This is a genomic window from Kitasatospora sp. NPDC058048 (assembly GCF_042885555.1).
Taxonomy (GTDB): Bacteria; Actinomycetota; Actinomycetes; order Streptomycetales; family Streptomycetaceae; genus Kitasatospora; species Kitasatospora lactacystinica.
Window position 1 is genome coordinate 1 of sequence record NZ_JBHVRT010000034.1, and the last position, 55372, is coordinate 55372.

52 protein-coding genes and 1 tRNA gene (1 of these 53 cut by a window edge) are annotated in these 55372 nt (G+C 73.0%); 23 read left to right on the plus strand and 30 right to left on the minus strand.

Annotated elements, in window-relative coordinates; all coding sequences use genetic code 11:
* Positions 1-139: 139 nt before the first annotated feature.
* The 11 genes from ACFVVA_RS29810 to ACFVVA_RS29860 all read right to left on the minus strand — a co-directional run bounded on the left by ACFVVA_RS29810 (position 140) and on the right by ACFVVA_RS29860 (position 12531).
* Positions 140-1381 (minus strand): CynX/NimT family MFS transporter, encoded by a 1242-nt coding sequence (locus ACFVVA_RS29810; protein ID WP_387693880.1) that lies wholly within the window; start codon positions 1379-1381, stop codon positions 140-142.
* Positions 1382-1444: 63 nt separating this feature from the next.
* Positions 1445-2167, minus strand: a complete 723-nt coding sequence (locus tag ACFVVA_RS29815; protein WP_387693881.1) for a FadR/GntR family transcriptional regulator — start codon at positions 2165-2167, stop codon at positions 1445-1447.
* Between the two features lie 171 nt (positions 2168-2338).
* On the minus strand, positions 2339-3184 hold the full coding sequence (locus tag ACFVVA_RS29820; RefSeq protein WP_387693882.1) for an HAD family hydrolase: 846 nt from the start codon (positions 3182-3184) through the stop codon (positions 2339-2341).
* Between the two features lie 52 nt (positions 3185-3236).
* The gene (gene serS / locus ACFVVA_RS29825; protein WP_387693883.1) at positions 3237-4511 is read right to left on the minus strand and encodes a serine--tRNA ligase; all 1275 of its coding nucleotides are present in this window, start codon (positions 4509-4511) and stop codon (positions 3237-3239) included.
* A gap of 560 nt (positions 4512-5071) precedes the next feature.
* Positions 5072-6007 (minus strand): prephenate dehydratase, encoded by a 936-nt coding sequence (pheA, locus tag ACFVVA_RS29830; RefSeq protein ID WP_387693885.1) that lies wholly within the window; start codon positions 6005-6007, stop codon positions 5072-5074.
* 135 nt (positions 6008-6142) lie between these two features.
* Complete coding sequence (gene efeB, locus ACFVVA_RS29835) at positions 6143-7459, minus strand: iron uptake transporter deferrochelatase/peroxidase subunit (RefSeq protein ID WP_387693886.1); 1317 nt, start codon at positions 7457-7459, stop codon at positions 6143-6145.
* A gap of 5 nt (positions 7460-7464) precedes the next feature.
* Positions 7465-9513: a FixH family protein gene (locus tag ACFVVA_RS29840; RefSeq protein ID WP_387693887.1), complete on the minus strand. Its 2049-nt coding sequence runs from the start codon at positions 9511-9513 to the stop codon at positions 7465-7467.
* A 13-nt stretch (positions 9514-9526) separates the two neighbouring features.
* On the minus strand, positions 9527-10042 hold the full coding sequence (locus tag ACFVVA_RS29845; RefSeq protein WP_387693888.1) for a copper chaperone PCu(A)C: 516 nt from the start codon (positions 10040-10042) through the stop codon (positions 9527-9529).
* Positions 10039-10707, minus strand: a complete 669-nt coding sequence (locus tag ACFVVA_RS29850) for an SCO family protein (protein WP_359898031.1) — start codon at positions 10705-10707, stop codon at positions 10039-10041. The genes ACFVVA_RS29845 and ACFVVA_RS29850 overlap by 4 nt, the downstream gene beginning before the upstream one ends.
* A gap of 77 nt (positions 10708-10784) precedes the next feature.
* A complete protein-coding gene (locus ACFVVA_RS29855; RefSeq protein WP_387693889.1) occupies positions 10785-11531 on the minus strand; it encodes a YcnI family protein in 747 nt (248 codons plus the stop codon).
* A gap of 184 nt (positions 11532-11715) precedes the next feature.
* Entirely contained in the window at positions 11716-12531 is an 816-nt protein-coding gene (locus ACFVVA_RS29860) for a hypothetical protein (protein ID WP_387693890.1), read from the minus strand.
* A 230-nt stretch (positions 12532-12761) separates the two neighbouring features.
* On the opposite strand from ACFVVA_RS29860, the gene ACFVVA_RS29865 reads away from it, so the two are divergent.
* Entirely contained in the window at positions 12762-13436 is a 675-nt protein-coding gene (locus ACFVVA_RS29865) for an ATP-binding protein (RefSeq protein WP_387693891.1), read from the plus strand.
* A 79-nt stretch (positions 13437-13515) separates the two neighbouring features.
* On the opposite strand, the gene ACFVVA_RS29870 is transcribed toward ACFVVA_RS29865, so the two are convergent.
* A complete protein-coding gene (locus ACFVVA_RS29870) occupies positions 13516-14454 on the minus strand; it encodes an LAETG motif-containing sortase-dependent surface protein (protein ID WP_387693892.1) in 939 nt (312 codons plus the stop codon).
* A gap of 183 nt (positions 14455-14637) precedes the next feature.
* On the opposite strand from ACFVVA_RS29870, the gene ACFVVA_RS29875 reads away from it, so the two are divergent.
* Both ACFVVA_RS29875 and ACFVVA_RS29880 read left to right on the plus strand, forming a co-directional pair.
* A complete protein-coding gene (locus ACFVVA_RS29875) occupies positions 14638-14868 on the plus strand; it encodes a hypothetical protein (protein WP_359898022.1) in 231 nt (76 codons plus the stop codon).
* Between the two features lie 20 nt (positions 14869-14888).
* Positions 14889-16199 carry an amidase gene (locus ACFVVA_RS29880; protein WP_387693893.1) on the plus strand — a complete coding sequence of 437 codons (1311 nt, stop codon included), beginning with the start codon at positions 14889-14891 and terminating at the stop codon, positions 16197-16199.
* Here the strand turns inward: ACFVVA_RS29880 and ACFVVA_RS29885 are convergent.
* Positions 16196-16837 carry a TetR/AcrR family transcriptional regulator gene (locus tag ACFVVA_RS29885; RefSeq protein WP_387693894.1) on the minus strand — a complete coding sequence of 214 codons (642 nt, stop codon included), beginning with the start codon at positions 16835-16837 and terminating at the stop codon, positions 16196-16198. The two genes, ACFVVA_RS29880 and ACFVVA_RS29885, sit on opposite strands and share 4 nt — an antisense overlap.
* 153 nt (positions 16838-16990) lie before the next feature.
* Between ACFVVA_RS29885 and ACFVVA_RS29890 the strand changes: the two genes are divergently transcribed.
* Together ACFVVA_RS29890 and ACFVVA_RS29895 are read left to right on the plus strand one after the other, a co-directional pair.
* On the plus strand, positions 16991-17857 hold the full coding sequence (locus ACFVVA_RS29890; protein WP_387693895.1) for an alpha/beta hydrolase: 867 nt from the start codon (positions 16991-16993) through the stop codon (positions 17855-17857).
* Positions 17854-18459, plus strand: coding sequence for a TIGR03086 family metal-binding protein (locus ACFVVA_RS29895; protein WP_387693896.1), 606 nt, complete (start codon positions 17854-17856; stop codon positions 18457-18459). Before ACFVVA_RS29890 ends, ACFVVA_RS29895 begins: the two co-directional genes overlap by 4 nt.
* 77 nt (positions 18460-18536) lie before the next feature.
* Here the strand turns inward: ACFVVA_RS29895 and ACFVVA_RS29900 are convergent, their stop codons facing one another.
* Positions 18537-18695 (minus strand): hypothetical protein, encoded by a 159-nt coding sequence (locus ACFVVA_RS29900; protein WP_387693897.1) that lies wholly within the window; start codon positions 18693-18695, stop codon positions 18537-18539.
* A 203-nt stretch (positions 18696-18898) separates the two neighbouring features.
* Between ACFVVA_RS29900 and ACFVVA_RS29905 the strand changes: the two genes are divergently transcribed.
* On the plus strand, positions 18899-19720 hold the full coding sequence (locus ACFVVA_RS29905) for an integrase (RefSeq protein WP_387693898.1): 822 nt from the start codon (positions 18899-18901) through the stop codon (positions 19718-19720).
* 104 nt (positions 19721-19824) lie between these two features.
* Here ACFVVA_RS29905 and ACFVVA_RS29910 read toward each other — a convergent pair whose 3' ends face one another.
* Positions 19825-20784 (minus strand): pirin family protein, encoded by a 960-nt coding sequence (locus ACFVVA_RS29910; protein ID WP_387693899.1) that lies wholly within the window; start codon positions 20782-20784, stop codon positions 19825-19827.
* Between the two features lie 121 nt (positions 20785-20905).
* The gene (locus tag ACFVVA_RS29915; protein WP_380635241.1) at positions 20906-21409 is read right to left on the minus strand and encodes an SseB family protein; all 504 of its coding nucleotides are present in this window, start codon (positions 21407-21409) and stop codon (positions 20906-20908) included.
* 213 nt (positions 21410-21622) lie between these two features.
* Here ACFVVA_RS29915 and ACFVVA_RS29920 point away from each other — a divergent pair, with 213 nt between their 5' ends.
* Together ACFVVA_RS29920 and ACFVVA_RS29925 are read left to right on the plus strand one after the other, a co-directional pair.
* Complete coding sequence (locus tag ACFVVA_RS29920; protein WP_387693900.1) at positions 21623-23452, plus strand: acyl-CoA dehydrogenase; 1830 nt, start codon at positions 21623-21625, stop codon at positions 23450-23452.
* A gap of 282 nt (positions 23453-23734) precedes the next feature.
* A complete protein-coding gene (locus tag ACFVVA_RS29925; protein ID WP_387693901.1) occupies positions 23735-25042 on the plus strand; it encodes a M18 family aminopeptidase in 1308 nt (435 codons plus the stop codon).
* A 115-nt stretch (positions 25043-25157) separates the two neighbouring features.
* Here the strand turns inward: ACFVVA_RS29925 and ACFVVA_RS29930 are convergent, their stop codons facing one another.
* Both ACFVVA_RS29930 and ACFVVA_RS29935 read right to left on the minus strand, forming a co-directional pair.
* The gene (locus ACFVVA_RS29930) at positions 25158-26993 is read right to left on the minus strand and encodes an NHL domain-containing thioredoxin family protein (RefSeq protein ID WP_387693902.1); all 1836 of its coding nucleotides are present in this window, start codon (positions 26991-26993) and stop codon (positions 25158-25160) included.
* Between the two features lie 7 nt (positions 26994-27000).
* Positions 27001-27585, minus strand: coding sequence for a GNAT family N-acetyltransferase (locus ACFVVA_RS29935; protein WP_387693903.1), 585 nt, complete (start codon positions 27583-27585; stop codon positions 27001-27003).
* Positions 27586-27713: 128 nt separating this feature from the next.
* Between ACFVVA_RS29935 and ACFVVA_RS29940 the strand changes: the two genes are divergently transcribed.
* A complete protein-coding gene (locus tag ACFVVA_RS29940) occupies positions 27714-28202 on the plus strand; it encodes an LURP-one-related/scramblase family protein (RefSeq protein ID WP_387693904.1) in 489 nt (162 codons plus the stop codon).
* A 140-nt stretch (positions 28203-28342) separates the two neighbouring features.
* Positions 28343-28765: a DUF350 domain-containing protein gene (locus tag ACFVVA_RS29945; RefSeq protein WP_387693905.1), complete on the plus strand. Its 423-nt coding sequence runs from the start codon at positions 28343-28345 to the stop codon at positions 28763-28765.
* Between the two features lie 11 nt (positions 28766-28776).
* On the opposite strand, the gene ACFVVA_RS29950 is transcribed toward ACFVVA_RS29945, so the two are convergent.
* Positions 28777-29124 carry a winged helix-turn-helix transcriptional regulator gene (locus tag ACFVVA_RS29950; protein WP_387693906.1) on the minus strand — a complete coding sequence of 116 codons (348 nt, stop codon included), beginning with the start codon at positions 29122-29124 and terminating at the stop codon, positions 28777-28779.
* Between the two features lie 106 nt (positions 29125-29230).
* On the opposite strand from ACFVVA_RS29950, the gene ACFVVA_RS29955 reads away from it, so the two are divergent.
* Together ACFVVA_RS29955 and ACFVVA_RS29960 are read left to right on the plus strand one after the other, a co-directional pair.
* Positions 29231-30121: an NAD(P)-dependent oxidoreductase gene (locus tag ACFVVA_RS29955; protein ID WP_387693907.1), complete on the plus strand. Its 891-nt coding sequence runs from the start codon at positions 29231-29233 to the stop codon at positions 30119-30121.
* A 23-nt stretch (positions 30122-30144) separates the two neighbouring features.
* Positions 30145-30714: a GNAT family N-acetyltransferase gene (locus ACFVVA_RS29960; RefSeq protein ID WP_380546247.1), complete on the plus strand. Its 570-nt coding sequence runs from the start codon at positions 30145-30147 to the stop codon at positions 30712-30714.
* An 81-nt stretch (positions 30715-30795) separates the two neighbouring features.
* On the opposite strand, the gene ACFVVA_RS29965 is transcribed toward ACFVVA_RS29960, so the two are convergent.
* Entirely contained in the window at positions 30796-31851 is a 1056-nt protein-coding gene (locus ACFVVA_RS29965) for an aldo/keto reductase (protein WP_387693908.1), read from the minus strand.
* Positions 31852-32005: 154 nt separating this feature from the next.
* On the opposite strand from ACFVVA_RS29965, the gene ACFVVA_RS29970 reads away from it, so the two are divergent.
* The 3 genes from ACFVVA_RS29970 to ACFVVA_RS29980 all read left to right on the plus strand — a co-directional run bounded on the left by ACFVVA_RS29970 (position 32006) and on the right by ACFVVA_RS29980 (position 35108).
* A complete protein-coding gene (locus ACFVVA_RS29970; RefSeq protein WP_387693909.1) occupies positions 32006-32968 on the plus strand; it encodes a hypothetical protein in 963 nt (320 codons plus the stop codon).
* Between the two features lie 82 nt (positions 32969-33050).
* Positions 33051-34145, plus strand: a complete 1095-nt coding sequence (locus tag ACFVVA_RS29975; protein WP_387693910.1) for an NAD(P)/FAD-dependent oxidoreductase — start codon at positions 33051-33053, stop codon at positions 34143-34145.
* 42 nt (positions 34146-34187) lie between these two features.
* Positions 34188-35108 (plus strand): class I SAM-dependent methyltransferase, encoded by a 921-nt coding sequence (locus ACFVVA_RS29980; RefSeq protein WP_387693911.1) that lies wholly within the window; start codon positions 34188-34190, stop codon positions 35106-35108.
* A gap of 84 nt (positions 35109-35192) precedes the next feature.
* Here ACFVVA_RS29980 and ACFVVA_RS29985 read toward each other — a convergent pair whose 3' ends face one another.
* The 4 genes from ACFVVA_RS29985 to ACFVVA_RS30000 form a co-directional block, all read right to left on the minus strand.
* Complete coding sequence (locus tag ACFVVA_RS29985) at positions 35193-36032, minus strand: alpha/beta fold hydrolase (protein ID WP_387693912.1); 840 nt, start codon at positions 36030-36032, stop codon at positions 35193-35195.
* Between the two features lie 70 nt (positions 36033-36102).
* Positions 36103-37836, minus strand: coding sequence for a methionine--tRNA ligase (gene metG / locus ACFVVA_RS29990; RefSeq protein ID WP_387693913.1), 1734 nt, complete (start codon positions 37834-37836; stop codon positions 36103-36105).
* A 195-nt stretch (positions 37837-38031) separates the two neighbouring features.
* Positions 38032-38232: a DUF397 domain-containing protein gene (locus tag ACFVVA_RS29995; RefSeq protein ID WP_359897985.1), complete on the minus strand. Its 201-nt coding sequence runs from the start codon at positions 38230-38232 to the stop codon at positions 38032-38034.
* Positions 38229-39077, minus strand: a complete 849-nt coding sequence (locus ACFVVA_RS30000; RefSeq protein ID WP_359897983.1) for a helix-turn-helix transcriptional regulator — start codon at positions 39075-39077, stop codon at positions 38229-38231. The genes ACFVVA_RS29995 and ACFVVA_RS30000 overlap by 4 nt, the downstream gene beginning before the upstream one ends.
* 369 nt (positions 39078-39446) lie before the next feature.
* Between ACFVVA_RS30000 and ACFVVA_RS30005 the strand changes: the two genes are divergently transcribed.
* Positions 39447-39578 carry a hypothetical protein gene (locus tag ACFVVA_RS30005; protein ID WP_387693914.1) on the plus strand — a complete coding sequence of 44 codons (132 nt, stop codon included), beginning with the start codon at positions 39447-39449 and terminating at the stop codon, positions 39576-39578.
* 25 nt (positions 39579-39603) lie between these two features.
* Here the strand turns inward: ACFVVA_RS30005 and ACFVVA_RS30010 are convergent, their stop codons facing one another.
* Positions 39604-40206, minus strand: a complete 603-nt coding sequence (locus ACFVVA_RS30010) for a GNAT family N-acetyltransferase (protein ID WP_387693915.1) — start codon at positions 40204-40206, stop codon at positions 39604-39606.
* A gap of 228 nt (positions 40207-40434) precedes the next feature.
* On the minus strand, positions 40435-41718 hold the full coding sequence (locus ACFVVA_RS30015; protein WP_359897977.1) for an adenylosuccinate synthase: 1284 nt from the start codon (positions 41716-41718) through the stop codon (positions 40435-40437).
* A gap of 126 nt (positions 41719-41844) precedes the next feature.
* On the opposite strand from ACFVVA_RS30015, the gene ACFVVA_RS30020 reads away from it, so the two are divergent.
* From ACFVVA_RS30020 to purM, 3 genes are all read left to right on the plus strand, one after another.
* Positions 41845-42690: a diacylglycerol kinase gene (locus tag ACFVVA_RS30020; protein WP_380546262.1), complete on the plus strand. Its 846-nt coding sequence runs from the start codon at positions 41845-41847 to the stop codon at positions 42688-42690.
* Between the two features lie 310 nt (positions 42691-43000).
* A complete protein-coding gene (purF, locus tag ACFVVA_RS30025) occupies positions 43001-44584 on the plus strand; it encodes an amidophosphoribosyltransferase (protein ID WP_387693916.1) in 1584 nt (527 codons plus the stop codon).
* 100 nt (positions 44585-44684) lie between these two features.
* Positions 44685-45770 (plus strand): phosphoribosylformylglycinamidine cyclo-ligase, encoded by a 1086-nt coding sequence (gene purM / locus ACFVVA_RS30030; protein ID WP_359897972.1) that lies wholly within the window; start codon positions 44685-44687, stop codon positions 45768-45770.
* A 201-nt stretch (positions 45771-45971) separates the two neighbouring features.
* Here purM and ACFVVA_RS30035 read toward each other — a convergent pair whose 3' ends face one another.
* Entirely contained in the window at positions 45972-46229 is a 258-nt protein-coding gene (locus tag ACFVVA_RS30035; RefSeq protein WP_359897971.1) for a DUF3073 domain-containing protein, read from the minus strand.
* A gap of 382 nt (positions 46230-46611) precedes the next feature.
* Positions 46612-47769, minus strand: coding sequence for a Glu/Leu/Phe/Val dehydrogenase dimerization domain-containing protein (locus ACFVVA_RS30040; protein ID WP_387693917.1), 1158 nt, complete (start codon positions 47767-47769; stop codon positions 46612-46614).
* Positions 47770-47967: 198 nt separating this feature from the next.
* Here ACFVVA_RS30040 and ACFVVA_RS30045 point away from each other — a divergent pair, with 198 nt between their 5' ends.
* Positions 47968-48909, plus strand: coding sequence for a hypothetical protein (locus ACFVVA_RS30045; protein ID WP_387693918.1), 942 nt, complete (start codon positions 47968-47970; stop codon positions 48907-48909).
* A gap of 487 nt (positions 48910-49396) precedes the next feature.
* The gene (gene bldC, locus ACFVVA_RS30050) at positions 49397-49603 is read left to right on the plus strand and encodes a developmental transcriptional regulator BldC (protein WP_014137253.1); all 207 of its coding nucleotides are present in this window, start codon (positions 49397-49399) and stop codon (positions 49601-49603) included.
* A 357-nt stretch (positions 49604-49960) separates the two neighbouring features.
* Here bldC and ACFVVA_RS30055 read toward each other — a convergent pair.
* Together ACFVVA_RS30055 and hrpA are read right to left on the minus strand one after the other, a co-directional pair.
* Positions 49961-50034, minus strand: a tRNA-Asp gene (locus ACFVVA_RS30055).
* Between the two features lie 124 nt (positions 50035-50158).
* Positions 50159-54139, minus strand: a complete 3981-nt coding sequence (gene hrpA, locus ACFVVA_RS30060) for an ATP-dependent RNA helicase HrpA (protein ID WP_387693919.1) — start codon at positions 54137-54139, stop codon at positions 50159-50161.
* A 141-nt stretch (positions 54140-54280) separates the two neighbouring features.
* Between hrpA and ACFVVA_RS30065 the strand changes: the two genes are divergently transcribed.
* Both ACFVVA_RS30065 and ACFVVA_RS30070 read left to right on the plus strand, forming a co-directional pair.
* Positions 54281-54799 (plus strand): SigE family RNA polymerase sigma factor, encoded by a 519-nt coding sequence (locus ACFVVA_RS30065; RefSeq protein WP_359897967.1) that lies wholly within the window; start codon positions 54281-54283, stop codon positions 54797-54799.
* A protein-coding gene (locus ACFVVA_RS30070) for a hypothetical protein (protein ID WP_387693920.1) crosses the window boundary here: on the plus strand, positions 54796-55372 show its 5' portion. The gene runs 302 nt beyond the window's last position; the window shows 577 of its 879 coding nt (coding positions 1-577); its start codon is at positions 54796-54798; its stop codon lies beyond the right edge, outside the window. The genes ACFVVA_RS30065 and ACFVVA_RS30070 overlap by 4 nt, the downstream gene beginning before the upstream one ends.

Consider the following 55372-nt stretch of genomic DNA (forward strand, 5'->3'; position numbering starts at 1 on the left):
GGGGGGGGGGGGGGCCCGGGGCGGGCCGGGGCGCGGTTCGGGCTGGGGCCCGGGTCGGCAGGGGGCCCGGGCCCGGCCGGGGCCCCGCCACACCTGAGGGTGTCCGGGGCCCACTGCCGCGTTCTCGCCGGCGAGCGGCTCAGAGGGTGCGGTTGCGGCCCGCGCCCCAGCCGGCCGCGCCGACCACCAGGACCAGCACCAGCATCAGCACCAGCGGGGTCTCCCAGCCGCCGGTCAGCTGGCGCAGCGCACCCGCGCCGACCGGGCCCGCCGCCGCGACCAGATAGCCGATCGCCTGCGACATCCCGCCCAGCTGGGCGGCACCGGCCGCGGTGCGGGTGCGCAGCACGATGAACGCCAGGCCCAGGCCCAGCGAACCGCCCTGGGCCACGCCCAGGATGGTCGCCGACACCCACGCGGCGGAGACCGGCGCGACCAGCAGCATCGCGATGCCCAGCCCGTTCAGGGCCACCATGGTCAGCGCCAGCCCGCGCTGGCTGGTCATCCGGCCGGCCATCAGCGGCACCAGGAAGGCGCCCGCCACCTGCACCAGGTTGGAGAAGGCGAAGACCAGACCGGCCTGGCCGCGGTCCATGCCGTGGTCGGCCAGGATGGTCGGCATCCAGGCGACCAGGGTGTACACCAGCAGCGACGAGATGCCCATGAAGAGGCTGATCTGCCAGGCCAGCGGGGACTTCCAGATGCCCTCGATCGGCTTGGCCGGCGCGGCGGCCGCGGCCACCGCCCCCTGCCGCTCCTGACGCGAGCGCAGCACCTGCGGCAGCCAGGCCACCGCCGCGATCAGCGCGAGCAGCGACCAGGCGCCCAGCGAGGCCCGCCAGCCGCCGCCCAGCGCGTGCTCCAGCGGGACGGAGGTGCCGGCCGCGAGGGTGGCGCCGACCAGCATGGTGGTCGAATAGACGCCGGTCATGGTGGCCGCGCGGTCCGGGAACTCGCGCTTCACCAGGCCCGGCATCGACACGTTCAGCACCGCGATGGCCACGCCGATCACCACGCAGCCCGCGTACAGGGCCGCCACCGAGGGCAGCACCCGCAGCAGCACGCCCGCGCCGAGCACCAGCACCGCGCCGAGCACCACCCGCTCGGCGCCGAAGCGGCGGGTCAGCCGCGGCGTGAGCGGGGCGCCGACGCCCTGGAAGAGCACCGGGACGGTGGTGATCAGCCCGCTCGCGGTGGCGGACAGGCCGAAGGTCCGCTGGATCTCGCCGACCATCGGGGAGACCGCCGCCAGGCAGGCGCGCATGTTCAGCGCGACCAGCAGGATGCCGGTCAGCAGCAGGAGCGGATGGGCCGCCCGGGCGCGGAGGGGGAGCGGGACGGACGTGGTGACAACCGGCTGCTGGGCACGGGTGACGGCCATGGATGTGCTGTTCTTTCGTGAAGGTGCGTGGATGCGGACGGCGGAAGGGAGGCTCGCGCCGTCCTACTTCCGCGCCGCGATGGCCGCGAGCAGCTGCTCGACGGCCGCAGTCGGGCCGGCGAGCAGCGCACGACACGCCGCCTCGGCCCGGTCCGGGTCACCGCTCTCGATCGCGTCGACCAGCGCCTCGTGGGTCGCGACGACCGCCTCGGGCATGTCGTGGTCGCCGAAGGCGGAGGTCATCGCCTCGCGTACGGAGGCGCCGAAGTAGCGGTACACCTCGGCCAGCGCGGGGTTGTGCGCGGCCTCGACGACGGCGGTGTGGAACTCCAGGTCGTGCTCGACGGTGGCCTCGCGGCTCGCCCGCTCGGGGTGCGCCGCGAACACCTCGGCCTCACGGGCCAGCGCGGCGCGCATCCGCCGGACGTCCTCGGGGGTGTGCCGCAGCGCGGCCAGCCGGGCGCCCTCGGTCTCCAGCGCCGCGCGGACCTCCAGGACGTCCCGGATGCCCGAGCGCTGGACGCCGCGCAGCACGGACGCCGGGTCGCTGGTGGAACGGACGAACGTCCCCTCGCCCTGCCGGGAGACCAGCATCCCGGCGTGCACCAGCACCCGGATGGCCTCCCGCACGGTGTTCCGGCCGACGGCCAGCTGTTCGGCCAGCTCGTGCTCGGTGGGAATCCGCGAGCCCACCGGCCACGCCCCACCCGCCAGCTGCGCCCGCAACTGCTCGATCGCGGTGTCCACCAGGGAGCGTCGCCCGGCCGCCTGCAAACCGCCGCTCATGCCGGACCTCCCTTTCCACCGCACACGTCATCACCGGTCGTCGGTCATCCTACAACCGCTTGCCCGGTCATCCTACAACCCACCCCTGACCAGCCCATGAACCCTGGATGTACCCCCGGATACGGTTCCCGCGCCCGTCGGCGGGGCGGCCGGGCCTCCCCGCCGGAGGCGTCAGCGCTGCGGGTAGAGGCGCTCCAGGACCGCGGCGACGCCGTCCTCGTCGTTGCTGGCGGTGACGGCGTCCGCGACGGCGAGGAGTTCCTCGTGGGCGTTGGCCATGGCGACGCCGTGGGCGGCCCAGCCGAACATCGGGACGTCGTTGGGCATGTCGCCGAAGGCGATGGTGTCGGCGGCGCGGACGCCCAGGCGGCGGGCGGCGACGGCCAGGCCGGTGGCCTTGGACAGGCCGAGCGGGAGCAGCTCGACGACGCCGGCGCCGGCCATCACCACGCCGACCAGGTCGCCGGCCGCGCGCCGGGCGGCGTCGGCGAGGGCGTCGTCGGTGAGGGCATGGTGCTGGATGTAGAGCTTGCTGAGCGGGGCGTCGAACAGCCCGCCGCGATCGACCCGGACGACCGGCAGGTCGGAGCCGATCAGCAGCTCGTAGCCGGGGCCGGCCAGCACCTGGCCGTCGAGGCCGTCCTGGTTGGCGGCGATGGCCAGCGGGCCGGTCTCGGTCTCGATCTTCTCGATCGCGAGCGCGGCGAGCCGCCGGTCCAGGGTGAGCGAGGTGAGCAGCTTGTGCGCGCCGGCGTCGTACACCTGGGCGCCCTGTCCGCAGACCGCTATCCCGGTGTAGCCGATCTCGTCGAAGACCGGGCGGGCCCAGACCGCCGAGCGCCCGGTGACGATGATGTGCAGCGCGCCCGCGCCGGTGGCCGCGGCCAGGGCGGCGCGGGTGCGCTCGGAGACGGTCTCCCCGCTGGTGAGCAGGGTCCCGTCGAGGTCGGTGGCGACCAGCCGGTAGGGCAGGCCGCCACCGCCGGGGGAGGCGAGGCTGGGGCTGATGGTGCTCATGGGCCTTACGTCTCCCGGGAGTTGCGGGTGGTGCTGGGTGGTGCTGGCCGGGCTACTTGACCGGTTCGAGGACGGTCCGCCCGCCGAGGTACGGCCGCAGCGCCTCGGGCAGGACGACCGAGCCGTCGGCCTGCTGGTGGTTCTCCAGGATCGCCACGATGGTGCGCGGGACGGCGACCAGGGTGCCGTTCAGGGTGGCGAGCGGGCGGGTCTTGCCCTCCTCGCGCATCCGGATCGCCAGCCGGCGGGCCTGGTACTCGGTGGTGTTGGAGGTCGAGGTGACCTCGCGGTACTTGCCCTGGGTGGGGATCCACGCCTCGATGTCGAACTTGCGCGCGGCCGAGGCGCCGAGGTCGCCGGAGGCGACGTCGATCACCCGGTACGGCAGCTCCAGCGCGTTGAGGAAGTCCTTCTCCCACTGGAGCAGGCGGCGGTGCTCGTTCTCCGCGTCCTCGGGGGTGGTGAAGACGAACATCTCCACCTTCTCGAACTGGTGGACGCGGATGATGCCGCGGGTGTCCTTGCCGTAGGTGCCGGCCTCGCGGCGGAAGCAGGACGAGTAGCCGGCGTAGCGCAGCGGCAGCTTGTCGGCGTCGAGGATCTCGTCCATGTGGTACGCGGCGAGCGGGACCTCGCTGGTGCCGACCAGGTACCGGTCGTCCTCGGCGAGGTGGTACACGTTCTCGGCGGCCTGGCCGAGGAAGCCGGTGCCGTCCATGGCGGCCGGGCGGACCAGGGCCGGGGTGATCATCGGGGTGAAGCCGGCCGCGGTGGCCTGGGCGATCGCCATGTTGACCAGGGCGAGCTCCAGCAGCGCGCCGGGGCCGGTCAGGTAGTAGGAGCGGGCACCGGCGACCTTGGCGCCGCGCTCGGTGTCGATCGCGCCGAGGATCTGGCCGAGCTCGACGTGGTCGCGGGGCTCGAAGCCCTCGGCGGCGAAGTCGCGCGGGGTGCCGATCTCCTCGAGGGTGACGAAGTCCTCCTCGCCGCCGACCGGGGCGGCCGGGTCGATGAGGTTCGCCAGCGAGCGGAGCAGGCGGTCGGCCTCCTCCTTGGCCGCGCCCTGTTCGGCGTCGGCGGCCTTGACCTCGGCGGCCAGGTCCTTGGTGCGCTGCAGCAGGGCGGTCTTCTCGTCGCCCTTGGCCTGGGCGACCTGCTTGCCGAGCACCCGCTGCTCGTTGCGCAGTTCGTCGAAGCGGCTGCCCGAGGACCGGCGCCGCTCGTCGGCGGAGAGGAGGGCGTCGACCAGGTCGACGTCCTCGCCACGGACGCGCTGCGAGGCGCGCACTCGGTCAGGGTCCTCACGGAGCAGGCGAAGGTCAATCACAGGCCCAAGCGTACCGGGCGACCGTTCCTCCACCAGTACGGCATTTCCCCTGGGGATAACTCGCCCGATCCTGTGGATAACTTCTGTGGGGAACGCTCCGCCGCCGAGTTATCCACAGGCCCGGCCCCTGGCCTGTGGATCCAAGGGGAGGATTGCCTTCCGCGTGAACGAACCAGGGAATTGAGGTTTCAAACCTCAATCAACCTTCCCGAGTGAGGGAATTGAAGCACTCGGACGGGTGATTTGCTGGCAACCGGGTGACTCTGGTCCGATTGGTCATCTCTGCGACGCAAACCGATGGTCCGACCAGTTCTGGGCAATGGCTATACCGGTTTGTCGACTCTCCCCCGACCTGTGGATAACTCGGGGCTGTGGACAGCGGGGAGCCCTGTGGACAGCGGCCCCCGGCCCCGGGCCCCCTGTGGACGACGGACGGGGCCGTCCGCCCCGCCCGGTCGACCCGATCCAAAACAGTCGGAAAAGGTCGGAAAGACAAAAGATGCAATCAGGGTGTCCGGACGGCCGCGGAAGCCGCGGAGGTCGCGGATGCCCCGCGGGTCTCAGATGTTCCCGCGGCCGTCGAGGGCGCGGGAGAGCCAGTCCGCCGCCGAGGAGAAGTCCTCGTCCGAGGTCCCCGGCCGCCGGTGGGTGGACTCCTGCCGGTCGGCGCGCGGATAGGAGCCCAGGTACCGCACCTGCGGGCAGATCCGCTTGAGCCCCATCATCGCCTCGCCGACCCGGCGCTCGGACAGGTGGCCCTCGCAGTCGATCAGGAAGCAGTAGCTGCCCATGCCCTCGCCGGTCGGGCGGGACTCGATCCGCATCAGGTTGACCCCGCGCACCGCGAACTCCTGGAGCAGCTCCAGCAGCGCGCCCGGGTGGTCGTCCGGCAGCCAGACCACCATCGAGGTCTTGTCCGCGCCGGTCGGCGAGGAGACCCGGCCCGGACGGCCGACCAGCACGAACCGGGTGGCCGCGCTCTTGGCGTCCGCGATCTCCTTGACCAGCGGCTCCAGCCCGTAGATCGGCGCCGCGAACTCCCCGGCGAACGCGCCGTCGTAGCGGCCCTCGGAGACCAGCCGGGCGCCGTCCGCGTTGGAGGCGGCCGACTCCCACTTCGCGTCCGGCAGGTTGGCCGCCAGCCAGCGTCGAACCTGCGGCTGGGCCACCGGGTGGCTGGTCACCGTCTTGATCCCGGACAGCTCGGTGCCCGGTCGCACCAGCAGCGCGAAGGTGATCGGCAGCAGCACCTCACGGTAGATCATCAGCGGTGCGCCGGAGGCGAGTTCGTCGTTGGTCGCGGTGACCGCGCCCTCCACCGAGTTCTCGATCGGGACGAACGCCCCGGACGCCTCCCCGCCGCGCACCGCGTCCAGTGCCAGCGCCACCGAGGACAGCGGCACCAGCTCCCGGGTCGCCGCCTCGGGCAGGGTGTGCAGGGCCGCCTCGGTGAACGTGCCAGCCGGTCCGAGGTAGGTGTAGCGGGTGGCCGACATGATGCCTCCGTGGGAATCTCGGTGCTGCGCGGGCGGAGTGTGCCGAAGCAGTCACCCTAACGACTCCGCGGCCCCGGCAGGAAAGCGTTCCACCGACCGGAACCGCGGCGGTGCGTCCCGGTGAATCCGGGGGAACTACCCCTCCAACAACTGCTGTCCGAGGTAGCCTCCGGGCGGCGGGCCCGGTGGCAGCGCGTACAGGCCACTGGCCTCGTGCCGCAGGAAGCGGGAGAGGCCGTCGCCCCGGGAGAGCTTGCGCTGCACCGGGGTGAAGCCCTTGCGCGGGTCGGCCTGGAAGGCGAGGAAGAGCAGCCCGGCGTCCGGGGAGCCGTCCGGCAGCAGCCCGTCGTGGTACGAGAAGCCGCGGCGCAGCATCGCCGCCCCGCCGTTGGCCGCCGGGGCGGCGACCCGGATGTGCGCGTCGGCGGGGATCGCCAGGGTGCCGTCCGGGCCCTGCGCGGCGAGGTCGACCGGGGACCGCTCGCCGGCCCCGGCGGGTGCGCCGAGCGGGGCGCCGTCCGACTTGCGCCGACCGATCACCCGCTCCTGCCGGTCCACCGGAAGCGCCTCCCAGTGGTCCAGCAGCATCCGGATCCGCCGGAACACCAGGAACGAGCCGCCGGCCAGCCAGCCCGGCTGGTCGCCGCCGGCGCAGAACACCGTGGCGGCGAAGCCCTCCTCGTCCGGCCGGGGGTTGTTGGTGCCGTCGACCTGGCCCATCAGATTGCGCCCGGTCACCGGCCGCGCGGCGGCGCCGGGGGTGCGGGCGAAGCCGGCCGACTGCCAGCGCAGCGCCGCCGTCCCGGCCGCGAGCCGCTGCAGCACCCGCAGGGCGTGCACGGCGACCAGGGCGTCGTCCGCGCCGATCTGGACGAACAGGTCGCCGTCGCCGCGGGCCGGGTCGAGCGCGTCGCCGGGGAAGGCGGGCAGCGGTTCGAGCCCGGGCGGGCGGCGGTCGGCCAGCCCGGCCTTGTCGAACAGGGCGGCGCCGAAGCCGACCGTGACGGTGAGCGAGCAGGGCCCGGCGTCCAGCGCGACCTGGCCGTCGAACTCCTCGGCGGGCTCGCCCGCGGTCAGCCGCTCGGCCGCCTTCGTCCAGCGCTGCAGCAGGGTGCGCAGCCCGTCCCGGCCGACGCCCACGGCCAGGTCGAAGGCGGCGAGCTGGACCCTGGCCTGCGCCGGGTCGGTGATCCCGGCCTGGTGCTCGCCGCGGAACGGCACCCGCGCGGAGCCGAGCGTCCCGCCGGACGGGCCCGCCGCGTCCGCCGTCCCGCCCGGCCGCCCGTCCAGGGCGACGGCCCCGGCGACGCCCGCACCGGCGCCGGCCAGCAGACCGGCCCCGGCGGTGCCGAGCAGCGCCCGCCGGGTGAAGCCCGCGGGCCCCGCCGGACCCGACCCGTGGTCCGCCGGGCCGGACTGCGCCGCAACGTGCTCCGTGGATGTGTCCGTCATCCCGCTCACCCGATCCTGAACTGCTGGGTCGGCGTGGTCTGGTCGATGTCGGAGGAGCGGATCTGCACCGACACCACCCAGTTGCCCGCCAGCGGGAGCTGCGCGGTGCCGATCCAGTGGCCGGTGCCCTCCGGGGTGAGCGCGACCGGCAGCGGGCCGAGGTCGCGGTCCGGCAGGGTGAAGGCGAGCTCCACCTCGGGGACGTCCACCGGCTGCCCGTCCGCGCCCGCGAGCGCGAGCGTCACCTCGTTCGGCCCGGTCCGGGCGGGGTTGAGGGTGACGGTCGCGGTGCCCTTGGCGTTCGGCGTCCGGCCCTTGGTGTCGTACGGGAGCTTGAGCTCGACGGTGCGGCCCGGCTCGGTCTGCGGCGCCACCGGGGCCCCGCCGGCCGCCGGAGCGGCGGCCGCCCCGGCCTTGAGCTCGCCCGCGACCCGTCCGGGCGGGGAGTTGGTGAGCATCGTGGTGACCACCAGCACCGCCACCGCGACCAGCGCCTCGACCAGCACCGAGCGGCGCAGCCCGGCCCGGGTCGGGGTCAGCCCCCGGTCGCGTCCGGCGCTCCGCAGGGCGGCCCGCTGGCGCTCCAGCTGCGCCTGCCGGACCGGGTCCTCGCTGTGCGTCGCCACGGCGACCGGTTCCGGCAGTTCGGCCGGTGCGACCTCCACCGACTCGGCCGGGGCCGAGCGCAGCCGGGCCAGCCAGGAGCGGGAGATCCAGGCGACGCCGAGCATCGCGACCACGCAGCCGCTCTTCACCAGCAGCAGCCGCCCGTACTCGGTGCCGGTCAGCGCGCCCCAGCTGCCCAGGCCCCGCCAGGACTGGTAGATCCCGGTGACGGCCAGCACGGCCACCGAGCCGAAGGCGATCCTGGAGAAGCGGTCCACCACCTCGGCGCCGACGCCCTCGCGCAGCGCGACCAGCAGCGCGGCCAGCCCGCCCAGCCAGAGCGCCATGGCGAGCAGGTGCAGGATGCCGAGCGGCAGCGCCAGCCAGACCTGGATGCCCACCGAGGCGTGGTCGGCGCCGACCCAGGTCGCCGCGAGGGCGACCGCCAGCACCAGCCCGGCCACGCCGAGCCCGAGCCGGACCTCGCGCTGCGGCCGTTCGGCGGCCCGCCGCTCCAGCTCGCGCAGCTCGGCGGCCTCGGCATCCTCCTCGGACGCCGCGAGACCGGCGGAGCCGCCGGCGTCCTCGGAGCCCTCGGAGCCGTCCTCGTCCCGCGGCTTCGGGACGACCGGCCGCGGCGGCTGCCCCAGCTGCCCGACCAGCAGCGACAGGAACACCCCGCCCGCCGCGAGCAGCAGCAGCCGGGCGGCCAGCGCGGTGCCGATCCGCTCGTCCAGCGTGGCGCGCATCAGCGACAGGTCGAAGGCCTGCCCGACCCCCGAGCCGCGCTCGTACGGGCCGCGCAGCATCAGCACGGCGACGGTGGAGACCAGCAGCGCCGTCCAGCCGGTCATCAGCAGCCGCTGCACCCGGCGCCGGGCGGTGCCGGCCGGCCAGCAGATCAGGACGAAGGCGGCGACGCCGACCAGCAGCGCGAACGCGGTGTACGCGACGGTGCGCCCGGTGCCGTACAGGAAGGCGACCAGGCCGTCGGCGTCCGCGCCCTGCAGCGCCGTCGCCGACACCGAGGTGTCCGAGGGCGCGCCGATGGAGAAGGTGAACGCCCCGCCGACCGGGTGCGAGTCGTCCGAGACCGCCCGCCAGGCCACCGTGTACGTGCCGTTGGCGAGCCCGCCGCGCAGCCCGACCCGGGCGGTGTTGCCCTTGCCGTCGGCGTGCGCCGGGTTGCCGGTGTCCACGGCCTGGCCGGCCGGGTCGAGCACCCGGACGGAGTCGCCGGAGAGCGAGACGGACTCGCTGAAGGTCAGCGTCACCGCCTGCGGGGCGGTCGCGACGACCGAGTTCTGCCGCGGGTCGGTGGAATCCAGGGTGGCGTGCGCGGAGGCCGGGGCGGCGCCCGCGAGCATCAGCGCGAGCAGCGCGCCGAGCACTCCGAGCACCCCGGCGGTCCGGCGGTGGGTGGCCTTCTCCAGGCCGGCCGACTGCATGGTGGCGGTCCCCTTAACTCTGGCTGGGCCGGTAGGTGAGCTCCTTGACCGGAACCTTGACGGAGATGGTGCCGGACTTGGCGAAGGTGAGGTCGAGCTCCAGCTCGTCGCCGAGGGCCGGTGCCTTCTGCCATCCCATGATCATGAGGTGGTTGCCGCCCCGGGCGAGCTGCAGGGTGCCGTGCGCGGGGACGTCGAGACTGTCCACCTGCTCCATGGTCGACGCGGTCGAGCGGTGCATGGTGACCGACCCGGCGGTCGGGCTGGTCACCTTGAGCAGCTCGTCCTCCCCGCCGTCGTTGCGGACGGTCAGGTAGCCGGCCGCCATGCCGCCGGCCGGGGGCAGCGGGATGTAGGAGTCGGCGACGCTGAGCCTGGCCGGGCCGCCGGCGGCACCGTCCTGCCCGCCCGTGCCGCCGCCCGTCCCGCAGGCGGCCAGGATGGCGCCGCCGCCCAGGGCCGTCGCGACGACGGCACCGAGCAGGGCGGTGCGGCGGAAGCGGCCGGTTCCGGTCTGCACCGAGGTCACGCCGCGACCCCCTTGGCGAGCAGCGGCAGGTCGTGCTCGTAGGTCTTCTCCTCGGTGCCGCTCATGTAGAGCACGTGCGCCTTGTCGTCCGAGGGGAGGAAGGCCAGCACCTGCGCGCCGTGGGTGGAGGTGACCGTGCCGTCCCCGTTGACCACCGGGTCCTCGATCATGATGCCGAGCGACTTGGCCGCGGTCTTCACCTTGGCCAGGTCCCCGGTGAGGCCTATGAAGTCGCTGCCCATCGAGTCCAGCCAGGTGCGCAGCACCTGGGGGGTGTCGCGCTGCGGGTCGGTGGAGACGAAGACGACGTTGACCTTCTGCCGGTCCGCCTCGGGCAGCGCCTTCATCGCGACGCCGATGTCGCCCATGGTGGTCGGGCAGACGTCCGGGCAGCTGGTGTAGCCGAAGAACAGCAGGGTGGCCTTGCCGTTGGTCTGCTGCCGCAGGTCGAAGGGCCGGCCGGAGGTGTCGGTCAGCTGGAGGTCCGGCTTCTCGAAGTTCTTGGCGAGCTTGGTGCCCTGGTACGGGGTGTCCTCCTTCTGCCGGGTGACCTTGGCGACGGTGGAGTCGCCGCCGGAGGAGCCGCAGGCGGACAGGGTCAGGGCGGCGGCCAGCGCCAGGGCGGCCGCGCCGGCCAGGCGGGTGGTGCGGGTGGTGCGGGGCATGCGAGTTCCGATCGTGCGCGGTGGGCCGCCGGCGGGGCCGCACCCGTCCTGCGGGTGCGGCGCCGCCGGCGCGGGGGTCAGGAGGCGGAGCCGCCGTTCTTGCGGCGCAGGCCGAGCACGCCGACGGCGGTGCCGATCACACCGACCACGATGCCGACCACGCCCAGGGTGCGGGCGGTGGAGTCGCTGGACTTGGCGTCGCCGGCGGCGGCGTGGTCGGAGCTGTCCCCGTGGGCGCCCGCGGCCGGGGACGCGGTGACGCCGTGGCCGTCGCCCTCGGCGGCCTTGGTGAGCTTCAGGACGGGGGCGGGCTTGGCCGGCTCGGGCTGGCCGTCCTTGGACTCGTCGATCCAGCGGGCGATGTCGCCGTTGTCGTAGGTCTGGAGGGTCTTGAAGACCAGGCTGTCGGTGTCGGTCGGCAGCGGGCCGAGCGAGACCCGGAACTCCTGGAACTGGCCGGGGGCGATCTTGGTGCCGGCGTCGGCGGTCCAGGTGATCTTGGAGACGGCCTCGGTGACGTCGTTGCCGTGCACCTTGATCGGCTTGTCGAGCTTGGCCTTCTCGACCGCGGCGGTCCAGCCCGGCAGCGGCAGGGTCCGGACCGAGGCCAGCGGGTGGTCCAGCGGGAGGTTGACCTCCAGCTTCACCGTGCCCGCGGTGTCGCTCTCGTTCGGCACCCGGAAGTCGACGGCCGTGTAGCCGCCCTGGGCGGCCGCGCCCGGGTTCACGGTGACGTGCGCGAAGGCGGGGCCGGCCAGCGCCACCACGGAGGCGGCGGCGGTGAGGGCGACGGCGGCGAGACGACGGGTGGGAAGGGAACGCATGATGCGGGTCTCCGATCGGAGCTCGGCGGCAGCCGGTACCGGGCGACGGACACGATCCGTACCGCGGGGGCCGCGCGTGGGGAGGTGGGGGCAGAGCCTCGGGCCGCCCCGGTGGTCGGGGGAACGGCCGGACGGTGCGCACACCGGCACCCGACGCGGCCGCAGGGCCGCCGGGAGACGCCGGTCAGTACGCGAGAGCCCCGCACGGCGGACCGCGCCGCACCACGCTGTGCCGCAGCACCGCACCCGTCGGGAACAGGCTCTCCCCGCCCCGGGCACCGAACCGGCGGGCCGGGCCCGCCACGCCGAACAGACCGCGCAGCAGCGCGGCCACCAGCGCGAACGCCGTGCGCAACGGCGCCGCCCAGTGCTCCCGGGCCGCCGTGGCGGCCACCCGCAGCAGCCGCCACAGCGCCGCCTCGCCGCGCCGCAGCCACCAGCCCGCGACCAGCGCGGCGCCCAGGTGCCCGGCCAGCATCGACGGCGTCATGCCGAGGACACCGGCCTGCCACCAGGGCGCGGCGGCGAACGCGTGCGGATCCAGGCCGGCGGAGGAGACCAGCTGCTCCGCGGACGGGCCGCCGGACAGGCCGAGCAGCGTGCCGGGGCGCGCCTCGTTGCAGATCAGCCGACCGGCCACCTGCGGCACGGTCAGCGGACCGGGGCCGCCGTGGTGCATGCCCGGCATGGAGCCGTTGAAGCCGTGGAAGAGACAGTGCAGCGCGAGCTGCCCGGCACCCAGCGCCCCGGCGATGCCCGCCAGCGAACGCTCCCGCCCGCCGCAGACCGCCGCGAACGCCAGCACCGCGGCGAAACCCAGCGCCAACGCGGTCGGCGGCACGTTCCCGCCCCCCGCCAGGGCGTGCCCGGCGGCCGCTATCAGGGTGCAGACCAGCGCGAACGGGACCGCCCGGGCAAGCCGCAGGTCCCAGGCGGCGGACCCCACCGGCTGAGCCGGTCCGGGGGCGCCCGGGAGCGGGGCGGCGGCGAGGGCAGTCATGGCCGGGCCATCCTCTCATTGCGTACGCCGCCGACACGGGCAGGGTGGGAAATCCCTACGAATGCCCCTTTCGGCGGCGGCGTGCGAGGGGGCGTACGCGTCGCCCGGCACAGACCCCGTCCCCCGGTCCATCCGCCGAACGGGCGGTAGCGGCCCCCGGGCACGGTTCACCCGCGAATCGCCCGGAGATACCTAGTTGTATGTGGAGCCGCAGCCAGGAGGGACCTCCCGTGGACATCTGGTGGACTCTGCACCTCAAGCGCGACCCGGCCAGCGTCCCGCTGGCCCGGCGCATCCTGCTCGGTGCGATGGCGACCGCGGGCGTCGACCCGCAGATCGCGGACGACCTCGGCGTCGCCCTCACCGAGGCCTGCGCCAACGCCGTCGAGCACGGCGCCACCGGGCGGCCCGACGACGGCTTCCAGGTCACCGCCTCGATCTGCGGCGACCGGCTGCGGATCGAGGTCACCGACTCCGGGCCCGGCCTGCCCGCCCCCGCTCCCGCCGGGGCCGCCGCTCCCGCCGGGGCCGCCGCTCCCGCCGCCGTCCGCCGCCCGGCCGCCCCGGCACCCGCCCGTCCGGCGGTGGCCGGCCGGGCGCCCCGCCGCACCCGCCGCGGCCGCGCCACCGTCCCGGCCCGCGTCCTTGCCGCCCACCGGCCCCGCCGCGACGGCCACCCGTACGACACCCACGTCCTGCCCTGCCGCCCCAGCGCCCCGACGCTGCGCCCGGTCGACCTGGACACCCTCCCCGACCTCACCGCCGAATCCGGCCGCGGCCTCTTCCTCATCCACGCGCTCACCGACCACGTCCAGCTGCGCAACCACCCGCTGCGCGGGGCGATCGTCAGCTTCGACAAGATCCTCAAGTGGCAGGACGGGGCGCTGCTGCGCGCGGCGTCGTAGGGCACGTGGGGCTGGCGGCCGGAGACGACGAGGGGCGCGGGCTGTGGGCCCGCGCCCCTCGGGGTCGACCGGGGCGGGGTCAGCTCCGGGTGGCCGGCTTGCGGCGGCGCAGGGCGACCAGGGTGCCGGCGCCGACGGCCAGGACGGCCGCGCCGCCGAGGGCGATCGGCAGGGTGTTGGAGCTGGAGCCGGTCTCGGCCAGGTGCGGGCCGCCGGAGGGCGAGGGGGAGGCGGTGGCGCCCGGAGCGGTGGTGGCCGGGGCGGTGGTGGCCGTCGTGGCACCGGCCTCGCCCACGTTGAACTCGCCCAGGTAGTCGTCGAGGAACTGGGTGCACGCCTGCGGCTTGTTGTTGGCCGGAGTCGGGACCTTGTCGTTGTCGAAGGCGTCCGAGCCGGCTTCGTAGTTGGCGCCGTAGTGACCGACCGGGGCCTTGGCGGTGGCGGCGATCCGGACCTTGTAGGTGATCTTCTCGCCCTTGGCCAGCTTGAACTCGGGCGCCAGCAGGGCCCGGTCGTCGAGCTTGGCGGGCTTCCAGCCGGACCCGGTGTCCAGCTGGACGTCGAAGAACTCGGTGCTCCACTGGACCGGACGGTCCCCGAACTCATCGGTCACGTAGAGGGAGTTGTGGACGACGGGGAGGTCGACGCCGCTCTTGTTCTCCCAGGTCATGGTCATCTCGGCGGCTTGGCCGCCCTTGACCAGGGTGGTGCCGTACAGGCCGGTGCCGGTGACCTTGAGCAGGTTGCTCTGGTAGACGCCGCCGTGGCAGCGGTTGTCGCCGGTCGGCGCCGGCACCGGCCGGGTCGGCAGGTTCGTCGGCCTGGCGGTGGCCGTCGGGGCCGGGGTGCCGGGGGTGGTGGCGCCGGTGCTCGGCGGGGCGGAGGCCGACGGAGTGGCCGTGGCACCGGCGCTCGGAGAGGCGGTGATGCCCACGGCACCGGCGGTGGTGGCGCAGACGGTGGCGCCGAGCGAGAGTGCCACCAGCGTGGACGCGGCCAGGAGTCGGGAGTTGCGCATGGTGAAGGTCCCCCATTTTTGGATGAAATTTGGCTGAAATCAGGCGAATTGAGGCCATGGCCGAGCCGTTGGCACTGGTCGCGACCGCGCACCCTACCGTGCTGCTGTGGCCGGATTTCGACCAGGGGACGCTCTGCCGTCCTCCGGTTGCCGGGCGCGCGCGGCGGTCGGACGATGGGGGGCATGATGCACCAGATGCGAGCCGAGTACGGCGCCGGCGGCGAGGCCGGCGGGGTGCGGCTGTGGCACGTGGTCCGGGGTGAGGAGAGCGTGGCGATGTGCGGCCGCGAGCTCGATCCGCAGGCGCGGGTGCGGTCGGCGGTGGACTGGGGGAAGACCCCGGAGCTGTGCTGCCACACCTGCGGGGCGTACTTCCTGCGCGAGGCGCCGTACCTGGCGGCCGAGCACCCGTAAACGGCGCTACCGTGCTCGGCATGGAGGAACCCCTCGTCCGGCCGCGGCCGTTGACCGACGAGGCCGCCGGGCTGCGCGCCGGTGTGCCGGAACTGTCCGAGTACGTCGACCGGTTGTGCGCGCTGGTCGAGCGGGTGGACCCGCTGATCCACGCGTTCGTGCCGGAGCCCGGCCGGTACGAGCGGCTGCGGGCGCAGGCGCGGGAGCTGGCCGCGAGGTACCCGGAGCCGGACGGGCGGCCGCCGCTGTACGGGGTGGCGGTGGGCGTCAAGGACATCGTGCGCGTGGACGGGCTGCCCACGCACGGCGGTTCGGCGCTGCCGCCCGGGGTGCTGGCCGGGCCGCAGGCCGTGGTGGTGGACCGGCTGCGGGCGGCGGGTGCGCTGGTCGCGGGCAAGACGGTGACCGCCGAGTTCGCCGCGAGCGCCCCGGGTCCGACCCGCAATCCGCACCGTCCGGGGCACACCCCGGGCGGCTCCAGCAGCGGTTCGGCGGCGGCGGTCGCGGCCGGGCTGGTGCCGCTGGCGATCGGCACCCAGACGGTCGGCTCGGTGATCCGCCCGGCCGCGTACTGCGGGGTGGTGGGCTTCCGGCCGACGTACGGGCGGATCCCGATCGCGGGGGTGATTCCGAACGCGCCGAGCTTCGACACCCTGGGGACCTTCACCGCCGATCTGGCGGGCGCCGCCCTGGTGGCCCCGCTGCTCTGCGACGACTGGCGGCCGGAGCGCGGCGAGGCGCCCGGACCCGTGCTCGGGGTGCCGGACGGCACGTACCTGGAGCACGCCGAACCGGCCGCGCTGCAGGCCTTCGAGGAACAGCTGGCGCGGTTGGCGCGGGCCGGGTTCACGGTGCGCCGGGTCGAGCTGTTCCCCGACTTCGCCGGGATCACCCGGCGGCTGCAGACGGTCAACCGCTTCGAGCTGGCCCGCAGCCACGCCGACTGGTTCGCCCGCTTCGGCGGGCTCTACCGGCCGGAGACGGTGGCGGGCATCCGGGCCGGCCGGGCCGTCGCGGCCGAGGACCGGGAGGCCGCCCTGCGGTTCCGGGAGCGGCTGGTCGAACGGGTGGCCGCGGCGGGTGCGGCGGCCGGGGTGGACCTGTGGCTGGCGCCCTCGGCGACCGGCGGGGCGCCGGAGGGCCTGCACAGCACCGGGGACGCGGTGATGTCCCTGCCGTGGAGCTTTCTCGGGCGGCCCGCGCTGAGCCTGCCGGCCGGGCGGACCGCGGAGGGGCTGCCGCTGGGGCTCCAGGTGGTCGGTGCGGCGGGCGGCGACGAACGGCTGCTGGCCCAGGCTGCCTTCATCGAAGGGGTGTTGGCGGGGCGTTAGGCGAGCGCCGGGTCGGCCGGGTCGGTGGCCTCGGCGCGCAGCAGGCGCAGCAGCAGGCGGCCGGCCCGCTCGTACGGGGCGTCCTCGTCGTGCAGCACGGCCTGGGAGTTGGCCGTCTCCAGGACCGCGATCAGGGCGAAGGCGAGGTCCCCGAGGTCGGTGTCGGGGCGCAGGCCACCGGTGGCCCGGGCGGCGTCGAGGGCCTCGACGACGGTGTCGGACCACTCCCGGGCGCAGCCGGCCAGGGCGTCCCGGACGGGGCCGGGGCGGGCGTCGAACTCGGCGGTGACCTCGTAGAAGAAGCAGCCGCCGGGGAAGACCCGGGCGCGGGAGTAGGCGAGCCAGCTCTCGCAGAGGGCGCGGGCCCGGGCGAGGCCGGGCGGGACGTCGGCGACCGGGGCGACGACGGCGTCGGCGAAGATCCGGCGGGCGGCCCGGACGGTGGCGAGCTGCAGTTCCTCCTTGGAGCCGAAGCCGGCGAAGACGCCGCTCTTGCTGAGTCCGAGGTCGGTGGCGAGGCGGCCGATGGAGAGCGCGTCCAGGCCCTCGACGGAGGCGACGGAGACGGCGCGGCGCAGCACCGCCCGGCGGGTCTCCTCGCCGCGCAGGACCCGTCCGTCGGTGGTCGGTCCGGCCATCGTCCGCCCCTGTTCTGCTCGTCGTGCGTGCCGCCCAGGGTAGTGCGTGGACCTCGGGGGCCTCGGAAAGCTCCTGAAAACTGCACGAACGGTCGTGCTAATATCTCGGCGCGAGCGAGGCGTGACAAGGAGCGCGGAGAGCAGGGAGATCCGATGGACCCGGTTCAGGCACTGATCCGTACGACCCTCAACCCCACGGCCCGGATCGCTCCCGGCCTGGCCGGGCGGGCCGCCTTCGAACTGTTCATGCACCCGGTGCGGCGCAGCCGGGTGCGCGACTCGGAACGGGAGGTGCACGGGCGGGCGGTCACCGAGCGGCTCGCCGTGGGCGGCAAACCGGTGGTCGGCTACCGCTGGGGGAGCGGCGAGCGGCCGGTCCTGCTGCTGCACGGCTGGCGCTCCCGGGCCTCCCGGTTCGCCCCGTACGTGCCCCGGCTGCGGGCGCTCGGGCTGAGCGCCGTCGCCTTCGACGCGCCGGGCCACGGCGACTCCGGCGGCCGGACCACCAGCGTGCTGGAGTACCGCGAGCTCGCGCTGCAACTCCAGGAGCGGTACGGGCCGTTCGAGGCGGTGGTGGCGCACTCGCTCGGCGTCTGCGCGGCCTTCGGGGCGCTGGCCGACGGCCTGCGGGCCGGGCGGCTGGCGGCCGTCTCCGGGGTGTCCCGGGTCGGTTTCTTCCCGGCCGCGTTCTGTGCCGGGCTCGGGCTGAACGCCGAGGTCGAGCGGGCACTGCGGGAGCGGATCGAGCGGGAGCTGTTCGGCGGGGACGCCGGGGGCTGGGAACGCTACGACGCGGCGCGCCGGGTCGAGTCGGTCGCCGGGCCGGTGCTGGTGGTGCACGACGAGGGCGACGGCATCGTCCCGCCGAGCGAGGCGCAGCGGCTGCGAAGGGCGTACGGGGAGCGGCTGGACCTGGTGGTCACTCAGGGGCTCGGCCACCGCAGGATCATCGCGGAGCCGACAGTCGTTGATCAGGTGATCGGATTCATCTCTGCCGGCCGGGAGGTCGCTGTCGCATGAAGATCGTCGAACTGCACGCACAAGCCATGGAGTTGGCCGTCCAGGTGGTGGACGGCCTACGGCCGGACCAACTCGACCTGCCCACCCCCTGCGCCGGTTGGACGCTGCGCAAGCTGCTGGAGCACTGCGTCGGCCAGCACCAGGGCTTCGCCGCGGCCGCCCGCGGCGCCGGGCCCGACCTGGCACTGTTCGCGGACGCCCCGCTCGGCGCCGACCCGGCGGGCGCGTTCCGCCGTACCGGCACCGACCTCGTCGAGGCCTTCCGGGCGGCCGCCGCCGAGGGCCGGCCGCTCTGGCTGCCCGAGATCCGCGACGCCGACCCGTTCCCGTTCACCCAGGCGGTGGGCTTCCACCTGCTGGACACCCTGGTGCACGGCTGGGACGTCGCCGCCGTGCTCGGCACCGCGGACGGTCTGGTCGCGGCGGTGGACGGCGACGACGCGCTGGCCGCCGCGCTGCTGACGGTGACCGAGGCCGTCCCGAACACCGAGGAGCACCGGGCGCCCGGCCGGGCCTTCGGCCCTGGGCTCGAACCCGGCGGCGACGGGCGGTTCGCCCGCGCCCTGGCGCTGCTCGGCCGCGACCCGGCCTGGAAGCCGTAGCGGCTCGGGGCTCGGGGCGCGGGTCTGCAGGGCCTTACGGGCTCAGGGCCTCCGGGACGCAGGGGATCCCGGAAACCCTAGGACGCCCGGGTGGCGCCGGTGCCCCGGGCCCCGGCGCCCCGGGTGTCGGGGCCGCGCTGCTCGTCGGGGAAGCGCGGCCCGCCGATCAGGAAGAGCAGGGCGGCGGTCGGGAAGCCGAGCGAGGCGGCCACCAACACGATGAACTCCCAGAACATCTTCCGCTCCTCGTCAGTCGCGGGCGGCCCGGACACCCGAAGGTGATCCCAAACCCGGCCCGCTCCGATTGGCCGAATCGTCCGGTCACTTTCCGACGGTATGGCCGAATCACCCCGGCTGCCACCGGGCGTCGCGCCCCGGCCCGCGCCACACCGGCGCACGGGTCTGGGCGCGGGCCACGCGCGGCGGCCACACTGTCGGGATGCAGCTACAGCTCGCAGGGGAAGCACGGCGGCCCGACCGCGAGAGCGAGGACTTCGTGGCGGCCTCGCCGGAGGCGCTGGTCCTGCTGGACGGCGCGAGCTCGCCGGCCGGTCTGGAGTCCGGGTGCCGGCACGGGACGGCCTGGTACGTGCGCCGGCTGGGCGTGCACCTGCTCGCCCGGCTCACCGACCGGGCGGACCGTTCGATCGCCGAGTGCCTGGCCGACGCCATCGTGGAGACGGCCGCGCTGCACGGCGGGCGCTGCGACCTCGCCCACCCCAACACCCCCGCCGCGATGGTCGTCGCGGCCCGGCGGCACGGCGAGGCGCTGGAGTACCTGGTGCTCGGCGACTCCCTGCTGGTGCTGGAGTTGAAGGACGGTCCGCCGAAGGTGATCGGGGACAACCAGCGCTTCCCCGGCGGGGAGGAGCTGCGCCGCCAGGTCTGGGAGACCGTCCCCGGCTCGGCCGAGCGGGCCGCGCTGCACCTGGAGTACGCGATGGCCGTACGCGCCGCCCGCAACCGGGGCGCCGGCCCGTGGATCGCCGCCGCGAGTCCCCGGGCGGCCGAGCACGCCGAGACCGGCTTCGTCCGGCTGGACCGGCTGCACGCGCTGGCGGCCCTCACCGACGGTGCCTCGCGCTACACCGAGCGCTTCGGGCTGGGCAGTTGGGGCGACGTGCTGCGGCTGCTCGCCGAGTCGGGGCCGGGTGAGCTGATCGCCCAGGTCCGCGAGGTCGAGCGGGCGGACGCCGGCTGCGAGCGCTGGCCGCGCGGCAAGACGCACGACGACGCCTCGGCCCTCTACGCGCTGCTGTAGCGGAGCCGGGCGGCGCAACAGCCGGCAGAACGGCGGAACGACAGAACGGCGGAACAGCCGCAGGCGACACCTGCGACCGTTCCGCCGTTGCGGCTCCGGGGCCCTCAGTGGCCGTCGGCGGGGATGGTGCCGAGCCGGCCGGCCTGGAAGTCCTCCATGGCCTGCTGGAGTTCGCGGTGGCTGTTCATGACGAACGGGCCGTAGTGGGCGACGGGTTCGCGGATCGGGAGGCCGCCGAGGAGGACGACCTCAAAGTTGTTGTCGCGGGAGTCCTGCTTCTCGTCGGCGCGCAGGGTGATGGAGTCGCCGTCGCCGAAGACGACGGCCTGGCCCCGGTGGAAGGGGCGGTGCTCGGTGCCGGCCGAGCCGTTGCCGGCGAGGCCGTAGGCGAGGGCGTTGAAGTCGGCGCGCCAGGGCAGGGTGATCTGGGCGCCGGGGCTGATCGAGGCGTGGATCATGGTGATCGGGGTGAAGGTGGTGCCCGGGCCCTGGTGGCCGTCCAGCTCACCGGCGATGACCCGCAGGAGCGCGCCGCCGTCCTCGGTGCTGAGCAGCTTGACGTTGCCGCCGCGGATGTCCTGGTACTTCGGGGTGATCATCTTGTCCGAGGCGGGCAGGTTGACCCACAGCTGGAGGCCGTGGAAGAGGCCGCCGGACTTCACCAGCGACTCCGGCGGGCTCTCGATGTGCAGGAGGCCGGAGCCGGCCGTCATCCACTGGGTGTCGCCGTCGGTGATGGTGCCGCCACCGCCGTGCGAGTCCCGGTGGATGAACGTTCCGTCAATGATGTACGTGACGGTCTCGAAGCCGCGGTGCGGGTGCCAGGGGGTTCCCTTCGGCTCGCCGGCCGCATAATCCACCTCGCCCATCTGGTCCATCATGATGAACGGGTCGAGGTACTTCTGGTTGATCTTGGCGAAGGCGCGGCGGACGGGGAAGCCCTCGCCTTCGAAGCCTTCGGGGGCGGTCGCCACGGTGAGGACCGGCCGTGCGCTCGTGACGGCGGGGTCCGGCGTGGTGACGCGCGGGAGGGTCAGCGGGTTGTCGACGGTCACGGCGGGCATGTCGGCCTCCTTCGGGGGTGTCTGGCCTACGTGCACGAGGTTAGTTCAATCCTCAACAACAAGCAAGTTGAAAATTGAACTATGTAGTGACGGAGGAGCGGGGCTCCTCTTCCAGGATGGGTCAGCCGTACATCCGGCGCATCGTGAAGTCGACCATCTGCTCGACGGCCTTGGCGTCGAACACCATCCGGTGCTCGCCCTCCATGTCCAGCGCGAAGCCGTAGCCGGTCGGCAGCAGGTCCAGGACCTCGGCGCCGGTCACGGTGAAGTGCTTGGACTCCTTGCCCGCGTAGCGGCGCAGCTCCTTCAGCGAGCTGAACATCGGGATCACCGGCGTCGGGGTGTTGTGCAGCGCCAGGAAGCCGGGGCGGTCGCCGCGGGGGCAGTGCACCTTCGAGGTGATGAAGATCGCCTGGAAGTCCTCGACCGCCATCGAGCCGGTGGTGAAGGCCCGCACGGCGTCCGCGAGTGAGGGCGGCGAGGGTTCGGGGTACAGGGACTGCTGGGGGGGCTGCGACTGCCCGCCGTAGGCGTCGGGTCCGGGCATGCCGTTCATGCCCTGCTGCGGTCCCGCCTGCTGCTGGTAGGGGTCGCCCGGGTATGTGTTCTGGTCATATCCGTACACACGGACAGGCTAGCGGGAGCGCACCCTCTTGTGCTGGCATCGATCCTGACAAGGAGTGGCCGCCCCGACTGTGGGACGTGACCACGTTCATAGCGGATTCACCGGCGGGGGCTTGCCCAAGTTACCGCTGGGTAGCATCATGATGCCTACTGGTGGGTACGGGACGCCGGAACGCGGCGGTCTCCCGGAAGCGACGAACCGGAGATAACGGCCATGGGTCACTACAAGTCCAACCTGCGGGACGTGGAGTTCAACCTCTTCGAGGTGTTCGGCCGCGAGCAGGTGTACGGCACCGGACCGTTCGCGGACATGGACGTCGAGACCGCGAAGAACATCCTCAGCGAGATCGCACGCCTCGCCGAGAACGACCTCGCGGCGTCCTTCGCCGACGCCGACCGCAACCCGCCGGTGTTCGACCCGGAGACCAACACCGCGCCGGTCCCGGCCACCTTCAAGAAGAGCTACCAGACCTTCATGGACGCCGAGTGGTGGCGTCTGGGCATCCCGGAGTCGATCGGTGGCCAGGTCACCCCGAACTCGCTGGTCTGGGCCTTCGCCGAGCAGATCCTGGGCTCCAACCCGGCCATCTGGATGTACTCCTCCGGCCCGGCCTTCGCCGGCGTCATCGCCGAGGAGGGCACCGAGGAGCAGCTCGAGGTCGCCAAGCGGATGACCGACCGCCTGTGGGGCTCCACCATGGTCCTCACCGAGCCCGACGCGGGCTCCGACGTGGGCGCCGGCCGCACCAAGGCGATCCAGCAGGAGGACGGCTCCTGGCACATCGAGGGCGTGAAGCGCTTCATCACCTCGGGCGAGCACGACATGTCCGAGAACATCATCCACATGGTGCTGGCCCGCCCCGAGGGCGGCAAGCCGGGCACCAAGGGCCTGGGCCTGTTCATCGTCCCCAAGTTCGACTTCGACTGGGAGACCGGCGAGCTGGGCGAGCGCAACGGCGTCTACGCCACCAACGTCGAGCACAAGATGGGCCTCAAGGCCTCGAACACCTGCGAGATGACCTTCGGTGCCAAGCACCCGGCCAAGGGCTGGCTGCTCGGCGAGAAGGTCGACGGCATCCGCCAGATGTTCAAGATCATCGAGTTCGCCCGCATGATGGTCGGCACGAAGGCCATCGCCACCCTCTCCACCGGCTACCTGAACGCCCTGGAGTACGCCAAGGAGCGCGTGCAGGGCGCCGACATATCGCAGTTCCTGGACAAGACCGCCCCGCGCGTCACCATCACCCACCACCCGGACGTGCGCCGCTCGCTGCTGACCCAGAAGGCCTACGCCGAGGGCATGCGCGCGCTGGTCCTGTTCACCGCGTCCACCCAGGACGACATGATGGCCGCCAAGCTGCGCGGCGAGCGCGACGAGGCCGCCGAGCGCCTCAACGACCTGCTGCTGCCGATCGTCAAGGGCTACGGCTCGGAGAAGTCCTACGAGCAGCTCGCCCAGTCGCTCCAGACCTTCGGCGGCTCCGGGTACCTCCAGGAGTACCCGATCGAGCAGTACATCCGGGACGCCAAGATCGACACCCTGTACGAGGGCACCACGGCGATCCAGGGCCAGGACTTCTTCTTCCGCAAGATCGTCAAGGACGGCGGCCAGGCGCTCACCGCGCTGAACGAGCAGATCCAGAAGTTCATCGGCTCCGCCGAGGGCGGCGACGCCCTGGCCGCCGAGCGCGAGCTGCTCGCCAAGGCCGCGGGCGACCTGGAGGCCATCGTCGGCAAGCTGATCGCCGACCTGACCTCGGTCGAGCAGGACGTCAAGAACATGTACAAGGTGGGCCTCAACACCACCCGCCTGCTGATGGTCTCCGGCGACGTCGTGGTCGGCTGGCTGCTGCTGCGCCAGGCCGCGGTGGCCCTGGCCAAGCTGGAGGCCGGCGCCTCGGAGAAGGACGTCCCCTTCTACCAGGGCAAGGTCGCGGCGGCCCGCTTCTTCGCCAAGAACGTCCTGCCGACCGTCGCCCCGCAGCGACTGATCGCCGAGGGCATCGACAACGAGATCATGGACCTGGCGGAGGAGGCCTTCTAGGCCACCCTCCCCGGGGCCACCCGCCACCGCCCTTCCCGGGGCGCGCCGTGCGGGAAGCCTCCCGGCAATCGAACCGCCTGACACACCCTCGCACCGAAGGGCCCGGCTGCCACCGGGCCCTTCGGTGTGTCCGCGGCCGCGGTCCGCAGGACGGAAACCACCGGCCGCGCGGGCCGGTTCGCGGTCGAGGCGTTCCGAATGCCGTGTCCGTGTACGGGCATATGCTCAGGTGCGAAGTCGACTCCCCATCCGGCTTCGGCCCTCACTCGACCCAGGAGCAGTATGTCGACCGCCGCCCGCCAGGCATTTTTCGACCGGACGCACAGCGACGACCTGATCGCGTTCCTCGGTACCTCGCCCTCGCCGTACCACGCGGTGGCGAGCGCCGCGGAGCGGCTGGAGAAGGCGGGCTTCCGGCAGGTCGCCGAGACGGACGCGTGGGACGACGCGGCCGGCGGGCGCTACCTGATCCGCGGGGGCGCGCTGATCGCCTGGTACCTGCCGCAGGGGGCGGGCCCCGAGACCCCGTTCCGGATCGTCGGCACCCACACCGACTCGCCCAACCTGCGGGTCAAGCCCGTCCCGGACACCGGTTCCGAGGGCTGGCGGCAGGTCGCGGTGGAGATCTACGGCGGCGTCCCCCTGAACACCTGGCTGGACCGCGACCTCGGCCTCTCCGGCCGGCTCGCGCTCAAGGACGGCACCGTCCGGCTGGTCCAGCTGGACGAGCCGCTGCTGCGCGTCCCGCAGCTCGCCATCCACCTGGACCGCCAGGTCAACGAGGGCATGAAGCTCGACAAGCAGCGCCACCTCACCCCGATCTGGGGCCTCGGCCCGGTCGACGAGGGCGCGCTGATCTCCTACGTCGCCGGGCGGGCCGGTCTGGCCGCCTCCGACGTGGTCGGCTGGGACCTCATGACCCACGACGTCCAGCCCGCCTCCTACCTGGGCCGCGACCGCGAGCTGCTGGCCGCCCCGCGCCTGGACAACCTGCTCTCGGTGCACGCGGCCACCGCCGCGCTCGCCGCCGTCGCCACCGCCGACGGCGCCGCCGACCTGCCGTACATCCCGGTGCTGGCCGCCTTCGACCACGAGGAGACCGGCAGCGAGTCCGACACCGGCGCGCAGAGCCCGCTGCTCGGCAACGTCATGGACCGGACGATCCACGCGCGCGGCGGCACCACCGAGGACCGGGCCCGGGCGCTCGCCGGCACCGTCTGCCTCTCCTCGGACATGGGCCACGCCGTCCACCCGAACTACAGCGAGCGGCACGAGCCGGGCCACCACCCGATGCCGAACGGCGGGCCGATCCTCAAGGTCAACGTCAACAACCGCTACGCGACCGACGGCGTCGGCCGGGCGGTGTTCGCGGCCGCCTGCGAGAAGGCCGGCGTGCCGTGGCAGAGCTTCGTCTCCAACAACGCCATGCCCTGCGGGACGACGATCGGCCCGATCACGGCGGCGCGACTGGGTATCAGGACGGTGGACTGCGGCATCGCGGCGCTCTCCATGCACTCGGCGCGCGAGCTGTGCGGGGCGGAGGACCCGTACCTGCTGGCGAGCGCGCTCAAGGCCTTCCTGGAGGGCTGAGAACGGCGGCGAAGGGGCCCGGCGGTCGTCCGCCGGGCCCCTTCGCGTTGTTCCGCGCCGTTCAGTGGCGCCGCGCCGTTCCGCGGTGCCGCGCGTCGTCCCGCGCCGTCCGGCGTTACTCCATCCCGGCGAGGACCAGCGGCAGGCGGCGGGCGCCGTCGGCCACCAGCGTCACCGGCACGCCCCAGTCCTGCTGGTGCACGTGGCAGGCCGGGTACTCGATCTCCGGGTCGTCGTCGCAGGAGGCGGCCATCGCCGAGACGTGCAGCACGCCCTCGGTGACCTCGGCGGAGAGCACCAGTTCACGGGAGAGGTCGGTGTCCGCGCCCGCGCCGGAGACCAGCAGCTCGGGCGGGGTCGCGCTGACCAGCAGCCGGGTGGAGGGGCCGTAGCGCTCGTCCAGCTTCTGGCCGTTCGGCGCCTCGAAGACCACGTCCAGCCGGAAGGCGCCCGGGGCGACCTCGGTGGCCGCGCGCCGGGTGCGGTGCGCCACCGACTCGACCTGCACCGCCTCCTCCGGCAGCCGCAGCCTGGTCAGCCGGTGCCGGGCCGACTCGACCACCACGATGTCCCCGTCCACCAGGACCGCCCCGGAGGGCTCGCGCAGGTCGGTGGCCAGGGTGCTGACCTCGCCGCTCGCCGGGTCGTAGCGGCGCAGCGCGTGGTTGTAGGTGTCGGCGACGGCCACCGAGCCGTCCGGCAGCACGGTGACGCCCAGCGGGTGCTGGAACAGGGCCTGACCGGCCGCGCCGTCGCGGTGGCCGAAATCGAACAGGCCGCTGCCGACGGCGGTGCGGACCGCCTTTGTTTCACGTGAAACCCAGCGCAGCGAGGAGGTCTCGGAGTCGGCGACCCAGAGCCGCTCGCCGTCCGCCGACACCGCGAGGCCGGACGGCTGGGCGAACCAGGCCTCGGCGGCGGGCCCGTCCACCAGGCCCTCGTTGGTGGTGCCGGCCGCGACCGCGACGGTTCCGGCGGCCGGGTCGTACGACCACAGCTGGTGCACGCCGGCCATCGCGATCCACACCCGGCCGACGAACCAGGCGACGTCCCACGGCGAGGAGAGGTCCACCTCGCGGGCCGGGCCCTCGGTGGCCGAGCCCTGCCACCACTGGCGGCCGGTGCCGGCCAGGGTGGTCACCCGGCCGTCGGAGAGGCGGACACCGCGCAGGGCGTGGTTGACGGTGTCGGCCACGACCACGTCGTAGTCGTACGGGTGGCCCTCGGGGAGCAGCGCGAGGCCCTGCGGCTCGCTGAACCGCGGGCCGGCGCCGTCCGCGCCGTCGCCGTCCACCAGGCCGCGCTGCCCGTCGCCGATCCGGCGCACCACCGTCTCGCCGTCCTCGGCCAGCTCGACCAGCGAGTGGTGGCCGGAGTCGGCGACCAGGAAGTGGCCGTTCGGCAGCCGGACCGCCTTGCCGGGGAACTTGAGGTCCCCGGCGCTCGGCTCCGGCGCCACGTACGGGCCGTCGCCGCGGCGCAGCGTGCCCTTCGCGGCGTGCTCGGCCTCCAGCTCCTCGACCAGCCGGGCGAGCGCGTGGGCGTGGCCCTCGCCGGCGTGCTGGGCGACCACGTAGCCCTCCGGGTCGATCACCACCAGCGTCGGCCAGGCCCGGACGGCGTACTGCTTCCAGGTCACCAGCGCCGGGTCGTCCAGCACCGGGTGGTGCACCTCGTAGCGGGCGACGGCGTCGACGACCGCCTGGTGGTCGGCCTCGTGCACGAACTTCGGCGAGTGCACCCCGACGATCACCACGGTGTCGCGGTGCTTCTCCTCCAGCTCCCGCAGCTCGTCCAGGACGTGCAGACAGTTGATGCAGCAGAAGGTCCAGAAGTCCAGGATGGTGATCTTGCCCCGGAAGTCGGCGAGCGCGAGCTCCTTGCCGCCGGTGTTCAGCCAACCGCCTGCCCCGACCAGCTCGGGGGCGCGTACACGTGCACGAGATGCCATGCGTCAATCAAACCGCACGCCGGGTGCCCGCATTCCGGGCGTCCCGCGTGAGGTCGGACTGCCAGCGGGTCTCGCCGTCCTGGGTGCGGTCGGTGGGGCGCAGGCCGAGGGCGCGGGCGACGGCGGCGGAGGCGTGGTGGTCGGGGTGGATGTGGGCGACGGCGGCGGTGATGCCGCCGGCGGCGAGGTGGGCGAGCAGGGCGCGGGCGGCCTCGGTGGCCAGGCCGCGGCGCTGCCAGGGGGTGCCGACCACCCAGGCGACCTCGGCCTCGGAGGCGTCGGGGCGGACGGTGGCCTGCACGTAGCCGGTGAGGGCGCCGTCGGCGCGCAGCCGCAGCACCCAGTTGCCCCAGGCCTCGGCCGGGTCGGGGGAGCCGGCGGCCAGCCGGGCGCAGCGGGCGCGCTGCTCCTCGACGGTGGCCGGGCGGCCGCCGGTGAAGGCGTGCAGGGCCGGGTCGGCGAGCGCGGCCGCCAGCTCCTCGGCGTGCCCGGGGGCGATCGGCAGCAGGTCGAGGCGCTCGCTGCGCAGCTCGGCGGCGGTGAGGCCGCTGGTGACGCTGCTGGTGAGGTCGTTGCTGAGGTCGGGGTGCATGGCGGTATTGAAGGGGATCGACGGCCGCCGTGCGACGGGGTTTTCGGCCGGTGCTTCGTGGCGGTGCTTCTCCGCGGCCGGGCGCTCGGGGTCGAATGGGGCGACGTCAACACGGAGGAGGTCGCACGGTGCGGTATCTGGTCAGGGAGAAGCTGTTCGCGGTCGGCGACGACTACTGGATCGAGGACGACCGGGGGCACAAGGCGTTCCTGGTGGACGGCAAGGTCCTGCGGCTGCGGGACACCTTCGAGCTGAAGGACGCGCACGGGCGGGTGGTCGCGGTGGTGCGGGAGAAGATGCTCACCGTCCGCGACGCGATGAGGATCGAGGACGCCGACGGCGAGGTGGTCGCCACCGTCCGGGAGAAGCTGTTCACCCCGTTCCGGGACAAGTACCTGGTGGAGCTGGCCTCCGGCGGCGAGCTGAAGATCCACGGCAACCTGATCGACAAGGACTACCGGGTCGAGAACCGGCACGGCGACGAGCTGGCCCGGATCAGCCGCAAGTGGTTCCGGATCCGGGACACCTACGGGGTGGAGGTCGCGGACGGCGCGGACGCCGGGCTGCTGCTGGCCGTCGCGGCCTGCGTCGACCACCTGGTGCAGGAGGAGGACTGACCCGTCCACGGTTTCCCGGTCCCCGGTCCGCCCCTCACCCGGGTGGGGTATCTTTTGCCAACCCTTGACCAGGCCGGTCGGGGGCCCCGACCGGCCTGGTCGAGGGGGACGGCGTGAGCGGACCGGGGGCTGGAACCACGATGAACGACATCCTGCACGGGCTCGGTGCGGCGGCGGCCTACGGCACCCTCGGCGTGGTGCTGCTGCTCCTCGGCATCGGCCTGGTCGACCTGCTGACGCCCGGCAAGCTCGGCCGGCAGATCTGGGTCGAGCGCAACCGCAACGCCGCCGTCCTGCTCAGCTCCGCCCTGCTCGGCATCGGCGGCATCGTCTTCACCGCGATCATGTACACCTATGCCGACTTCGGCAAGGGCCTGGTGTCGACGGCCTGTTACGGCCTGCTCGGGCTGGTGCTGATGGCCGTCGCGTTCTGGCTGGTGGACCTGCTGACGCCGGGCAGGCTCGGCGAGATCCTGGTCGATCCGGAGCCGCACCCGGCGGTGTGGGTGTCCGCGGCCTGCAACATCGCGGTGGCGGCGGTGGTGTCGGCCGCGATCGCGTAGGCCGGGCCGCGCTACGCCGGGCGGGGCGCCTCGCCCAGGACGTGCTCCCGCCCCCAGTCCCCCAGCGGCCCCAGCGCCGTGTTGAGGCGGCGCCCCGCCCCGGTCAGCGCGTACTCGACCCGGGGCGGCACCTCGTCGTAGGCCTCCCGGTGCACGATGCCGTGCGCCTCCATCTCGCGCAGGTGCGCGGCCAGCACCTTCTCGGTGATCCCCGGCAGCAGCCGGCGCAGCTCGCCGAAGCGGCAGTGCGGGCGTTCGCCCAGGGCCCAGAGGATCGACACCTTCCACTTGCCGCCGATCACGTCCATCGCGGCGTCGGTCCCGCAGACGTGCGCCCCCGGCCTCGGTGCGATCGCCATGCCCACCCCTTCCGGCCCCTGCCAGCTCGATGCTCACTCCAGGGTAACCACCCACTTCGAAGTGCGTACTTGATCGTTTACGGGGCCGGCGCGGAGGCTGACTGCCATGGCAACCAACCCCGTTGAGAAAACCCCCAAGGCTCCGCTCACCCTGCTCGGCCTCGGCGCGATGGGCACCGCGCTGGCCGAGGCCTGGCTCGCCGCCGGGCACCCGCTGACCGTCTGGAACCGCACCGCCGCCCGTGCCGAGGGGCTCGCCGCCCGCGGCGCCACCGTCGCCGCCACCGTCGCGCGGGCCGTCGCCGCGAACCGGCTGGTCGTCGTCTGCCTGCTCGACGACGCCTCCGTCCCGGCGGCGCTGGACGGCGTCGACCTGACCGGCAAGGACCTGGTCAACCTGGTCACCAGCACCCCCGGGCAGGCCCGTGCGCGGGCCGCCTGGGCCGAGGAGCGCGGCGCCCGCTACCTGGACGGCGGGATCATGGCCGTCCCGCCGATGATCGGCGTCCCGGCGGCCGGGGCGTACGTGTTCTACAGCGGCTCGTCCGAGCTGTTCGAGGAGCACGGGGGCGCCCTCGCCGTCCCGGCCGGCACCCGCTACGTGGGCGCCGACCCCGGGTACGCGGCGCTGCACGACGTGGCGCTGCTCAGCGGGATGTACGGGATGTTCGCCGGGATCGCGCACGCCTTCGCGCTGGTCCGCGGCGAGGCCGTGGCGCCGAGCGGGCTGGCGCCGCTGCTGGGCGACTGGCTGGCCGCGATGTCCGGCTCGGTGGCCAGGACGGCGGCGCAGCTGGAGAGCGGCGACTACGCCCGGGACGTGGTGTCCAACCTGGCGATGCAGGTGGCCGGCAAGGAGACGCTGCTGCGCACCGCCGAGGAGCAGCGGGTGAGCCCGGAACTCCTCGAACCGTACTTCCGGTTGATGGAGCGCCGACTGGAGCTCGGTGGCGGCGGCGAGGACCTGACCGGGGTCGTCGACCTGCTGCGACGGTGAGGGTCGGCCGGTAACGTACCGGCATGGCAGACCTCGAAGAACGCGCCACCGTCGTCGCGTCCGAACCAGGGCAGGCCGGGGCGGGGGTGGTCGTCAGACCGCGCCGCGCCGACGACCTCGCCGACTGCGTCCGGGTGCTGGGCGACGTCCACACCGTCGACGGCTATCCCGCCGACTGGCCCGACCGCCCCGCCGCCTGGCTGACCCCGGACGGCCTGCTCGCCGCCTGGATCGCCGAGTCGGACGGCCGGCTCAGCGGACACGTCGGCCTGGCCCGCAGCGCCCCGGGCGACCTCGCCCCCGTCCTGTGGAGCGGGCGCACCGGCGGCCGCCCGGAGCTCACCGCCGTGATCGGCCGGCTCTACGTCGCCCCCGGGGCGCGCGGCCACCTGGTCGGCGCCCGGCTGCTGGCCTGCGCCGTGGCGCACGCGCGGGCGCTCGGCCTGCACCCCGTCCTCGACGTGCTCGCCACCGACACCGCCGCCGTGGCCCTCTACCGCCGCCTCGGCTGGACCCACCTCGGCGGCGGCGACCAGCGGTGGGCCTCCGGACGCACCGTCACCGTCCACTGCTTCGCCGCCCCGAGGGGGTGAGTTCCGGCCCGCCCGGCCGTCGTGGCCGGGCGGGCGGAGGCCGGGAAGGCGGGAGGAGACGGGGAGGGGAGGGCCGGGGGCTCAGGCCGCGGGGCGGTCGGACACCGGGCGGCGGCGCAGGGCCGGGGTGGTGAGGGCCGGGGGCTGCCAGACGCCGTCGGCCCGGTAGAGGTCGGTGCCGGGCGGGACGATGGCGTCGAGGCGGTCGAGGGTGGCGTCGTCCAGGACCAGGTCGGCGGCCTTGAGGGCCGATTCGAGCTGCGCCGCGGTGCGCGGGCCGATGATCACCGACGTGACGGCCGGGTGGGCGGCCGGGAAGGCGGTGGCCAGCTCGGGGAGGGTGCGGCCGAGCTCCTCGGCGAGGACGGTGAGGGCCTCGACGGCCTCCAGCTTGGCCGCCGTGGTGGGCAGCTCCGGGTCGAAGCGGTGCGGGTGGAGGGCGGCCCGGCCCCGGGTGAGGTCGATCGGGCGGTCCTTGCGGTAGCGGCCGGTCAGGAAGCCACCGGCGAGCGGGCCCCAGGTCAGCGCGCCCATGCCCAGCCGCTGGACGACGGGCAGCACGTCGCGCTCCACGCCCCGGGCGAGCAGCGAGTACGGCGGCTGCTCGGTGCGGAAGCGCTGCAGGCCGCGGCGCTCGGCGACGTGGTGGGCGTCCACGATCTGCTCGGCGGGGAAGGTGGAGCAGCCGAAGGCGCGGATCTTGCCCGCCCGGACGAGGTCGCCGAGGACGGAGAGGGTTTCCTCGATGTCGGTGGTGTGGTCCGGTCGGTGGACCTGGTACAGGTCGATCCACTCGGTCCGCAGCCGACGCAGGCTCTCCTCGACCTCGCGGACGATCCAGCGCCGCGAGTTGCCGCCCCGGTTGTGGCCCTCGCCCATCGGGAAGTGCACCTTGGTGGCGAGCACGATCTCGTCGCGGTCGCCACGGGCGGCCAGTGCCTTGCCGACGATCTCCTCGGACTCGCCGGCCGAGTACATGTCCGCGGTGTCGATGAAGTTGATGCCCCGGTCGACCGCGGTGCCGATCATCCGGGCGCAGTCGTCGTGGTCGGAGTTGCCGACGGAGCCGAACATCATGGTGCCGAGGCAGTAGGTGCTCACCTCGATGCCGGTGCCGCCGAGAACGCGGTAGCGCATGGCCATTCCCCCCTGGTTGGCGATCAGTTGCTGGTCAGAGATTAGGAGTTGGAGTGCGCTCCAGCGCAAACGCGGCTCGGCTCCCTCGGGTGGGGGAGCCGGATCACCGCACGGGGGGAGGAGTGGTGGGGGTGGCGCGGGCGAGCCTGTCGGCATGGTGAGGAACGGGTGGGCGGTGACCGGCTGGGGCCTCGGGTACGCGGGGTTCGGGCTGGGGTGCGCGCTGGGCGGGACGCGGCTGTTCGGCGCGGACTGGCCGGGGTGGGTGGTGGCCGCCGTGGGGGTCGCCTCGGCGGCCGCCGGCCTGGCGGTGGTGCGGCGAACGCCGGTGCGACGGTCGCCGGGGCTGCGGTGGCTGTTGTGGCTGGCGTGCGGGGCGGCCGCGGTCGGGGCCTGGGGCCTGCTGATGGACCTGGTGGCGCTGCTGTTCGGCCAGCGGGTGGACAGCGTCCCCGACGCGGTGGAGCGCACCCTGGCGGCGGTGGGGGCGGTGCTGCTGGCCCGCACCGCCCCGGGGCTGCGGCCCGGGGCCCGCGGCGGCCCGGGCGGCCGGGCCGAACGGGTGGCGCCGGCTCCCGCGGCGGCCCCGCCGATCGTCCAACTCGCCGCCTGGGCAGGCACGCTGGCGTTCGTGCCGTACGTGCTGATGAAGCTGCTCTGGGCGTTCGGCGGCAGCTTCGCCGGGATCAGCGGCGACCAGATGTACGCGAGCTACGTGCGCAACGGCTCCTCCGGGCTCTGGCTCGCCCTGGAACGCCGGGGCCTCGACGGCACCGTGCTGCTGGCGCTGCTCGGGGTGTTCCTGCTCTGGGGACTGGTCCGCCCGTGGGGGCAGGTCTTCCCGCGCTGGACCCTGCCGCTGCGCGGCCGCCGGGTGCCGCGCTGGCTGCCGCTCACCCCGGCCCTGCTGGGCGCGGCTTCGCTGGCGCCGTACGGGGTGGTCGGGATCGGCTACCTGACCCTGTGCACCGCCGGGGTGACGCGGATCAGGCTGGGGGAGTTCGCCAGTGAGCAGAGCGCGCTGGAGATCTCCTGGGTCGGGATGTGCGGGTTCGCCGGGTACGGGGTCGCGCTGGCGGTGGCCGCCCGGTCGTACTGGCGGCGGACGCGGGGGTGACCTCGCAGCGGTTTGCTGAGGCGGCAAGAACGCTTGCCGATGCTGTAGGGCGGGCCGCAGCCTGGCGGTGGAGGTGAGCGCCATGGGCGAGACGGCAGTGACGGCAGGAACGGTCAGGACGACAGGAACGACCGGGGCACCCGGGACGACCGGGACCGGGGAACGCGAGCGCTACGACGTGGTGGTGGTCGGCGCCGGAGCGGCGGGGCTGAACGCCGCGCTGGTGCTGGGCCGGGCCCGTCGCCGGGTCGCCGTGGTGGACGCGGGCGAGCCGCGCAACGCGCCCGCCGCCCACATGCACGGCTACCTGAGCCGGGACGGCATGCCCCCGGCGGCGCTGCTGGCGGTCGGGCGGGAGGAGGTCGCCCGGTACGGGGTGGACCTGATCGACGCCCGGGTCGAGCACATCGAGTCGGCCGAGCACAGCGAGCACATCGAGTCGGCCGAGCACAGCGATCACATCGAGTCCGCCGAGCCGGCCGGGTCCGCCGGGTCGGGCTTCGTGGTCCATCTGGCCGGCGGGCCGGTGCTGCACGCGCGCCGGGTGGTCGTCGCCACCGGACTGCGGGACGGGCTGCCGGAGCTGCCGGGCCTGGTCGAGCGGTGGGGCCACGACGTGCTGCACTGCCCGTACTGCCACGCCTGGGAGGTCCGCGACCGCCGGCTCGGGGTGCTCGGCACCGGACCGGGGGCGGTCAACCAGGCGCTGCTGCTGCGGCAGTGGTCGGCGGACGTGGTGCTGCTCGCCCACACCCTGGCGCTGACGGACGCCGAGCGGGAACGGCTCGCGGCCCGGGACGTCCGGGTGGTCGAGGGCCGGATCGTCCGCCTGGTGTCCGACGACGGGCGGCTGCGCGGCGTCGAACTCGCCACCGGGCAGGTGGTGCCGCGGGAGGCGGTGTTCGTCTTCCCGCGGCCGGTGCCCCGGGACGCGCTGCTCTTCGGCCTCGACTGCGCCCGGGACGACAACGGCTGGGTCACCACCGACCGGACCGGCCGCACCAGCCTCCCCGGCGTCTGGGCGGTCGGCAACGTCGCCGACCCGCGTGCCCAGGTGGTCACCGCCGCCGGGATGGGCGCGGCGGCGGCCTTCGCTCTCGACCACGACCTCGTGGCGGAGGAGCTCGACCGGGCGGTGCGGACGTACCGCGCGTCCGGCGCCGCCCTGCCCGCCTGAGCGGGAAGCTTTCGTCAACCCACCCACGATCGGAGAATCCGGATGTCAGCGCAGCAGCACGGCCACTCCCACGGGCACGGCCACTCCCACTCCCACTCCCATGGGCACGCCCACGGCCACGGGCACGTTCCCGCCGCCGACTTCGACTGGGACGCGCTCGCCGCGCACCTGGAGCTGGAGGCCGACCTGCGGGCCGGCGCCGTCACCGAGGCCGGGCAGTGGCTGTTCGGCCTGCACGGGGAGGGCGAGGTGCGGCGGGTCCTCGACGTCGGCAGCGGCCCCGGAGTGATCGCCGGACTGCTGGCGGAGGTCTTCCCGGCGGCCGAGGTGGTGGCGGTCGACCAGTCGGCCGCCCTGCTGGAGCGCGCCCGGACCCGCTCCGGCGGTCGTCTCGGCACCCAACAGGCCGACCTGCCCGAGGAGTTCGGCAAGCTCGGCGAGGCCGACCTGATCTGGTCCGGCAACGCCGTCCACCACCTGGGCGACCAGCAGGCCGCGCTCACCTCGCTCGCCGGGGTGCTGCGGCCCGGCGGTCTGCTCGCCGTCGCGGAGAGCGGCCTGCCGGCGCGCTACCTGCCGCGCGACTTCGGCCTCGGCCGGCCCGGCTTCCAGGCCCGGATGGACGCCGCCCACGAGGACGGCTTCAGCGCCATGCGGGCCGAACTGCCCGGCAGCACCCAGGAGATCGAGGACTGGCCGGCCATGCTGCGGCGGGCCGGACTGACCCCGACCGGTACCCGCACCTTCCTGGTCGACCACCCCGCCCCGCTCGCCGGGCCCGTCCGCGGCTACCTGCACACCCAGCTGACCCGGCGCCACGACCAGCTCGCCGAGCAGCTCGACGCCGAGGACCGGGCCACCCTGGAGGCGCTGCTCGCCGAGGACGCCCTCACCGGCATCCTGCACCGTCCGGACGCCTTCTACCTGTCCGCGATGACCGTCCACACGGCCCGCCGGGACTGATCCGGCGGCCGCGGGGTCCTCGACCGTACGGACGGCGGCCGTCGGCCCTCGACCGTGCAGCCGGCGACCGTACGGCCCGCGGCGTCAGCCCGCGAGAAAGGCGGCCACCGTACGGGTGAAGGCGGCCGGATCGTCGAGCCACGGGTAGTGGCCGGCGCCGGGCTGGACGGCGGCACGGGCGTGGCGGAACAGCGCGGCCGCGGCGCGGACCGCCCCGGGCCGCGGGTCGGGGTCGTACTCGCCGGCCAACAGCAGCGTCGGCACCGGGAGTTCGGCGACCGCGGCGCGGACGGCGGTGGGCCGGAAGCCGCCGCCGTGGTACGCCGCGGCGGCCTCCGGGTGGCTCTGGACGGCGCAGTCGGCCTCGTGGGCGCGGGCGGTGGCGTTCCAGTCGCCGTGGAAGAGCGGCGCCACGGCGTCGGGGTCGGCGGCGCCGCCGGCGAAGGCGGCGCGGACGGCGGCCCGGGCGGCCGGGTACCACTCCTCGTCGGCGAGGCCGCGGGCCTCGGCCGCCTCGCGGTAGTCGTCCTCGGTGGCGGTGCCGCCGAGGATCCGGAGGCTGGGCGTGACCAGCACCAGCCGGCCGGTGCGCCCGGGGTGCCGCAGCGCGTACAGGGTGGCGAGCGAGCAGCCGGCGGAGTGGGCGAGGAGGTCGGCCCGGTCGAGCCCGAGGTGCGCCCGGAACGCCTCGACGTCGGCCACCTGCCGGTCGACCCGGTAGCCCGCCGGGTCGGCCGGGCGTGCCGATCGGCCGGTGCCGCGCAGGTCGAGGACGTGCAGGGCGCGGTGCGCGCCGAGGCCGCCGAGGTCGCCGAGGTACGCGGCGTCGCGCATCGGGCCGCCGGCGAGGACGAGCAGCGGCTCGCCCTCGCCGAGGACGCGGTAGCCGAGCGGGGTGCCGTCGGGGCCGGTGAAGGTCGTCATCGAACGATCGTGGCAACCGCCGACCGGCCGGGCAACGGGAATTCGGCCGGGCGCCGCGCAGCCGGGCCGGTCAGCCCGCCGAGCCGCCGAAGCGCGCCGTCCAGGCCGCCAGGTCCTCGTCCGTGATCTTGGCGAACAGCACCGGCGGCACCGTGAACGCCGTCCCGGCCGGCACCAGGTCCAGCGCCCGCGCCTCCTGGGGGGTGATCCAGTCCCGGGTGGCGGCCGGGGAGTCCTCGGGCAGCGCGAAGGCCCCGCGCATCGCCGCCGCGGTGGCCGGGATGAACGGTTCGGAGACCACCGCGTACAGGTGGATCAGGTTCATCGCGGTGCGCAGGGTCAGCGCCGCCGCCTCCGGGTCGGTCTTCACCTGCAGCCAGGGCGCCTTCTCGTCCAGGTACGCGTTGCCCGCGCTCCACAGCGCGCGCAGGGCCTGCGCCGCCTTGCGGAAGTTGAGCGCGTCCAGCTGGGCCTCGTACTCGGCGAGCAGCGCGGCGACCTGCTCGCCGAGGCGCTGCTCGGCCAGGCCCGGCGCGTGCCCGCCCGGGACGTCGTCGCCGAAGCGCTTGCGGCTGAAGGAGAGCACCCGGTTGACGAAGTTGCCGAGGGTGTCGGCGAGGTCCTTGTTGACCACCGAGGCGAACAGGTCCCAGGTGAAGCTGGAGTCGTCCGACTCGGGCGCGTGCGCCATCAGGAAGTAGCGCCAGTAGTCGGCGGGCAGCAGCTCCAGCGCGACGTCGGTGAAGACGCCGCGCTTCTGGCTGGTGGAGAACTTCCCGCCGTAGTACGTCAGCCAGTTGAAGGCCTTGACGTAGTCGACCTTCTTCCACGGACGGCGCGAGCCGAGCAGCGTGGCCGGGAACATCACGGTGTGGAACGGGACATTGTCCTTGGCCATGAACTCGGTGTAGCGGACGGTCTCGTCGACCTCGTACCACCAGGACTTCCAGTCCCGCAGCTGCCCGGCCGGGGCCGCGTCCGCCCATTCCTTGGTGGCGCCGATGTACTCGATCGGGGCGTCGAACCAGACGTAGAACACCTTGCCCTCGGCGGCCAGTTCGGGCCACACGTCGGCCGGCACCGGGACGCCCCACTCCAGGTCGCGGGTGATCGAGCGGTCCTGGAGGCCCTCGGTCAGCCACTTGCGGGCGATCGAGGAGGCCAGCACCGGCCAGTCGTCGGCGTGGGCGGCGACCCAGTCCCCGACCTCCTCGGTGAGCTTGGACTGGAGCAGAAACAGGTGGCGGGTCTCCCGGACCTCCAGGTCGGAGCTGCCGCTGATCGCCGAGCGCGGCTCCAGCAGGTCGGTCGGGTCGAGCACCCGGGTGCAGTTCTCGCACTGGTCGCCGCGGGCCTTGTCGTAGCCGCAGTGCGGGCAGGTGCCGACGATGTAGCGGTCCGGCAGGAAGCGGCCGTCGGCGTTGGAGTACACCTGGCGGATCGCGCGCTCCTCGATGAAGCCGTTGCGCTGCAGCTCGCGGGCGATCTCCTGGGTGATCTCCCGGTTCTGCGGCGAGGAGCTGCGGCCGAAGTGGTCGAAGGAGAGCCCGAAGCCCTCGTACACCGCCCGCTGCGCGTCGTGTGCCCGGGCGCAGAACTCCGCGACCGGCAACCCGGCTTCCTGAGCGGCCAGTTCGGCGGGCGTGCCGTGCTCGTCGGTGGCGCAGATGAACAGCACCTCGTGCCCTCGTCGGCGCAGGTACCGGGCGTGGACGTCCGCCGGGAGCATGGACCCGACCATGTTGCCCAGGTGCTTGATCCCGTTGATGTACGGAAGGGCGCTAGTGATCAGGTGCCGAGCCATCCTCGGATGCTCCGATTTCTCCCGCACGCGCACCCCACCCGGAGTGCCGTGTCAGGCGCAGGGGTCCACTGTGGGCTGCAAGCCTAGGGCAAGCGGAGGGCCCTGGCGCGCGCGGCGGGCCGGGGCGGACGGCACTTCCGGGCCGGGGCGGACAGCACTTCCGGGGCGGCGTGGACGGCGCGTCCGGGCCGGGCGTCACGGCCGGCTGAAGTCGCCGTACCGGTCGAACTCCCCGGACTTCACCCCGCGGACGAAGGCGGCCCACTTGCGGGGGGTGGTCTGCACGACGACCTCGGGCCGGTCGGACTCGCGGATCTCCACCAGCTCGCCCGCCGATCTGACCTCGACGCAGTCGGTGCTCTCGCCGCTGGCCGAGGCCTTTCGCCAGGTACTCATGCGAAGTCTTTCAGCAAGGCCCGGATGAAGTCCCGGGACTCGTCCGGCCCGAGCGCGATGGCCGCGGTCTCCTCCTTGATCCGGCGGTAGGAGGCCAATTCGGCCTGGGTGTGCACGAATTTCGGCCCGTGGGAGAGATCGATCTGGACGGTGTCGAGTTCCGGGACGGGTCCGCGGGCGAGGTACAGGCTCTCTCCGGAGCCGGTGTAGGTGGGCACGCTGAACGGGATCACCCGGATCTCCACACCGGGCCGTTCGGAATTCTCCAACAGGCTCCGCAACTGGTCGCGCAGTACTTCCGGACCGCCGAACTGCATGCGCAGCGCGGACTCGTGCAGGAATGCGCTGTACGGCTTCGGGTGGTCGACGAAGATCTGCTGGCGCCGAATCCGGAATGCCTTCCGGACGTCGGCCTCCTGCCGGTACTGCGGGGGGAGCCGCTCGAACACCGCGGCGGCGTACTCCGGGGTCTGCAGCAGTCCGGGGATGAAGGTGCTGTTCAGGATGGAGAGGGAGGACGCGTGGTGCTCCATCTCCGCGATGTCGATGATCGCGTTCGGCAGCCGGCCGCGGTAGCCGTCCCACCAGTACTTGCGCCGGTCCTGAGTCATCGTCAGCAGCGCGTCCAGGTAGGGGCCGTCCGCGCAGCCGCAGGTGAGTGCCCAGATCCGGAGCCGCTCGGCGCTGATGCCCGACTTCCCGTTCTCCATCTGGGAGATCTTGGGCAGGTCGGTGCCGATGGTGGCGGCCAGGCTCTTGGGCGTGACGCCCACGAGCTCGCGCATCCTGCGCAACTCGATCCCGAGGCGCTGCTGGCGCACGGTCGGCGACAAGCGGGGTGGCATGACTCTCTTCTCCGGGTCGCGGCTGGCGTCGATGCTTCCGGTGAAGTGTGCCGCGCGTGCCGGGCCCTAGCTACCGAAATGGGGGATACCCCACGATGGAGTGAACGTCCTTCCGCTCGGTAGCAACTCTGGCACCTTGACCCTATGGTCATCCGTGTCACTCGCTGACTTGTTGCCGCCTAAACAGTCGTCAAACAGTCGTCAATCGGCCGTAATGACACATCAGATGCATGGTCGCGGCGCCCGAAATCATCGACCGGAGACAGCCATGCCCCTCCCCTCTGTACTCGGCCTTCCCCATCGGCCCCACCGGCCCCACCCGTCCCGGCGCATTTCCGCATCCCGGTGAATGCGGTTCTCGTCGCCGGATTGTCGGCGCTCCTGCTCGCCGTCCTGTTCGTCGGCTGGCTGGTCTGGCTGGTGAACGTCAGGCCCTCCGAACTCCGCGCGGTGAAGCGCGAGTTGGCGGCCGGCCATGCCGCCGCGGGGGACCGGAAGTAGCCGCCGCGGCCGGCCGGGGCGCGGCTCAGCCCCGGGAGAGCCGTTCCGTCAGCCGGGACTCGGCCGCCGGCCACTCGTCGGCGAGCATCGAGAAGTAGACGCTGTCCCGCCAGGTGCCGTCGGGGCGCAGCCGGTGGCGGCGCAGCGTCCCCTCGTACTGGGCGCCGAGGCGCAGGACCGCGGCGCGGGAGCGCTCGTTGCGGGCGTCGGTCTTCCAGAAGACCCGGCCCATGCCGAGGTCCTCGAAGGCGTGGCGCAGGAGCAGCAGCTTGGCCTCGGTGTTGACCGCCGTGCGCCAGACCGAGCGGGCGTACCAGGTGCCGCCGATCTCCACGGACTCGTCCGGCGCGCTGTGGTCGTGGTAGCCGGTGACGCCGACGGCCCGGCCGCTCGCGAGGTCGACGGCGGCGAAGTTCACCGACTCGCCCGCGGCCGCTTCCGCGATCCGGGTGTCGAGGATCGCGCCGAGCTCCTCCTGCGAGCCGGGCAGCGGCGACATGGTCCAGCGCCAGACGTCGGGGTCGGGGCCGATGGCGGTCCAGAGGTCGGCGAGGTGGCGGCGCTCCAGCGGCTCCAGGCGGATGTGGCGGCCGGTGAGGGTGACGGGTGCGGGCTGCTTCGCGGTCATGATCCGAACGTAGCCCGATTGTGCACTAGAGGCAATAGATGTTTGAACTAGTGCAAAAGGCCCCGATGCGAAAGGCCCGGTGCGAAAGCCCCGATGCGAAAGGCCCGGCGCGAAAGACCCGAAGCGAAAGAGCCGGCGCGGAGGGTCCAGCACGGAGGATCCGGGACGACGAAGGGCCCCGCAGGACGGTGCGTCCTGCGGGGCCCTCGGTGAAGAGCGGGTTCCGGCTCAGATGAACGAGTTGATCTGGATCGTCTCGTCGCGGCCCGGGCCGACGCCGATGGCGGAGATCGGCGCGCCCGACATCTCCTCCAGCGCCTTCACGTACGCCTGGGCGTTCTTCGGCAGATCGGCGAAGGACTTCGCCTTGCTGATGTCCTCGGTCCAGCCCGGCAGCGTCTCGTAGATCGGCTTGGCGTGGTGGAAGTCCGACTGGTTGTAGGGGAGCTCCTCGACCCGCTTGCCGTCGATCTCGTACGCGACGCAGACCGGGATCTGCTCCCAGCCGGTCAGCACGTCCAGCTTGGTGAGGAAGAAGTCGGTGAGGCCGTTGACCCGGGTCGCGTAGCGCGCGATCACGGCGTCGAACCAGCCGCAGCGGCGGTCGCGGCCGGTGGTGACACCGCGCTCGCCGCCGATCCGGCGCAGCGCCTCGCCGTCCGCGTCGAGCAGCTCGGTCGGGAACGGGCCGGAGCCGACGCGGGTGGTGTAGGCCTTGAGGATGCCGATGACCCGGTCGATCTTGGTCGGGCCGATGCCGGCGCCGGTGCAGGCGCCGCCCGCGGTCGGGTTCGACGAGGTCACGAAGGGGTACGTGCCGTGGTCGACGTCGAGCAGGGTGCCCTGGCCGCCCTCCAGCAGGACGACCTTGTCCGCCTTCAGCGCCTCGTCCAGGACGAGGGTGGTGTCGGAGAGGAAGGGCTTGATCTTCTCCGCGTAGCCCAGGTACTCCTCGACCACCAGGTCGGCCGGGATGGTGCGGCGGTTGTACAGCTTGACCAGGATCTGGTTCTTGTCGTGCAGCGCCGCCTCGATCTTCTGGCGCAGGATCGACTCGTCGAACAGGTCCTGGACCCGGATGCCGACGCGGTTGATCTTGTCCGCGTAGGTCGGGCCGATGCCGCGGCCGGTGGTGCCGATCCGGCGCTTGCCGAGGAAGCGCTCGGTGACCTTGTCCAGGGTGCGGTGGTACGGCGTGATCAGGTGGGCGTTGCCCGAGATCAGCAGCTTGGAGGTGTCGATGCCGCGCTCGTTCAGGCCGGCCAGCTCGGAGAGCAGCACGGCCGGGTCGATCACGACGCCGTTGCCGATCACCGGCGTCACGTTCGGGCTGAGGATTCCGGAAGGGAGCAGGTGCAGGGCGTACTTCTGGTCGCCGATGACCACCGTGTGACCGGCGTTGTTGCCGCCCTGGTAGCGGACCACGTAGTCCACGGAGCCACCGAGGAGGTCGGTGGCCTTCCCCTTGCCCTCGTCTCCCCACTGAGCGCCAACGAGCACGAGTGCCGGCACAGGCGTACACCCCTTCCGGTTGGGGCATCCTGCGTAGGCCGCAGTCTGCCCCGAGATAGACGAAGCCCCTGGCGCAATGGCGCAAGGGGCTCTTGCACCGAGAGATTACCTGAGGAAGGACCGGTCGTGTCGTCCCTGTCCACGCCTGCTACCGGCGGCCCGGAGCCGCTCCTGCTGCTCCTCGACCCGGTGGCCCGGCAGACCGACGGCGAGTCGGTGCGGATCGCGAAGGACGTGCTCTGCGGGGGCGCGGACGTGAAGGTGGCCTTTCCGGAGAGTCCTTCCGAGCTCGACCGGGTGCTTTCGCACCGGGGCCGGAGGCGACCGGTGGTGATCGGTTCCGACCTCGCGCTGCAGCGGGTGCTCCAGGCCCTGCATCGCCAGCGTGAGCTGGGCACGGAACCGGTGGGGATGGTTCCGGTCGGCCGCTCGCAGGAGCTGGCGGCGGCCCGCGCGCTCGGCGTGCCGGGGGAGCCGGTGCGGGCCGCGCGGGCGGTGCTGTCGGGCGCGCCGCGCCGGCTGGACCTGCTGGTGGACGACGGTGGCGGGGTGGCGCTGGGCGGGGTGCGGATCACCGGCGGGGGTGCGCGGCGCATGGTGGGCCGTTCGGGTGGCTGGCGTTCGCTATGGGCGAAACTGGCTGCGGCCGAGCAGGCGAACGCACTCACTCCGGACGGCGCCGACCACAGCTCCCGGGTCCGGGTCGAGGCCGACGGCCGACTGCTCGCGGACGTCCACCGGCCGGTCCGGCTGGTCCAGGTCACGCTGCCGTCCGGCGCCTCGGACGGGACGGGCGAGATGGAGGTGGTGGTCGCCGCCTCCGGCGCCCTGGTGCGCGCCCGGGCGGCGAGCGTGTCGGTGGTCGGGCGGGGCTTCGACTACGAGGCCGACGGCCGCCCGGTCGGTCCGGTCCGGGCGCGGACCTGGACGGTGCACCCGGGAGCCTGGGGCCTGCTGCTGCCGGCCGCCTGACCGACTGCCTGAACGCCCGCCCGACCGCGCCCGACCGCCCGACCGACCGGTGGGCGACCGGCGGGCGACGGGTGGGGGAACGCCGGGTGAGCAGGCTCACGTTCGTCCGTGCCCGGACCCCCGCCGCCGCGCACCCGGAACTCCCCAACAGGCGCGAACCACAAGGCCAAGCGCCGCCCGCCGGAATTCCCCCCACCCGAAATCCCCGGCCGGTAAGGGGTTTTGTCTACGCGCATCAACTCGCGATCGCCGGACAAACCCGCAGTCCCGGGGTCCGACAGCCCGGGTCAACTGCCCTAGACTCGAAGGCGTGCCACGTGGTGACGGAAGACTCAACCACGATCTTCTTCCCGGTGAGAAAGGCCCCCAGGACGCTTGTGGCGTCTTCGGTGTCTGGGCTCCCGGCGAGGAGGTCGCCAAGCTCACGTTCTTCGGCCTTTACGCCCTGCAGCACCGCGGTCAGGAATCCGCGGGCATCGCAGTGAGCAACGGCTCCCAGATTCTCGTCTTCAAGGACATGGGCCTCGTTTCCCAGGTCTTCGACGAGGCCTCGCTGGGGTCGTTGCACGGGCATATCGCCGTCGGACACGCCCGCTACTCGACCACCGGTTCCTCGGTCTGGGAGAACGCCCAGCCGACCTTCCGGGCGACCGTTCACGGTTCGCTGGCCCTCGGGCACAACGGAAACCTGGTGAACACCGCCGAACTGGCGGCCATGGTCGCCGAACTCCCCGGCGAGGAGCACGTCTCGCGCTCCGGCCGGAGCGCCGCGACCAATGACACCGACCTGGTGACGGCGCTGCTCGCCGGCCACCCGGACCTCTCCATCGAGGAGACGGCCAAGGTCGTGCTGCCCCAGGTCAAGGGCGCGTTCTCGCTCGTCTTCATGGACGAGCACACCCTCTACGCCGCCCGTGACCCGCAGGGCATCCGCCCGCTGGTGCTCGGCCGGCTGGAGCGCGGCTGGGTGGTCGCCTCCGAGACGGCGGCGCTGGACATCTGCGGCGCCTCCTTCATCCGCGAGGTCGAGCCCGGCGAGCTCATCGCCATCGACGAGAACGGGATGCGCAGCTCCCGGTTCGCCGAGGCCAAGCCCAAGGGCTGCGTCTTCGAGTACGTCTACCTGGCCCGCCCCGACACCTCCATCGCCGGCCGCAACGTGCACCTCTCCCGCGTGGAGATGGGCCGCCGGCTGGCCAAGGAGGCGCCCGTCGAGGCCGACCTGGTGATAGCGACGCCCGAGTCCGGCACCCCCGCCGCGATCGGCTACGCCGAGGCCAGTGGCATCCCGTACGGCTCCGGCCTGGTGAAGAACGCCTACGTGGGCCGCACCTTCATCCAGCCCAGCCAGACGATCCGCCAGCTCGGCATCCGGCTCAAGCTCAACCCGCTGCGCGAGGTCATCGCGGGCAAGCGCCTGGTGGTCGTGGACGACTCGATCGTGCGCGGCAACACCCAGCGGGCCCTGGTGAAGATGCTCCGCGAGGCCGGCGCCGCCGAGGTCCACATCCGGATCTCCTCGCCGCCGGTGAAGTGGCCCTGCTTCTTCGGCATCGACTTCGCCACCCGCGCGGAGCTGATCGCCAACGGCATGACCATCGAGGAGATCGGCCGCACCCTCGGTGCGGACTCGCTCTCCTACATCTCGATCGACGGCATGATCGAGGCCACCGCGCAGCCGAAGGACCGGCTCTGCCGGGCCTGCTTCGACGGCGAGTACCCGATGGAGCTGCCGGATCCGGCGCTGCTCGGCAAGCTCCTGCTGGAGGCCGAGATCAAGGGCGGCCAGCAGCCGCCGGCCGTCCGCGGCAAGCCGACCAGCGGCAGCGACCTGGACGGCGTCCAGTCGCTGCTCGGCGGGGCGGGCGCGGCCGACGCGCTGCGCCGGCCGTAACGAACCGACGGTGGGGTCCCGTGAACCGGGGCCCCACCGCTGTTCCACCCCCTGCTGTTCCGTAGAACCACCCCCACCTGACCCGAAAGGGCCGCACGCAGTGACCAGCAACCAGAACGGTGCCACCTACGCCGCCGCCGGTGTCGACATCGAGGCGGGCGACCGCGCCGTCGAGCTCATGAAGCAGTGGGTGAAGAAGGCCAACCGCCCCGAGGTGGTCGGCGGTCTCGGCGGTTTCGCCGGCCTCTTCGACGCGTCCGCCTTCAAGAACTACGAGCGGCCGCTGCTGGCCTCGGCCACCGACGGCGTGGGGACCAAGGTGGCCATCGCCGCCGCCATGGACAAGCACGACACCATCGGCCACGACCTGGTCGGCATGGTCGTCGACGACCTGGTGGTGTGCGGCGCCGAGCCGCTGTTCATGACCGACTACATCTGCGTCGGCAAGGTCGTCCCGGAGCGGGTCGCCGCGATCGTCAAGGGCATCGCCGAGGGCTGCGCGCTGGCCGGCTGCGCCCTGGTCGGCGGCGAGACCGCCGAGCACCCGGGCCTGCTGGGCCCGGACGAGTACGACGTCGCGGGTGCCGGCACCGGTGTGGTGGAGGCCGACGCGCTGCTCGGCGCGGACCGGGTCCGGGCCGGCGACGTGGTGATCGCGATGGCCGCCTCCGGCCTGCACTCCAACGGCTACTCGCTGGTCCGCCACGTGCTGCTGAACGAGGCCGGCTGGAAGCTGGACCGCAAGGTCGAGGAGTTCGGCCGCACCCTCGGCGAGGAGCTGCTGGAGCCGACCCGGATCTACTCGCTGGACTGCCTGGCGCTCACCCGCGCCACCGAGGTGCACGCCTTCTCGCACGTCACCGGCGGCGGCCTGGCGGCCAACCTGGCCCGGGTCGTCCCGGACGGCCTGCACGCCCGCCTGGACCGCGGCACCTGGACCCCGCTGCCGGTCTTCCAGACCGTCGCCGAGGTCGGCAAGGTGGCCACCCTGGAGATCGAGAAGACGCTGAACATGGGCGTCGGCATGGTCGCGGTCGTCCCGCCGCACTCGGTGGACGTCGTGCTGTCGATCCTGGAGGACCGCGGCGTGGAGGCCTGGCTGCTCGGCGACATCGTCGAGCGCGGCGACGGGCACGAGGGCGGCGCGGCCCTCTACAACGCCTACGAGGGCTTCCGGGCGAGCTGACCCCGGCGTGACGACGAGAGGGCCTCTCCGGAGCACCGGAGGGGCCCTCTCGCGTGCGGTGGAGGAGGTCGGCGGACCGTGCGGAACCGGTCGGCGCACCGTACGGGGGAACGCCGGGCGGGGCGGTCCGGCACGAGGGAACGCCGAAGACCGGTCCGGCGCCCTGGCGGGTGCCCGAACCGGTCGGCGGGACTGCTGTGGCTACGAGCGGCGGGAGGCCTGGGACGCCCCGGTGCCTGGCCCGTTGTCGTCCTCGTCGTCGAGGTCGGCGTAGCGGGCTGCGTACTCCGCGTACGGGTCGTCCTCCTCCTCCTCCTCGATCGGCTCCGGCTCGATCGAGGCGGTGGACGGAGATACGCCCAGCTCGTTGGACAGACGGTTAGCGTCGAACCCGCCGCTGTTGTACTTCAGCTCGCGGGCGACCTTCGTCTGCTTGGCCTTGGCCCGGCCGCGCCCCATGGGTCGACCCCCTCAACGATGGGGCTCACGGCCCCGAGTCTGACACGTGTTCATGATCAGGACCGGCCTGCCCGAATGGGAGGACCGTCCCTTGGAGCATTAACGGTACCTGTTTCCGCCGCTGGACGGTACGTCGTCGGTGTGACGTGGCGCGCACCGACCGCACCCGCGACCAGGTCTTCCCAGGTCAAGGGAGGTTTTGCGGCGTTTTGCGCGCTGTCCAGAGGTGTCTGAGGTCCGTCGTTCCAGGACTGATTATCCCCCCTAGGGGGGCCTCGGATCACCCGTTCGGCGGGAGAAGTGAGAATCCGGTTCCACATCGTGATGCGCGGGGGACCGTCCCCACGGCCCCCCGCGCATCACCGGGTCGGTTGTCGACCCGTCAGGCGCGGCGGGCGCCGGGCAGCAGCACCGTGCGCAGGGCGCTGATCTCGCGCATCCGCTTCTCGGCCAGGCGGTCGGCGGCGACCGCGGGCGGGATGCCGTCGGCCGTCGCCCGGGTGAAGATCTCCAGGGTGGTGTCGAAGATCTTCGTGGCCTTGTTCTTGGCCCGCTCGAAGTTGAAGCCGTCGATCTCGTCGGCGACCTGGATGACGCCGCCGGAGTTCACCAGGTAGTCCGGCGCGTAGAGGATGCCGCGGTCGGCCAGGTCCTTCTCGACGCCCGGGTGGGCCAGCTGGTTGTTGGCCGCGCCGCAGACGACGGAGGTGCCGAACTCGCCCAGCGCGGCGACCGTGGCGTCGGTCAGCGCGCCGCCGAGGGCGCAGGGGGCGTAGACGTCCAGCTTGGCCTGGAGCAGGGCGGTGGTGTCGGCGACGACCTCCACCTCCGGGTGGGCGGCGCGCACCCGGTTGACCGCGGCCTCGAAGGGGTCGGTGACGACGACCGTGGCGCCGTCCGCGACCAGGTGGCCGACCAGGTAGTGGCCGACCTTGCCGACGCCCGCGACGCCGACCCGCTTGCCGCGCAGGGTCGGCTGGCCCCAGCGGGCCTGGGCGCTGGCGCGCATGCCCTGGAAGACGCCGAAGGCGGTCAGGATGGACGAGTCGCCGGCGCCGCCGTGCTCGGGCGAGCGGCCGGTCACGAACTCGGTCTCGCGGGCGATGACGTCCATGTCCTGGACGTAGGTGCCCACGTCGCAGGCGGTGATGTAGCGGCCGCGCAGGGACTCGACGAAGCGGCCGTAGGCCCGGAGCATCGCCTCGTTCTTGTCCTTGTTCGGGTCGCCGATGATGACGGCCTTGCCGCCACCGAGGTCCAGGCCGGCCAGCGCGTTCTTGTAGGACATTCCGCGGGACAGGTTCAGTGCGTCCTCCAGCGCCGCCTCCTCGGAGGCGTACGGGAAGAAGCGGGTGCCGCCGAGGGCCGGGCCCAGGGCGGTCGAGTGGATGGCGATGATCGCCTTCAGGCCCGAGCTGCGGTCGTGGCAGAGGACGACCTGCTCGTGACCGTCGCCGGGGGCGCCGTCCTGTTCGGTACGGAAGATCCTGCTGAGCACGCCGGGTGCGGAGTGCGTGGCGGGGGTCTGTACGTCGGTCACTGTGGTGACTCCAGTATCGAAGGCCCGCTGCTGTGGTGCGGGCGTCTGAGGCGAAGCGTAGCCGCGCCCGTGCCGCCGATCGGCCGTCTTGTCCGAGCTGGGGCCGGTCGTCCGAGGAGTGAGACGGGAAGGGGGACGGGGTGCGGGCGCGAACGGTTCGGGGGCGCGCCCTCCCGGGGCCGGGCGGTGCGTGCGACCATGCAGGACGTGACCGTCGTACGTACTTCCGTACAACCGCCCTACGCCGCCCACCTGCGGGTCTACGAGCCGCTGGCCGCCTATCCGGAGCCCGAGCGGGCGCACTGGCAGGCCTGTGCGGCGGAGCGCGGTCCGGACGCCGCCGAGCCGTCGCAGCCGGTGGCGGCGGCGGTGCTGGAGGAGCAGCGGGAGGCGCTCGCCGGGCTGGCCGCCCGCACGCCCCGGGCGCTGCCCGAGCGGGAGAGCGGGCGGGCGTACCTGCGGGTGGTGGACGGCGTACTGTACGTCTGCCCGTGGGCGACCCGACTGCGCAGCTGGGAGGCGCTGGAGGAGCTGCGGGCCGGGGCGCCGGTGGCGCTGCTGGACACCGCGCTGCCGCCGGTGGCCCGGGCGGCCGCCGAGGCGGACCGGGAGCGCTGGCGGGCCGAGCACCCGGACGCCCGGCCGTGGATCCTGACCAGCCGGTGGGAGGTGCCGGTGCGCTGGTTCCTGCCCTTCGGGGACGAGGACCGCTGCTTCGTGCCGGGCGGGGACGGACCCGCGGACGGACCCGCGGACGGACCGGGAGGGGAAGCGGAGGAGGGGCCCGGGGGCCGGCCGGCGGCGCTGTTCTACCTGGTGCCGATGGCGCAGGCGCGCCGGCGGGTGGCGCGGGCCTTCCGGGCGCTGCGCGAGGCGGTGCCGGACGGGGAGCTGGTGCAGGGGGCGGAGCGGGTCGGGCGCTGGCTGGAGGAGTTCCATCCGCGCTCGCTGGTGGAACTGGACTACGGGGGCCTGGTGCATCTGCTGGGCCCGGAGCGGTTGCTGGCGGACCGTTCGGCGGGGGAACTGGAGGAGGGGCTGCGGGCGCTGCGGGCGGGGGACACCGCCGAGGCGCTGCGCGTGTACGGGGAGCTGACGGTGCGGTGGCGCCGGGTGCTGGCGCTGCGGCACGCGAACTGATGTCCGACCGCGCGTGTATGACTGTAAGAGTCCTAAGCACTGCACGTCCGATGACCAAGGTCCTGGTTCGGGTCAATAGCTGCCGAACGTGACACTACTCACCGTTGACGCGAACTTACCCCTATGTGCAAAAATGGGACAACCAGCCCAACTTCACGTGAGCGTGCCCACTTTTGGGTGGTTCTGGAGTCGATGCGTGCTTTGCGGGGAAACGGAGGGTCTGGTCCCTTCGTAACCGGATGTCATGGCTGCGTGACTGTCCGTTATGGGGTGGTCCATCGCCATCCGTCGGCCTTGAACCCGTGAGGGGTCAATTTTGGCGGTTTGGTCGATAGGGCTGGACGGATGGTGTAGTTGTAGACACCAGGACAAGCCGTTCGTCCTATAACCGACTCGGCCCGTCTATGCCATTTCGGGCATCGCGGGCCAAGGTGCAGAATTTGAAGGATAGAACCGCCCTGGTTCGGTTCTCCCGAGGAGGCCGCTCATGACCGCTCGTACCCCTGATGCTGAGCCGCTGCTGACGCCGGCAGAGGTTGCCACCATGTTCCGCGTGGACCCGAAGACGGTCACTCGCTGGGCAAAGGCGGGCAAGCTGACGTCGATTCGCACGCTCGGCGGTCACCGCCGTTACCGTGAGGCGGAGGTGCGCGCTCTGCTTGCTGGGATTCCCGCCCAGCGCACTGAGGCCTGATAGGCCGAAGGCTCTTTAAAGGGGCCGCTTACCGGACTCCGCCGGGTCCGGTAAGCGGCCCCTTTGTCGTGCCCGCCCGAGGGTGTTCCGTGCCGGGCGAGTGGTCGGAATGTTGAACTCCGGATAACGATTTGATGCGCGTGGGGCGGGGGGGATTTACAGTGAATAGCTGTACAATTTTACATATTAAATTAACGCAGTTCCCGGAAGGGTGGCGCGGGGCCGATTCCTGGGGAGGTTCCGTGACGACCGTCACACGGTCCGTCACTTGTGGTCTAGACCTGGCCGGGGTAGTGGGCCGAACGGTCAAAAGCGAGAGGCCCGGAACCTGACGGTTCCGGGCCTCTCGCACTGCGGCGATCCCGACGGGACTTGAACCCGCGACCTCCACCTTGACAGGGTGGCGAGCTAACCAACTGCTCCACGGGACCAGAGTGTTTCCTGATCTCGTTCACTCGCTTGCCGCGCTGCGAACAAGACAGACTGTAGCCCATGGTGGGCCCCCAGGTCGAACTGGCTCCTGAAGGCCCACCGCAGCTCACACGGCCACCCGGGTCAGAGCGTCGCCCGCGCCGCCGCCATCGCCTTCGTGATCCGCTTCTCCGACACCGGGCTCGGGGTGCCCAGCGACTGGGCGAAGAAACTGACCCGCAGCTCCTCGATCATCCAGCGGATCGCCCGCACCTCCGCGGACGGCTGGTGCCCGGCCGGCACCGCCGCCAGCAGCTCCCCGTACTCCTGCTGCACCTGCTGCACCTTCAGCAGCTGCTGGGCGTCCCGCTGCGGATGGTTGGGCAGCGCCTCCAGGCGGCGGTCCACCGCCAGCAGGTAGCGCTTGAGGTCCGGCAGCCGCTGCCAGCCGGTGGCCGTCACGAAGCCCGGGTGCACCAGCGAGGCCAGGTGCAGCCGGACGTCGTTCACCGCGTTCAGCAGCACCGGGCTGCTCACCGACTTCAGCCGGGTCGAGGCCTTGTGGAAGGCGATCAGCGCGGTGGCCGTCTTCAGCGTGGTGTCCGCGGACAGGTCGTACAGGTCCGTGCGCACCTTGTCGTGCAGCTTGCCGAAGGCCGCCTCGTCCCAGGCCGGCCCGCCGGCCAGGGCCATCAGCCGGTCCGTCGCGGCGGCCACGACGTCCTCGAACAGGGCGCCGATCGAGCCGTGCGGGCTGTGCGAGAGCGCCAGCTTCGCCTGGTTGCCCAGCCGGCCCTGGATGGACTTGGCCGGGGAGGTGGTGGTCAGCATCAGCAGCCGCCGCGTCCCCTCCCACATCGACCGGGCCTGCGCTTCCGGGGTGTCGAACAGCTTGACGCCGACCGACGGGCCCTCGTCCACCAGGGCCGGGTAGGCGCGCATCGAGTGGCCGCGCGAACGCTGCTCGAAGGTGCGCTGGAGCACCGGCAGCGAGGCAGGCCAGGCGGTCAGCCCGCTCTGCTCGATGCCCTGGCCGGACGCGGCCGAGGAGAGCGTCTCCTTGAGCTTGGGCTTGAGCCGGAGCCGCAGCTCCTCCAGGTCCTTGGACTCGGCGAGCTTCTTGCGGCCGTCCACCACCCGGAAGGTCACCTTGAGGTGATCGGGCACCCGGTCGTCGTCCCAGGCCTCCGGGGGCACGGTGACCGCCGTCAGGCGCTTCAGGGCGTGCTCCAGGGCCGGGAGCAGGGGCTCCTGGCGGTCCTTCACCGCGCGCAGCGCCGCCCGGGCGAAGTCCGGCGCCGGAACGAAGTTTCGCCGGATCGCCTTCGGCAGCGACTTGATGTACGCGGTGACCAGCTCCTCCCGCAGACCGGGGATCTGCCAGTCGAAGCCCTCCGCGGTGACCTGGTTCAGCACCGGCAGCGGGATGTGCACGGTCACGCCGTCCGCGTCGCTGCCCGGCTCGAACTGGTAGGTCAGCTTGAAGCGGAGCTTGCCCTGCTGCCAGTGGTCCGGGTAGTCGGCCTCGGTGACGCCGTCCGCGGCGTCGTTGATCAGCATCGACTTCTCGAAGTTCAGCAGGTCCGGCTGCTCGTGCCGGGCCTTCTTCCACCAGGAGTCGAAGTGCCGGGTGGAGACGATCTCGTCGGGCAACCGGGCGTCGTAGAAGTCGAACAGGGTCTGGTCGTCCACCAGGATGTCCCGGCGGCGGGCCCGGTTCTCCAGCTCCTCGACCTCGCCGAGCAGCTTGCGGTTCTCCGCGAAGAACCGGTGGTGGGTCTCCCAGTCGCCCTCGACCAGCGCGTTGCGGATGAACAGCTCGCGACAGAGCTCCGGGTCGATCCTCCCGTAGTTGACCTTGCGCTGGGCGACGACCGGCATCCCGTAGAGGGTCACCTTCTCGTACGCCATGACGGCGCCGGCCTTCTTCTCCCAGTGCGGCTCGCTGTAACTCCGCTTGATCAGGTGGCCGGCCAGCGGCTCGACCCACTCCGGCTCGATCTTCGCGTTGATCCGCGCCCAGAGCCGGGAGGTCTCCACCAGCTCCGCCGACATCACCCAGCGCGGCGGCTTCTTGAACAGGCCGGAGCCCGGGAACACCGCGAAGCGGGCGCCGCGCGCACCGCCGTACTCGCGCTTCTCCACGTCGAACAGACCGATGTGGGAGAGCAGGCCGGCCAGCAGCGACTGGTGGATCCGGTCGGCGTCCGGCTCGGCGTCCTCGTGCGGCTCCTCGATCGTGACGCCCAACTGCTTGGCGACGGTGCGCAGCTGGACGTAGATGTCCTGCCACTCCCGTATCCGCAGGTAGTTGAGGAACTCCGACTTGCACATCCGGCGGAACGCCGAGGAGGAGAGCTCCCGCTGCTGCTCCCGGACGTAGCGCCACATCGCCAGGTAGGAGAGGAAGTCGGAGGTCTCCGAGTTGAACCGCTTGTGCCGCTCGTCGGCGGCCTGGCGCTTCTCGGCCGGGCGCTCGCGCGGGTCCTGGATGGAGAGCGCGGCGGCGATCACCATGACGTCGCGGACGCAGCCGTTGCGGTCCGCCTCCAGCACCATGCGGGCCATCCGCGGGTCCACCGGGAGCTGGGCGAGCTTGCGGCCCAGCTGGGTCAGGCGCTTGCGCGGATCCTTCTCCTCCGGGTCGAGCGCGCCCAGCTCGTGCAGCAGGGCGACGCCGTCCTTGATGTTGCGCGAGTCCGGCGGGTCCAGGAACGGGAAGGCGGCGATGTCGCCGAGGCCGGCCGCCGTCATCTGGAGGATCACCGAGGCCAGGTTGGTGCGCAGGATCTCGGCGTCGGTGAACTCGGGGCGGGAGAGGAAGTCCTCCTCCGAGTAGAGCCGGATGCAGATGCCGTCCGAGGTACGGCCGCAGCGGCCCTTGCGCTGGTTGGCGCTGGCCTGGCTGATCGCCTCGATCGGCAGCCGCTGCACCTTGGTGCGGTGGCTGTAGCGGGAGATCCGGGCGCTGCCCGGGTCGATCACGTACTTGATGCCGGGGACGGTCAGCGAGGTCTCGGCCACGTTGGTGGCCAGCACGATCCGGCGGCTGCGGGAGCGCTGGAAGACCTTGTGCTGCTCGGCCGAGCTGAGCCGCGCGTACAGCGGCAGGATCTCGGTGTTCTTCAGCTTCAGCTTCCCGAGGGCGTCCGCGGTGTCGCGGATCTCGCGCTCGCCGGAGAGGAAGACCAGGATGTCGCCGGGGCCCTCGGCCTGGAGCTCCTCGGCGGCCTCGCAGATCGCCTGGACCTGGTCCCGGTCGCGGTCCGCCTCGTCCGCCTCGTCGTCGGCCTCGTCGACGATCGGCCGGTAGCGGACCTCGACCGGGTAGGTGCGGCCGGAGACCTCGATGATCGGGGCGTCGCCGAAGTGCCGGGCGAAGCGCTCCGGGTCGATGGTCGCGGAGGTGATCACGACCTTGAGGTCCGGGCGGCGGGGGAGCAGCTGCTTGACGTAGCCGAGGATGAAGTCGATGTTGAGGCTGCGCTCGTGCGCCTCGTCGATGATCAGGGTGTCGTACTGGTGCAGGTCGCGGTCGGTCTGGATCTCCGCGAGCAGGATGCCGTCCGTCATCAGCTTGACCAGGGTGTCCTGGCCGACCTGGTCGGTGAACCGGACCTTCCAGCCGACCGCCTCGCCGAGCGGGCTGTCCAGCTCCTCCGCGACCCGCTCGGCCACCGTGCGGGCGGCGATCCGGCGCGGCTGGGTATGGCCGACCAGGCCGCGCACGCCACGGCCGAGCTCCAGGCAGATCTTCGGGATCTGGGTGGTCTTGCCGGAGCCGGTCTCGCCCGCGACGATCACCACCTGGTGGTCCCGGATCGCCGCCAGGATCTCGTCCTTCTTCTGGCTGACCGGGAGCTCGGCGGGATAGCCGATCCTCGGGACGGCGCGCCGGCGCCGCTCGACGACCGCCTCGGCGCGGTCGATCTCGGCGGCGATCTCGGCGGCGACCTTCTGCCGGGCCTCGGGCTTGCGGACCCGACGGGCCCCCTCCAGCCGGCGCCCGATCCGCACCTGGTCGCGCAGGGTCAGCTCGGGCAGACGGGCGGCCAGCCCGCCGATTCCGGGGCCCTCGGCGGGTACGGTGGCGGACTGGACTGCGGGAGAACTCACTGCGGGCATCCCTCTAGGTTCGCAAGGAGGCACGGCGGAGCGCACCTCGGTTTTCGAGCCCCTCCAGTGTCACAGCCGTCGGCGGCGAATCGCGAACGGCGGGCAACGGTCCGAGGCCGTCCCGGGCTCCGGGAGGTTGAGGAGGTGCTCATGGGAGCCCACAAGACCGCCCGGGACGAGGAGTTCCGGACGTTCGTCGGCAGCGCGTGGTCACGGCTGCTCAGGACGGCGTTCCTGCTCGCGGGGGACCGGCACGGCGCCGAGGACCTGGTCCAGCAGGCGCTGGAGCGGGCGTACGCGGCATGGAACCGGGTGCGTGCCGCGGACGACCCGTACGCCTATGTGCGCCGGATCGTGATCAACGAGCACGCCAGACGGTTCCGGCGGCGGCTGGTCGAGTACCCGGTCACCGAATTCCCGGACCGGCCCGCACCGGCCGGCGCCGACCCGGACGACCGGGCCGTGCTGCTCGCCGCACTCGGCACCCTGCCGCCGCGCCAGCGCCAGGCCGTGGTGCTGCGGTACTGGGAGGACCTCAGCGAGACCCAGACCGCGGTGGCCATGGGCTGCTCGGTCGGCACGGTCAAGAGCCAGGCGGCCAGAGGCCTGGCCAAGCTCCGCGGGGCCTCCTCACTCATCGGACTGACCAGCATCGGAGGGGCAAGATGAGCAACGAGTTCCTGCCCGGGAACACGGCGACCGGAGACGAGACGGCGGCCGTGCGGGCCCTGGGCGAACTGGCCGGGAGTGTCGAGACCGGGACGGTCCCGTACGACCGGTTGGTCGCCGGCGGCCGGCGGCGACTGCGGCACCGGCGGCTGCTGACCGCCGGGGTGGCGGCGGTACTGGTCGCCGGCATCGCCGGGGGCACGGCGGTGCTCGGCGAGCGCGGCCGGCAGGCCGTCTCGACCGTGGTGGCGGCCTCGGCCGGGGCCTCGGCCACCGCGGTGAGCACCACGGGCGCACCCACCGCCCGGGACCCGTTCAACCCCGTCCGGGTCAAGGTCGCCGAAGGCAGCGCGAACGGCCACACCTGGCAGGCCTGGACGGCGCTGTGGCCGGCCGTCCCCGCCAAGGAGGACTTCGCCAAGCAGGCCCGGATGATCCAGGCGGAGCGGCACGCAGCCAACCCGGCGGCGAAGCCGGTCACCCAGAAGGACATCGACGACAACTGGGACACGCGCATCGACAGGGTGAACTACTACTACACCGTGGACGGCAAGCGGCAGGCGGACGACACCC

Excerpts from the sequence above, each read along its gene's own strand:
- ACFVVA_RS29810 (WP_387693880.1), bottom strand. The coding sequence starts at position 1,381 with ATGGCCGTCACCCGTGCCCAGCAGCCGGTTGTCACCACGTCCGTCCCG.
- ACFVVA_RS29815 (WP_387693881.1), bottom strand. The coding sequence starts at position 2,167 with ATGAGCGGCGGTTTGCAGGCGGCCGGGCGACGCTCCCTGGTGGACACC.
- ACFVVA_RS29820 (WP_387693882.1), bottom strand. The coding sequence starts at position 3,184 with ATGAGCACCATCAGCCCCAGCCTCGCCTCCCCCGGCGGTGGCGGCCTG.
- pheA (WP_387693885.1), bottom strand. The coding sequence starts at position 6,007 with ATGTCGGCCACCCGCTACACCTACCTCGGACCGGCTGGCACGTTCACC.
- efeB (WP_387693886.1), bottom strand. The coding sequence starts at position 7,459 with ATGACGGACACATCCACGGAGCACGTTGCGGCGCAGTCCGGCCCGGCG.
- ACFVVA_RS29840 (WP_387693887.1), bottom strand. The coding sequence starts at position 9,513 with ATGCAGTCGGCCGGCCTGGAGAAGGCCACCCACCGCCGGACCGCCGGG.
- ACFVVA_RS29850 (WP_359898031.1), bottom strand. The coding sequence starts at position 10,707 with ATGCCCCGCACCACCCGCACCACCCGCCTGGCCGGCGCGGCCGCCCTG.
- ACFVVA_RS29855 (WP_387693889.1), bottom strand. The coding sequence starts at position 11,531 with ATGCGTTCCCTTCCCACCCGTCGTCTCGCCGCCGTCGCCCTCACCGCC.
- ACFVVA_RS29860 (WP_387693890.1), bottom strand. The coding sequence starts at position 12,531 with ATGACTGCCCTCGCCGCCGCCCCGCTCCCGGGCGCCCCCGGACCGGCT.
- ACFVVA_RS29870 (WP_387693892.1), bottom strand. The coding sequence starts at position 14,454 with ATGCGCAACTCCCGACTCCTGGCCGCGTCCACGCTGGTGGCACTCTCG.
- ACFVVA_RS29875 (WP_359898022.1), top strand. The coding sequence starts at position 14,638 with ATGATGCACCAGATGCGAGCCGAGTACGGCGCCGGCGGCGAGGCCGGC.
- ACFVVA_RS29880 (WP_387693893.1), top strand. The coding sequence starts at position 14,889 with ATGGAGGAACCCCTCGTCCGGCCGCGGCCGTTGACCGACGAGGCCGCC.
- ACFVVA_RS29885 (WP_387693894.1), bottom strand. The coding sequence starts at position 16,837 with ATGGCCGGACCGACCACCGACGGACGGGTCCTGCGCGGCGAGGAGACC.
- ACFVVA_RS29890 (WP_387693895.1), top strand. The coding sequence starts at position 16,991 with ATGGACCCGGTTCAGGCACTGATCCGTACGACCCTCAACCCCACGGCC.
- ACFVVA_RS29895 (WP_387693896.1), top strand. The coding sequence starts at position 17,854 with ATGAAGATCGTCGAACTGCACGCACAAGCCATGGAGTTGGCCGTCCAG.
- ACFVVA_RS29900 (WP_387693897.1), bottom strand. The coding sequence starts at position 18,695 with ATGTTCTGGGAGTTCATCGTGTTGGTGGCCGCCTCGCTCGGCTTCCCG.
- ACFVVA_RS29905 (WP_387693898.1), top strand. The coding sequence starts at position 18,899 with ATGCAGCTACAGCTCGCAGGGGAAGCACGGCGGCCCGACCGCGAGAGC.
- ACFVVA_RS29910 (WP_387693899.1), bottom strand. The coding sequence starts at position 20,784 with ATGCCCGCCGTGACCGTCGACAACCCGCTGACCCTCCCGCGCGTCACC.
- ACFVVA_RS29920 (WP_387693900.1), top strand. The coding sequence starts at position 21,623 with ATGGGTCACTACAAGTCCAACCTGCGGGACGTGGAGTTCAACCTCTTC.
- ACFVVA_RS29925 (WP_387693901.1), top strand. The coding sequence starts at position 23,735 with ATGTCGACCGCCGCCCGCCAGGCATTTTTCGACCGGACGCACAGCGAC.
- ACFVVA_RS29930 (WP_387693902.1), bottom strand. The coding sequence starts at position 26,993 with ATGGCATCTCGTGCACGTGTACGCGCCCCCGAGCTGGTCGGGGCAGGC.
- ACFVVA_RS29935 (WP_387693903.1), bottom strand. The coding sequence starts at position 27,585 with ATGCACCCCGACCTCAGCAACGACCTCACCAGCAGCGTCACCAGCGGC.
- ACFVVA_RS29945 (WP_387693905.1), top strand. The coding sequence starts at position 28,343 with ATGAACGACATCCTGCACGGGCTCGGTGCGGCGGCGGCCTACGGCACC.
- ACFVVA_RS29950 (WP_387693906.1), bottom strand. The coding sequence starts at position 29,124 with ATGGCGATCGCACCGAGGCCGGGGGCGCACGTCTGCGGGACCGACGCC.
- ACFVVA_RS29955 (WP_387693907.1), top strand. The coding sequence starts at position 29,231 with ATGGCAACCAACCCCGTTGAGAAAACCCCCAAGGCTCCGCTCACCCTG.
- ACFVVA_RS29960 (WP_380546247.1), top strand. The coding sequence starts at position 30,145 with ATGGCAGACCTCGAAGAACGCGCCACCGTCGTCGCGTCCGAACCAGGG.
- ACFVVA_RS29965 (WP_387693908.1), bottom strand. The coding sequence starts at position 31,851 with ATGCGCTACCGCGTTCTCGGCGGCACCGGCATCGAGGTGAGCACCTAC.
- ACFVVA_RS29970 (WP_387693909.1), top strand. The coding sequence starts at position 32,006 with ATGGTGAGGAACGGGTGGGCGGTGACCGGCTGGGGCCTCGGGTACGCG.
- ACFVVA_RS29975 (WP_387693910.1), top strand. The coding sequence starts at position 33,051 with ATGGGCGAGACGGCAGTGACGGCAGGAACGGTCAGGACGACAGGAACG.
- ACFVVA_RS29980 (WP_387693911.1), top strand. The coding sequence starts at position 34,188 with ATGTCAGCGCAGCAGCACGGCCACTCCCACGGGCACGGCCACTCCCAC.
- ACFVVA_RS29985 (WP_387693912.1), bottom strand. The coding sequence starts at position 36,032 with ATGACGACCTTCACCGGCCCCGACGGCACCCCGCTCGGCTACCGCGTC.
- metG (WP_387693913.1), bottom strand. The coding sequence starts at position 37,836 with ATGGCTCGGCACCTGATCACTAGCGCCCTTCCGTACATCAACGGGATC.
- ACFVVA_RS29995 (WP_359897985.1), bottom strand. The coding sequence starts at position 38,232 with ATGAGTACCTGGCGAAAGGCCTCGGCCAGCGGCGAGAGCACCGACTGC.
- ACFVVA_RS30000 (WP_359897983.1), bottom strand. The coding sequence starts at position 39,077 with ATGCCACCCCGCTTGTCGCCGACCGTGCGCCAGCAGCGCCTCGGGATC.
- ACFVVA_RS30010 (WP_387693915.1), bottom strand. The coding sequence starts at position 40,206 with ATGACCGCGAAGCAGCCCGCACCCGTCACCCTCACCGGCCGCCACATC.
- ACFVVA_RS30035 (WP_359897971.1), bottom strand. The coding sequence starts at position 46,229 with ATGGGGCGCGGCCGGGCCAAGGCCAAGCAGACGAAGGTCGCCCGCGAG.
- ACFVVA_RS30045 (WP_387693918.1), top strand. The coding sequence starts at position 47,968 with ATGCAGGACGTGACCGTCGTACGTACTTCCGTACAACCGCCCTACGCC.
- bldC (WP_014137253.1), top strand. The coding sequence starts at position 49,397 with ATGACCGCTCGTACCCCTGATGCTGAGCCGCTGCTGACGCCGGCAGAG.
- hrpA (WP_387693919.1), bottom strand. The coding sequence starts at position 54,139 with ATGCCCGCAGTGAGTTCTCCCGCAGTCCAGTCCGCCACCGTACCCGCC.
- ACFVVA_RS30065 (WP_359897967.1), top strand. The coding sequence starts at position 54,281 with ATGGGAGCCCACAAGACCGCCCGGGACGAGGAGTTCCGGACGTTCGTC.